The sequence below is a fragment of the Sphaerisporangium krabiense genome (genome assembly GCF_014200435.1).
In the GTDB taxonomy this organism is placed as follows: domain Bacteria; phylum Actinomycetota; class Actinomycetes; order Streptosporangiales; family Streptosporangiaceae; genus Sphaerisporangium; species Sphaerisporangium krabiense.
The window spans coordinates 6043824-6100466 of record NZ_JACHBR010000001.1; the positions used below are offsets into that span (position 1 = coordinate 6043824).

At 73.1% G+C, this 56643-nt stretch carries 52 protein-coding genes (2 of these 52 running past the window's edge); 35 read left to right on the forward strand and 17 right to left on the reverse strand.

The features are described from left to right. Together BJ981_RS26455 and BJ981_RS26460 are read right to left on the reverse strand one after the other, a co-directional pair. Positions 1–702: the 5' portion of a hypothetical protein gene (locus BJ981_RS26455; RefSeq protein WP_184614779.1), read on the reverse strand. It extends 156 nt beyond the left edge of the window; the window shows 702 of its 858 coding nt (coding positions 1–702); the start codon lies at positions 700–702; its stop codon lies off the left edge, out of view. Between the two features lie 110 nt (positions 703–812). Next, positions 813–2159 carry an acyltransferase family protein gene (locus tag BJ981_RS26460; RefSeq protein WP_184614781.1) on the reverse strand — a complete coding sequence of 449 codons (1347 nt, stop codon included), beginning with the start codon at positions 2157–2159 and terminating at the stop codon, positions 813–815. Between the two features lie 96 nt (positions 2160–2255). Here BJ981_RS26460 and BJ981_RS26465 point away from each other — a divergent pair, with 96 nt between their 5' ends. Both BJ981_RS26465 and BJ981_RS26470 read left to right on the forward strand, forming a co-directional pair. Beyond that, the gene (locus BJ981_RS26465) at positions 2256–2825 is read left to right on the forward strand and encodes a DUF4166 domain-containing protein (protein ID WP_184614782.1); all 570 of its coding nucleotides are present in this window, start codon (positions 2256–2258) and stop codon (positions 2823–2825) included. A 204-nt stretch (positions 2826–3029) separates the two neighbouring features. After that, positions 3030–3644, forward strand: coding sequence for a fasciclin domain-containing protein (locus tag BJ981_RS26470; protein ID WP_184614784.1), 615 nt, complete (start codon positions 3030–3032; stop codon positions 3642–3644). A gap of 45 nt (positions 3645–3689) precedes the next feature. On the opposite strand, the gene BJ981_RS26475 is transcribed toward BJ981_RS26470, so the two are convergent. Next, entirely contained in the window at positions 3690–4421 is a 732-nt protein-coding gene (locus tag BJ981_RS26475; RefSeq protein WP_204070758.1) for a DUF899 domain-containing protein, read from the reverse strand. Between the two features lie 592 nt (positions 4422–5013). Between BJ981_RS26475 and BJ981_RS26480 the strand changes: the two genes are divergently transcribed. Then, positions 5014–5478 carry a fasciclin domain-containing protein gene (locus BJ981_RS26480; protein ID WP_204070759.1) on the forward strand — a complete coding sequence of 155 codons (465 nt, stop codon included), beginning with the start codon at positions 5014–5016 and terminating at the stop codon, positions 5476–5478. A gap of 31 nt (positions 5479–5509) precedes the next feature. Here BJ981_RS26480 and BJ981_RS26485 read toward each other — a convergent pair whose 3' ends face one another. Then, positions 5510–6685, reverse strand: coding sequence for a TDT family transporter (locus tag BJ981_RS26485; protein WP_184614790.1), 1176 nt, complete (start codon positions 6683–6685; stop codon positions 5510–5512). A gap of 70 nt (positions 6686–6755) precedes the next feature. On the opposite strand from BJ981_RS26485, the gene BJ981_RS26490 reads away from it, so the two are divergent. After that, complete coding sequence (locus BJ981_RS26490; RefSeq protein ID WP_184614792.1) at positions 6756–7703, forward strand: LysR family transcriptional regulator; 948 nt, start codon at positions 6756–6758, stop codon at positions 7701–7703. Between the two features lie 46 nt (positions 7704–7749). On the opposite strand, the gene BJ981_RS26495 is transcribed toward BJ981_RS26490, so the two are convergent. The 4 genes from BJ981_RS26495 to BJ981_RS26510 all read right to left on the reverse strand — a co-directional run bounded on the left by BJ981_RS26495 (position 7750) and on the right by BJ981_RS26510 (position 13572). Beyond that, on the reverse strand, positions 7750–7917 hold the full coding sequence (locus BJ981_RS26495) for a hypothetical protein (RefSeq protein ID WP_184614794.1): 168 nt from the start codon (positions 7915–7917) through the stop codon (positions 7750–7752). 68 nt (positions 7918–7985) lie between these two features. Beyond that, the gene (locus tag BJ981_RS26500; RefSeq protein WP_184614796.1) at positions 7986–8906 is read right to left on the reverse strand and encodes a Clp protease N-terminal domain-containing protein; all 921 of its coding nucleotides are present in this window, start codon (positions 8904–8906) and stop codon (positions 7986–7988) included. 83 nt (positions 8907–8989) lie between these two features. Then, the gene (locus BJ981_RS26505) at positions 8990–13264 is read right to left on the reverse strand and encodes a trypsin-like peptidase domain-containing protein (RefSeq protein WP_307837861.1); all 4275 of its coding nucleotides are present in this window, start codon (positions 13262–13264) and stop codon (positions 8990–8992) included. Beyond that, complete coding sequence (locus BJ981_RS26510; protein WP_204070760.1) at positions 13261–13572, reverse strand: trypco2 family protein; 312 nt, start codon at positions 13570–13572, stop codon at positions 13261–13263. Before BJ981_RS26510 ends, BJ981_RS26505 begins: the two co-directional genes overlap by 4 nt. A 157-nt stretch (positions 13573–13729) precedes the next feature. On the opposite strand from BJ981_RS26510, the gene BJ981_RS39415 reads away from it, so the two are divergent. Next, positions 13730–15418 (forward strand): hypothetical protein, encoded by a 1689-nt coding sequence (locus BJ981_RS39415; protein WP_184614800.1) that lies wholly within the window; start codon positions 13730–13732, stop codon positions 15416–15418. A gap of 49 nt (positions 15419–15467) precedes the next feature. Here the strand turns inward: BJ981_RS39415 and BJ981_RS38570 are convergent, their stop codons facing one another. The 3 genes from BJ981_RS38570 to BJ981_RS26525 are packed head-to-tail and all read right to left on the reverse strand — an operon-like array spanning position 15468 to position 19770. Continuing rightward, complete coding sequence (locus tag BJ981_RS38570; RefSeq protein WP_239139784.1) at positions 15468–16772, reverse strand: M20/M25/M40 family metallo-hydrolase; 1305 nt, start codon at positions 16770–16772, stop codon at positions 15468–15470. After that, positions 16769–18649 carry a prolyl oligopeptidase family serine peptidase gene (locus BJ981_RS38575; protein ID WP_239139785.1) on the reverse strand — a complete coding sequence of 627 codons (1881 nt, stop codon included), beginning with the start codon at positions 18647–18649 and terminating at the stop codon, positions 16769–16771. Before BJ981_RS38575 ends, BJ981_RS38570 begins: the two co-directional genes overlap by 4 nt. Further along, on the reverse strand, positions 18646–19770 hold the full coding sequence (locus BJ981_RS26525) for a C39 family peptidase (RefSeq protein ID WP_239139786.1): 1125 nt from the start codon (positions 19768–19770) through the stop codon (positions 18646–18648). The genes BJ981_RS38575 and BJ981_RS26525 overlap by 4 nt, the downstream gene beginning before the upstream one ends. A gap of 157 nt (positions 19771–19927) precedes the next feature. On the opposite strand from BJ981_RS26525, the gene merB reads away from it, so the two are divergent. Further along, complete coding sequence (gene merB, locus BJ981_RS26530) at positions 19928–20701, forward strand: organomercurial lyase (RefSeq protein WP_184614804.1); 774 nt, start codon at positions 19928–19930, stop codon at positions 20699–20701. 9 nt (positions 20702–20710) lie between these two features. Here merB and BJ981_RS26535 read toward each other — a convergent pair whose 3' ends face one another. Next, positions 20711–21820, reverse strand: a complete 1110-nt coding sequence (locus tag BJ981_RS26535; RefSeq protein WP_221314772.1) for a DUF5925 domain-containing protein — start codon at positions 21818–21820, stop codon at positions 20711–20713. A 237-nt stretch (positions 21821–22057) separates the two neighbouring features. Between BJ981_RS26535 and BJ981_RS26540 the strand changes: the two genes are divergently transcribed. The 9 genes from BJ981_RS26540 (at position 22058) to BJ981_RS26580 (ending at position 31596) form a co-directional block, all read left to right on the forward strand. Continuing rightward, positions 22058–22843 (forward strand): peptidoglycan recognition protein family protein, encoded by a 786-nt coding sequence (locus BJ981_RS26540; RefSeq protein WP_221314773.1) that lies wholly within the window; start codon positions 22058–22060, stop codon positions 22841–22843. A 61-nt stretch (positions 22844–22904) separates the two neighbouring features. Next, positions 22905–24719, forward strand: a complete 1815-nt coding sequence (locus BJ981_RS26545) for a methylmalonyl-CoA mutase family protein (RefSeq protein ID WP_184614807.1) — start codon at positions 22905–22907, stop codon at positions 24717–24719. After that, complete coding sequence (gene scpA / locus BJ981_RS26550; protein WP_184614809.1) at positions 24716–26899, forward strand: methylmalonyl-CoA mutase; 2184 nt, start codon at positions 24716–24718, stop codon at positions 26897–26899. Before BJ981_RS26545 ends, scpA begins: the two co-directional genes overlap by 4 nt. Then, positions 26886–27881 (forward strand): methylmalonyl Co-A mutase-associated GTPase MeaB, encoded by a 996-nt coding sequence (meaB, locus tag BJ981_RS26555; RefSeq protein ID WP_184614811.1) that lies wholly within the window; start codon positions 26886–26888, stop codon positions 27879–27881. The genes scpA and meaB overlap by 14 nt, the downstream gene beginning before the upstream one ends. Positions 27882–28073: 192 nt before the next feature. Then, positions 28074–28409 carry a hypothetical protein gene (locus BJ981_RS26560; protein ID WP_184614813.1) on the forward strand — a complete coding sequence of 112 codons (336 nt, stop codon included), beginning with the start codon at positions 28074–28076 and terminating at the stop codon, positions 28407–28409. A 55-nt stretch (positions 28410–28464) separates the two neighbouring features. After that, positions 28465–28608 (forward strand): hypothetical protein, encoded by a 144-nt coding sequence (locus tag BJ981_RS26565; RefSeq protein ID WP_184614815.1) that lies wholly within the window; start codon positions 28465–28467, stop codon positions 28606–28608. Further along, positions 28602–28967 (forward strand): DUF2203 domain-containing protein, encoded by a 366-nt coding sequence (locus tag BJ981_RS26570; RefSeq protein WP_307837839.1) that lies wholly within the window; start codon positions 28602–28604, stop codon positions 28965–28967. Before BJ981_RS26565 ends, BJ981_RS26570 begins: the two co-directional genes overlap by 7 nt. A gap of 81 nt (positions 28968–29048) precedes the next feature. Then, complete coding sequence (locus tag BJ981_RS26575; protein WP_184614817.1) at positions 29049–30548, forward strand: bifunctional phosphatase PAP2/diacylglycerol kinase family protein; 1500 nt, start codon at positions 29049–29051, stop codon at positions 30546–30548. A gap of 85 nt (positions 30549–30633) precedes the next feature. Further along, a complete protein-coding gene (locus BJ981_RS26580; RefSeq protein ID WP_184614819.1) occupies positions 30634–31596 on the forward strand; it encodes a hypothetical protein in 963 nt (320 codons plus the stop codon). A gap of 105 nt (positions 31597–31701) precedes the next feature. Here the strand turns inward: BJ981_RS26580 and BJ981_RS26585 are convergent, their stop codons facing one another. Both BJ981_RS26585 and BJ981_RS26590 read right to left on the reverse strand, forming a co-directional pair. Further along, a complete protein-coding gene (locus BJ981_RS26585; protein WP_184614821.1) occupies positions 31702–31971 on the reverse strand; it encodes a TFIIB-type zinc ribbon-containing protein in 270 nt (89 codons plus the stop codon). A 35-nt stretch (positions 31972–32006) separates the two neighbouring features. Beyond that, a complete protein-coding gene (locus BJ981_RS26590; RefSeq protein WP_184614823.1) occupies positions 32007–32966 on the reverse strand; it encodes an aminoglycoside phosphotransferase/kinase family protein in 960 nt (319 codons plus the stop codon). A 36-nt stretch (positions 32967–33002) separates the two neighbouring features. On the opposite strand from BJ981_RS26590, the gene BJ981_RS26595 reads away from it, so the two are divergent. Continuing rightward, positions 33003–33908: a TIGR03619 family F420-dependent LLM class oxidoreductase gene (locus BJ981_RS26595; protein WP_184614825.1), complete on the forward strand. Its 906-nt coding sequence runs from the start codon at positions 33003–33005 to the stop codon at positions 33906–33908. A gap of 70 nt (positions 33909–33978) precedes the next feature. On the opposite strand, the gene BJ981_RS26600 is transcribed toward BJ981_RS26595, so the two are convergent. Continuing rightward, entirely contained in the window at positions 33979–34566 is a 588-nt protein-coding gene (locus tag BJ981_RS26600) for a TetR family transcriptional regulator (protein WP_184614827.1), read from the reverse strand. A 73-nt stretch (positions 34567–34639) separates the two neighbouring features. Here BJ981_RS26600 and BJ981_RS26605 point away from each other — a divergent pair, with 73 nt between their 5' ends. From BJ981_RS26605 to BJ981_RS26685, 17 genes are all read left to right on the forward strand, one after another. Then, complete coding sequence (locus BJ981_RS26605) at positions 34640–35452, forward strand: class I SAM-dependent methyltransferase (RefSeq protein WP_184614829.1); 813 nt, start codon at positions 34640–34642, stop codon at positions 35450–35452. A gap of 470 nt (positions 35453–35922) precedes the next feature. After that, entirely contained in the window at positions 35923–36435 is a 513-nt protein-coding gene (locus BJ981_RS26610; RefSeq protein ID WP_204070404.1) for an aromatic-ring-hydroxylating dioxygenase subunit beta, read from the forward strand. Positions 36436–36455: 20 nt separating this feature from the next. Continuing rightward, positions 36456–37832, forward strand: a complete 1377-nt coding sequence (locus tag BJ981_RS26615; protein ID WP_184614831.1) for an aromatic ring-hydroxylating oxygenase subunit alpha — start codon at positions 36456–36458, stop codon at positions 37830–37832. Further along, positions 37825–38421, forward strand: coding sequence for an isochorismatase family protein (locus tag BJ981_RS26620; protein WP_184614832.1), 597 nt, complete (start codon positions 37825–37827; stop codon positions 38419–38421). Before BJ981_RS26615 ends, BJ981_RS26620 begins: the two co-directional genes overlap by 8 nt. Continuing rightward, positions 38412–39563 (forward strand): NADH-ubiquinone oxidoreductase-F iron-sulfur binding region domain-containing protein, encoded by a 1152-nt coding sequence (locus tag BJ981_RS26625; protein WP_184614834.1) that lies wholly within the window; start codon positions 38412–38414, stop codon positions 39561–39563. Before BJ981_RS26620 ends, BJ981_RS26625 begins: the two co-directional genes overlap by 10 nt. Further along, on the forward strand, positions 39560–39748 hold the full coding sequence (locus tag BJ981_RS26630; RefSeq protein ID WP_184614836.1) for a ferredoxin: 189 nt from the start codon (positions 39560–39562) through the stop codon (positions 39746–39748). The genes BJ981_RS26625 and BJ981_RS26630 overlap by 4 nt, the downstream gene beginning before the upstream one ends. 2 nt (positions 39749–39750) lie before the next feature. Continuing rightward, a complete protein-coding gene (locus BJ981_RS26635) occupies positions 39751–40506 on the forward strand; it encodes an SDR family oxidoreductase (protein WP_184614838.1) in 756 nt (251 codons plus the stop codon). A gap of 19 nt (positions 40507–40525) precedes the next feature. After that, positions 40526–41545: a 2,5-dihydroxypyridine 5,6-dioxygenase NicX family protein gene (locus BJ981_RS26640; protein ID WP_184614840.1), complete on the forward strand. Its 1020-nt coding sequence runs from the start codon at positions 40526–40528 to the stop codon at positions 41543–41545. Position 41546: 1 nt separating this feature from the next. Continuing rightward, positions 41547–42650 carry a DODA-type extradiol aromatic ring-opening family dioxygenase gene (locus BJ981_RS26645; RefSeq protein WP_184614842.1) on the forward strand — a complete coding sequence of 368 codons (1104 nt, stop codon included), beginning with the start codon at positions 41547–41549 and terminating at the stop codon, positions 42648–42650. Further along, positions 42643–43515: a nitrilase-related carbon-nitrogen hydrolase gene (locus tag BJ981_RS26650; RefSeq protein WP_184614844.1), complete on the forward strand. Its 873-nt coding sequence runs from the start codon at positions 42643–42645 to the stop codon at positions 43513–43515. Before BJ981_RS26645 ends, BJ981_RS26650 begins: the two co-directional genes overlap by 8 nt. Further along, positions 43512–43751, forward strand: a complete 240-nt coding sequence (locus BJ981_RS26655) for a hypothetical protein (RefSeq protein ID WP_184614846.1) — start codon at positions 43512–43514, stop codon at positions 43749–43751. Before BJ981_RS26650 ends, BJ981_RS26655 begins: the two co-directional genes overlap by 4 nt. Then, a complete protein-coding gene (locus tag BJ981_RS26660; RefSeq protein WP_184614848.1) occupies positions 43744–44568 on the forward strand; it encodes a GntR family transcriptional regulator in 825 nt (274 codons plus the stop codon). The genes BJ981_RS26655 and BJ981_RS26660 overlap by 8 nt, the downstream gene beginning before the upstream one ends. Then, entirely contained in the window at positions 44565–45305 is a 741-nt protein-coding gene (locus tag BJ981_RS26665) for a maleate cis-trans isomerase family protein (protein ID WP_184614850.1), read from the forward strand. The genes BJ981_RS26660 and BJ981_RS26665 overlap by 4 nt, the downstream gene beginning before the upstream one ends. Before the next feature lie 72 nt (positions 45306–45377). Next, positions 45378–46937: a purine-cytosine permease family protein gene (locus tag BJ981_RS26670; protein WP_184614852.1), complete on the forward strand. Its 1560-nt coding sequence runs from the start codon at positions 45378–45380 to the stop codon at positions 46935–46937. Beyond that, positions 46934–47767 carry a VOC family protein gene (locus tag BJ981_RS26675; protein WP_184614854.1) on the forward strand — a complete coding sequence of 278 codons (834 nt, stop codon included), beginning with the start codon at positions 46934–46936 and terminating at the stop codon, positions 47765–47767. Before BJ981_RS26670 ends, BJ981_RS26675 begins: the two co-directional genes overlap by 4 nt. Before the next feature lie 12 nt (positions 47768–47779). Then, on the forward strand, positions 47780–49735 hold the full coding sequence (locus tag BJ981_RS26680) for an FAD-dependent oxidoreductase (RefSeq protein WP_184614857.1): 1956 nt from the start codon (positions 47780–47782) through the stop codon (positions 49733–49735). Between the two features lie 97 nt (positions 49736–49832). Continuing rightward, the gene (locus BJ981_RS26685) at positions 49833–50630 is read left to right on the forward strand and encodes an SDR family NAD(P)-dependent oxidoreductase (protein WP_184614859.1); all 798 of its coding nucleotides are present in this window, start codon (positions 49833–49835) and stop codon (positions 50628–50630) included. Between the two features lie 119 nt (positions 50631–50749). Here the strand turns inward: BJ981_RS26685 and BJ981_RS26690 are convergent, their stop codons facing one another. After that, on the reverse strand, positions 50750–51811 hold the full coding sequence (locus BJ981_RS26690; RefSeq protein WP_184614861.1) for an amidohydrolase family protein: 1062 nt from the start codon (positions 51809–51811) through the stop codon (positions 50750–50752). A 574-nt stretch (positions 51812–52385) separates the two neighbouring features. On the opposite strand from BJ981_RS26690, the gene BJ981_RS26695 reads away from it, so the two are divergent. Both BJ981_RS26695 and BJ981_RS26700 read left to right on the forward strand, forming a co-directional pair. After that, positions 52386–54947 carry an ATP-binding protein gene (locus BJ981_RS26695; RefSeq protein ID WP_184614863.1) on the forward strand — a complete coding sequence of 854 codons (2562 nt, stop codon included), beginning with the start codon at positions 52386–52388 and terminating at the stop codon, positions 54945–54947. Between the two features lie 127 nt (positions 54948–55074). Then, positions 55075–55887 (forward strand): aminoglycoside 3'-phosphotransferase, encoded by an 813-nt coding sequence (locus tag BJ981_RS26700; protein WP_184614865.1) that lies wholly within the window; start codon positions 55075–55077, stop codon positions 55885–55887. Positions 55888–55902: 15 nt separating this feature from the next. Here the strand turns inward: BJ981_RS26700 and BJ981_RS26705 are convergent, their stop codons facing one another. Further along, a protein-coding gene (locus BJ981_RS26705) for an aminotransferase class IV (protein WP_184614867.1) crosses the window boundary here: on the reverse strand, positions 55903–56643 show its 3' portion. 45 nt of this gene lie beyond the right edge of the window; 741 of the gene's 786 nt are visible here — the last part of the coding sequence; its start codon lies off the right edge, out of view; it ends in the stop codon at positions 55903–55905.

Genomic DNA, 56643 nt, shown 5'->3' on the forward strand with positions numbered 1-56643 from the left:
GGAGAGTCGCAGATCGGCCGGCACGACACAGCGAGAGTCGCCTGTCCGGGGACGTGATCGGAAGGTGCTCACCGCCACCGCCTGATCGCTCTCGGTCACACGTCGTAAGGCGTCGATGCCGTCACCACCGCACCCACCATGCGGAATCGGGAGCCAAGCGGTGATCGTCGTGCCCGAGGCATCCGCCCGCGCTTCGCTGATCTCGCCGGACGGGCCGACGTGCCTGTCCGGCCAGAACGCCGTCGGAGCCAGTGCCGGCCAACTCAAGGTCCCGCCACCGCGGAGTTCGAAGATCCATGCTGGTAACGCCAACGGGCCACGGTCTGACATGAACGTCGAGTTCGTGAGGTGGAAACCGCTCACCGTGCCCGAGTCCCTCCGGTACCGATCGCCCTCCAGTGCCGTGGTGAGGCGCTGGTACGCCTCACGCGCGGACACCTGCCGCAGCATGGCCGGTCCGTCCGGAAGACCGACCCGGGCCGGGGGTGGCGGGGCCGCGGGCAGGTCCACACTCGGCGACAGGCGTGAGATCGATTTGGCGCCGCCCTCGGAAACGGGCAAGTCGCTCAACAGGAGTATCGGACGCGGCGAAAGGTGCACGGGGAATCGTTCCCAGCGGCGTAGCGTGCTCGACATGTCCGGAACCTGATTCAGCGGGCCGGCGGCCGAGGAGAACGCGATCGTCAGCAGCGCGATCGCCATTCCGAACACCGTTCGCGACTTCATATGGTGAGCTCGCCAGTTGTCGGTGATGGTCCCATCGGTACGACGTCTGTTCCGGCTTCGAGGTTGTCTCGTGCGGCGACACAGCCTCACCGGCCCGTACACGATCGGCGGAGGAGGGCCAGGGTGGCGGCGGCGGTCAGATAGGCGGTGAGAGCGGCCAGATGCAGGATGGTGAGGCCATGCGTGACGGGGCCGGCCGCCGCGACGGCGAGCAACGCCGCCACCATCGCGCTGGCGCCGCCGACGGTAAGGAGCGCGGGAGCCGTCCCCCGCACGACGAGCGGGCCCGGGCGGGTGCGGCGCTCCACGCCTCCGAACAGCGCGACCAGTACGGAGAGGATCGCCGTCAGGCAGAGCAGCCACGGGATCCGCAGCAGTACCCACGGCGGCGAGCCCGGCGGGGGCTGGGGCATCAGGTCCGTGCCGTGCAGGGCGAGGGCGCCGATGATCAGGGCCGTCATGTGCCACAGGAAGAGCGTCATGATCACCGAGTTGACGGTGACGACCAGCGTCCACGGGCCGGGGCGTCGCAGCCACCGGTTCCCGCGGTCGTGCAGCCACAACGCGATCCCGGCGTGCGTGGCCGCCAGGGCGAGCAGGGCGAGGGTGGGCGGCGCGGTGTTGTCCACCTCCTGCCCGGCGAACCCGACCATGCTGACCGGGTACGGCCCGGCGACCGTCAGCGCCACCAGCGCGGCGGCGCCGAGCACCGCCATCGGCGCCGCGGCCCGCGCGGGCAGGCGCCCGTCCTGCCAGGCGAACCCCACCTGGTGGACGGTCAGCCACACCAGCAGGTAGTTCACGCTCCCGGCGTACGGGACGCCGAACCCCAGCCGCGCCAGGTCGGCGGCGCCGACCAGCAGCACGAGGACCACCGGCACGGCGAGCCCCGCCCGGCGGTGCAGCGCGTGCATGGGCGGGGTGAGGACGACCACCACGATGTAGACCACCAGGAACCACAGCGGGATCATCGCCAGCCAGACCGCCAGTCCGACCAAGGACGGCGCCACGCCCGCGAGCGTCGCGACGCCCGCCGCGACCGCGAGCGCGCACAGCAGCGCCGTGGTCGGCCGGACCAGCCGGGCGGTCCTGCCGAGCAGCCACCCGGTGAGGTCGCCGCCGCGCCGCAGGTGCGCGGTGAGGGACGCGGCGTTGGCGTACCCGCCGACCAGGAAGAACAGCGGCATGACCTGGAACACCCAGGTCAGCGGCCTGGTCCACGGCACGGTCTCCAGCACGCTGCCGCCGGCGAACCCGGCGGGGCCGTGGGTCACCGAGACCACCAGCCAGTGCCCGGCGACGACCGCCGTGATCGCCACGGCTCGCAGCAGGTCGACGTACCGGTCCCGCCGCGCGGGCGTCCGCTCCGCCAGCAGCCGCATCCGCCGCGCCACCCGGACCGGAAGGAACCTCAGGACGCGCCCCTCCGTCATGCTGAGGGCGTCCCCGCTCCGGTCCCGCCGAATCAGCCCCCGGCGGGGCGCGGGGAATGCATCCTCGTGGAGGGATTCCGGCGGACGGAGTGCGGTGTGGCGGACGAGGCGCATGCGTGGATGCGGCGGTTCCATCTAGGGCAGGAGAGCGTCGCCGGGAGCGGCGTGCTGGAGGTGCGCCGTGGTCCCGGGGCGCTCGGCAGGTTCGTGTGCGTTCTGCTGCGCCTGCCCCGGACCGGTGCGGCGGTACCGGTGCGGGTTCGGGTGCTCCGCCGTGCCGTGGGCGTGGGAGGGCGTCTGGAGGAGCGATGGGTGCGCCGGGTCGGGGGGCGTGCGCTGGTCAGCGTGCAGACCCGGGTGGGTGAGCGGGCCTGCGAGCGGCACGGGCCGGTGGAGATCCGCACCCGTACCACCCTCGCGGACCAGGGGATCGAGGTCGTGCAGGAGGAGGCGGTGCTGCGCGCGGGCCGCCTCCGGGTGCGGGTGCCGGAGCTGCTGGCGCCCCGGGTGGCGGCGCGGGCATGGGTCGAGCCGGACGACCGCGCCCGGCGCCCGCCGCGCTTCCACGTCGAGGTGCGGGTCACGCTGCCGGTCGCCGGGCGGGTGCTGACCTACCGGGGGTATCTGGCCGAGGAGCCCGGCGCGAACGACGTGACGGTTTCCTGACCTGGTCTTGTGCGCTTTCGCGCCTGCCGAGGGTTTGAATTCGACCGTTATCCCAATATGGGGATACTTGGTGATATGTCGCCCTGCTGATATGGGGCGAGCGCGTCCGCGTGGAAACAACCGGATAGTCGGCCCTGTGGCAGCCCATGCCTGACGGCCGCCCCTCAGCGCAGGAAAAGTCAGGAAGAAAAGGGGGACAGGCGGATGAACGCTGGTCTTCTCGCGCTTCCGATCGCGGCGGTTCTGTCGCTGCCCGCCGCGCAGCCCGTCTCCGCCGCGCGGCCTGTGGCCGGCGGGGGGTCCGCGTCCGCCGGGTGGCACGCCGTCGTGGCGGCCCCGGTGGCGTCCGCGCCCGTGGGACCCGCGTGCAAGACGCTGCCGCAGTCCGGCAGGGGCAGCGTCACCGAACTGGGCAGGCTGCGGGTCGACACGGCCATCGCGCACTCTCCCGACCTGTCGACGCTCAACCAGGCGATCCAGGCGGCGGGACTGGCGCACAAGCTGAACACCGCCAAGAACATCACCGTGTTCGCTCCCACCGACGAGGCGTTCAAGAAGCTCGGCAAGCGCAAGCTGGACAAGCTGCTCGCCGACAGGAACGCCCTGACCCAGGTGCTCACCTATCACGTGGTGCAGGGCCGTAAGACGCCCAAGGATCTCAAGAAGGGCGAGTTCCCCACGGTCGAAGGGGCCAAGATCACCACAAAGGGCTCCGGTGACAAGCTCAAGGTCGACAAGGCCAAGGTCGCCTGCGGGGACATCCGCACCCGCAACGCCAACCTCTACGTCATCGACGCGGTCCTGACGCCCAAACGCTGACCGGCCCTCGGGCGGCGCGTGGACGCCGCCGAGGGAGGCCGCGCGTCAGTGGCAGGCGTGCGGGGCGGGGGCGTCGTAGGTGTCGTGGTGGGGGAACTCGTTGACGTACTTCTGCCGGCCGAGGGGCGTCAGGTCCAGGTAGTTGTACGTCGTCAGCAGCAGGTCAGGGCCCCGGCCGTAGGTCGAGTAGGTGTGGAAGACGCGGTCGCCGTCCCGCAGGAAGACGCTGATGCCGTGCGCGTCCTGGCCCTTGGCGACGAAGAAGCCGAGGCCCTTGCCCTCCAGCGTCTCCTTGTCCATGTAGTTGTACTCGGCCGGCGCGACGTCCTCGTCCGCGGTGACGTGGAAGTCGTAGTTGAAGTCGCTCGCGTGCGAGGAGTACCACGGCAGCGTCCAGCCCATGCGCGCGCGGAAGCGCTCGAGGCTCGCGAGCGGGGCCCGGGAGACCAGGGCGAGGGTCGTGTCGCAGCCGTGCAGGTGACGGACGTCGCCGACGTTGTCCACCAGGAACGAGCAACTCGTGCAGCCCAGGTCGCTGTCGTGCATCCACATGAAGTGGTAGGTCAGGAGCTGGCGGCGGCCCTCGAACAGGTCGAGCAGGCGGGCCTTGCCGTCCGGGCCCTCGAACACGTAGTCCTTGGTGATCTCCACCATGGGCAGCGCGCGGCGCCGGGCGGCGACGGCGTCCCTGGCGCGCGTCAGTTCCTTCTCCTGTGCCAGCAGCTCCCGGCGAGCGGCGAGCCACTCCGCGCGCGACACGATCGACGGTGTCTCCACCGGTCCTCCCAATGATCCGAAGCATGATCCGACGCGGACGGCCCCCGGCGCGTACCGGCCTACGCCATGCTCGCGCACGCGCGCGGACCGTGCCAGGACGCTCCGGGGCGCGCGGGGCCGTTCTGGGGTGTACGTGGGGCGGGACGTCTGGTACGCGGCGCGGACGGATCTCCGTGCCCCTGTCCGCCCATGCCCGCCGGCCCGGCGTCCATGCGGGACGTTTGTCGCATGTCTTCCGCGGCATGGGGAGCGGTCGCGGGGGCTCGGCGATAATGAGAAGGGTCGCCGTGCGCGGAGGCGCCCGCCCCACGTGCGGACCTTTTCGACCGGGCCGCCCTGGGGGAGGGCCCTGGCGCAAGGGGGCAATCCCATGAAAACCCGTCTTCTCGCCCTTCCGATCGCGGCCACGCTCTCGCTCACGGCCGCCGCCTACGGCACGCAGTCGTCCGGACGGCAACCGTCCCCGACGGCCTCTCCGACGGGGTCCCCGACCGGGTCTCCGACGGGCTCCCCGACGGGGTCGCCCACGGGCTCCCCGACCGGGTCCCCCACGGGCTCCCCGACGGGATCTCCGTCGCCGGCCTCCTCGCCCGTGGGTCCCGGCTGCGGGGCGCTGCCGAAGTCCGGCCCGGGCAGCCCGGCCCAGCTCGCCGGGGAACCGCTGGTCACCGCGGCCTCGCACATCCCGCAGCTGTCCAGCCTGGTCGCCGCGGTGAAGAAGGCGGGCCTGGAGGACGCCGCCAACTCGGCCACCGACATCACGGTGTTCGCGCCCACCGACGACGCCTTCGCCAAGATCCCCAAGGACAAGCTCAACCGGCTCGAACAGGACAAGCAGCAGCTCGCCCGGGTGCTCGCCCACCACATCGTCGAAGGCCGCAAGACACCCGCCGACCTGAAGCGCGGCAACCTCGTGACCTTGGACAGCGGCAGGCTGAACACCGGTGAGTCCAACGGGACCTACACCGTCGACGGCGCCAAGGTCGTGTGCGGCAACATCCAGACCCGCAACGCGACCATCTACATGATCGACTCGGTGCTCAAGTCGGGCGGCTAGCCGCCCTGCGGGTCTGCCCCGAGTCATGCCCCTAGGGGGACGGACGGGCCGCGGGCGGGGCCGGCAGGAAGAGCGTTCCGCGCGCGGCGGCGGCGGCCGTGCGCGGGGCGACGGTGAGCCAGGCGGCCAGCAGGCACGCGTAGAGGATCACGGCCGTGGCCTGGAGGACGACCGACCCGGTGATCGCCGCCAGGGCGCTGGTGCCGGTCACGCAGGTGCCGAGGGGGAAGGTGAAGCTCCACCAGGTGAGGGAGAAGGGCAGGTGCTCCCGGACGGTCCGCGCGGTGACGGCGGCGGCCAGGGCCGTCCACGCCATCGCGAAACCCCAGGTGGGCAGGCCGTAGAGCAGTCCGAAGGCGCGGGCGGCGGCGGCGTAGGGGGCGGGCAGCGCGAGCGCGGCGACGCCGCCGAGCAGGTTGGCCGCCGTCACCGACTGGCCGAGCGGTCCAAGGACGATCCACAGCGTGGGCACCATGGCCGCGGGGCCGACCGTGTGGTGGACGAGCCGGGTCCAGATCTGGGTGATGATCACCAGGGCGGCGAAGGCGCTGATGCCGAACATCGCGTAGCAGGCGAGCACCAGGGTCAGCCGCGTCTGTCCCGCCGTCGCGTACGGGACGAGCAGGGCTCCGGTGGAGGCGGACACCATCGGCGGCACCACCGGCATCAGCCACCCGCCGAAGGCCGCGTCCGCCGCGAACGTGTGGCGGGACATCATCCGGTAGGGGATCGACACGCTGGTGACCAGGCCCAGCAGGGTTCCCGCCGACCACAGGACGACGTCCACGGCCAGGGCGGCGGGAAGTCCGATCCAGTCGCGTCCCAGCGTGAGGGTGCCCGCGCCGACCGTGAGCAGGGCCATCGCGGGCGCTCCCCAGAAGTGGGCCATCACCGGATGGGCCGCGTGCGCCCTGGCCTCGGCGCGATGGCGCCTCCAGTGGACGGACCTGGCGGCGGTGAGCGTCACCAGCAGGAGCCCCGACAGCGCCCAGACCACGGTGGCGGCCGTCCGCATGCCCGTCACCCGCACCGGCAGCGTCGCCGCCGCGTTCGCCACGATGCCCGTCCCCATGACGGAGGCGTACCAGTTGGGACCGAGGTGCCGGAACAGGTCGGCCGGGCGTTCCAACTCGCGCAGCAGCCCGAACGGGAGCCGCGCGCCGTGGGAGTGCCCGGCACGGGTGGGGAGCAAGGTGACAGACGACATGGATCCACCCTGGTCAGGACGTAACGGACTCGGTAGGGGCCGATTTCGGATGGACCCATAGACTGCGTCTATGACTTTGCCGAGCCGGGTCAGCGACCTCGCTCCCTTCGACCTGCTGCTCTCCGTCGCCCGGCTCGGCAGCGTCGGGGCCGCGGCGCGCGCCCACGGCATCTCCCAGCCGACGGCGAGCGCGCGGATCAGCGGCATGGAGCGGCGCCTCGGGATCGCGTTGATCAAGCGCTCCGCCCGGGGTTCACGCCTCACCGACGAGGGCGCCCTCGTCGCCGACTGGGCCCGCGCCGCCGTGGAGGCCGCCTGGTCGCTGGACGCCGGGATCACCTCGCTGCGCGGCGTCCGCGACGACCGGCTCCCGGTGGCCGCGAGCCTCACCGTCGCCGAGTACCTCCTGCCCCGCTGGCTCGCCGCCCTGCGCGCGTCCGCCCCTGACACCTCGGTGGCGCTGACGGCGGGCAACTCCGGCGACGTCGCCGCCGCCGTGCTGAGCGGCGCGGCGCCGATCGGCTTCATCGAGAGCCCCGACGTGCCCGAGGGGTTGCGCTCCCGCGCGGTGGGCCACGACACGCTGACGGTCATCGTCGCCCCCGGCCACCCGTGGGCCCGTCGCCGCTCCGGGATCACCCCGGAGGAGCTCGCGGCCACCCCGCTGGTCAGCCGCGAGCGCGGCTCGGGGACGCGCCGCCACCTCGAACTGGCCCTGCGGAGCCGTACCGGCCGTCCCCTCGCGGAGCCGCTGCTGGAGCTGTCGTCCACCACCGCCATCAAGGCCGCCGTCGCCGAACGCGTGGGCCCGGCGGTGCTCAGCTCTCTGGCGGTGGCGGGCGAACTGGCCGGCAGGACCGTCGTGTCGGTGCCGGTCGTGGACGTCGACCTCCATCGCACGCTGCGGCTCGTGCACCCCTCGGGCCGCGCGCTCACGGGTGTCGCCGCGCGGCTCGCCGAGATCGCCGCGCGTTCCGCTCGGCACGCCCCGCCCGCGAACGGGTCCGCACCTGGGTGAAAGCCCACCCGGCCGGCCCGCCGTGCCGCGGGGGAGCGTGCGGTGGTCAGCGCAGGAGGGACAGGAGCGGGTGCAGGGCCACCAGCCAGAATCCCGCGACGGCCACCACGGTGAGCGCCACCCGGGCGGTGGGCCCGGGGGAGCCCCCCGGCGGACCGCTCCCGGCGCGAGCGGGCCCGCGCATGGCGGGGCTCATGCGACGCTCGAGGTTCATCTGGTGCGTACCCGGGGCCGTGCGGCGGGCCTCCGGATCTTCATCCGATGCCTCGGCGACGCGCCGGGTCATTCGGCGCTTGGTGCGCCGAGGGTGCGCTCCAGGCGTTCGACGCGCTCGATGAGCGGCCGCACCTGCTCCTGTACCACCGCGGCGATCAGCTGCGCGGGATCCGCCCCGGCGCCGGATGCCGCGCCTGGCGCCACGGCCGATGCCGCGCCCGGCCCCGCGGCCGGCCGGGCGGACGCTCCGGCGGCGGGTGCCGCGGAGGGCTGCGGTCCCGCGCCGGACGTCTGGGCGCGCAGGTGGACGTAGCCCGCCAGGGCCGCCGTGACCGCCCGGCGTGTCAGCCGCGGCTCCGCGCCGAGCTCGCGCAGCACCTGCCCGGCGGTGCCGTCGGGCTCGGCGACCAGGCCGAGCAGCAGGTGCTCGCAGCCGACGTAGTTGTGGCCGAACGAGGTGGCCTCGGTGACCGCGAGCTCCATCGCGCCGGCCGCCGCCGCGCTGAAGTGCCGTGACACCCGGTCCTCCGAACCGCCGCCCACGCCGGAGAGCCGTGACGCCTCCTCGCCCGTGCCGGAGCGCACGGCCGTTCCGGCGGGGCCGTCCGGTTCGGCGTCGGGCCGGCGTTCCAGGGCGCGCCGGACGGCGGCGGGGTCGATGTCGATGGCGCGCAGGACGTGGAGCGCCAGGTTGGTGCCCTCGTCGATCATGCCGGCGAGCAGGTCGCCGGTGCCGACGGACGGCCGGTCGGCGGCGCTCGCCCGGTCGATGGCCAGCTTGAGCACGGCGTGGGTGCGGGGGGTGAAATGCGGCAGCCGGTCGCTCAGGTCGTCGGCCGACAGCTCGCCGAGCGCGGTCTGCCGGATGGCGGTGACCCGGCGCACCGCCTGCTCCAGCGCCCGCTGGCAGACCGCGGAGACGGGCACACCCGCGTCCTTGACCGCCTCGGCGAGCTCGTCGGGCACGTACACGTTGATCTTGGGCATGAGGATACTCCTGATCCCGAGCATGGGGTCATGATGGGGTTACCTCATACTTATACACCCATTGGGGTTAGAGCCGCTAGTTCCTATACCCCCATCGCATCAGGCGCTGCCGGAGGGCCAAGACGTGGCCGGGGAGGCGAGCCGGCGGTCCCGTCCGCCTCTGCGGGCGGGCGGGCCCGGTTCCCGCCGCCGGCGAGCAGCTCGTCGGCGACCAGGGGGAGCGCCCGCGGCTCCGTCGCGTGCAGTGTCTCCAGGGCCGCCGTCCAGGCCGGGCCACTCAGCACGCGCGCCAGCAGCCGCCGGGACCGGGCCGGCTCGACGATCCTGGACAGGGCCACCAGGATCTGCGCCTGCCGGTCCGCGTCCTCGATCTCGGTGGCCAGCTTCTCGATCCGGTCCGCCAGGTCGCGGGCGGCGGACGGCCCGGCGCTGTCCACGATGGCCCGCAGCAGGTCGACGAAGGCCCTGAGCTGCGACTCGGGATGGGTGATGCGCTGGGGGACCAGCAGCGACTCCGCGCGCCGCGCCGCCTCCGCCACCGTGTCCTTCCCGCCAGGGGCGGCCCTGACCAGCACCGCGAGCGCCTGAGCCATGTGGTCGGCGGTCGGAATCTCCTTCACGGCGATGCGGAGTGCGGCGGGCACCTTGCCACGCTCGGCGAGCGCCGTCACGACCGCGACGTACGCGCGTGCTCGGATGGCCGTCGCTTCGATCTCCTTGACCAGGCTCAGGGCATCTCCCACGTGCCCGAGAGAGGCGCGCGCGACCGCCACGTCGCGCAGCGCGTCGGCCGACAGATCAGGAAAGGGGATGCCACGGGCCAGCCGCTTGGCCTCGCGCAGCCGGCCCGCACCGACGAGCGCCTTCGCCAAGGCGGTCACCAGCCTGGCCTTCCTGCCCTCATCCCGCATCTGCTCGGCCAGCTTCCCGGCTTCCTCCAGCAGCGTGTGGCGGGTCGCTGGGTCGCTCGCCGCGGCCACGGCGAGCAGCGCGTTCGCGCGGTGGTCCGCCGACAGCCTGCGCGCCAGCTTCTCGGCCCGTGGGAGCGACCCTCTGGCGGCCATGAGCCGGATCAGGTCGACCCGGGCCTTGTCCCGCCGATCGGCGTGCGGGATCTTCCGCGCCACATCGAAGGCCCGGTCCATGTCGGGGATCTTCTCCACCACCATGGCCAGCGCCCTCGCCCGTGGTTCCGGGGCGGGCAACGACAGAGCCAGCTTCTCGGCGCGGTCGAGCTCTCCCTGGGCGGCGAGCCCCTTGGCGACCCACACCATCGCTCTGGCCTGGTTCTGCGCGCCCTGGATCCGGCGGCGGACCACGGACTCGGCCCGAGCGGGGTCCCGGCCGGCGATCAGCCGCACCAGGTCGCCGAGCACCCTCGTCCTGACGTCCCTGTCGCCGGTCACGCGGGCCAGCGCCTCGGCGCGGTCCCAGTCCCCGGCGGCGGCGAGCGTTTCCGCGACGGGCACGAGCACCTGCGGCGGCCAGGCTTGGGCCTGCGGGCGCGCCAGTTCCTCCGCCCTTTCGGCCAGGGCGCGCGCCCGATCGCGATCCGGCACCGCCCCCGCCACCGCGACGAGCGCCTGAACCCTGTGGTAGGGGCTCTCTATCGAGTCGATCACCGTGTCGGCTTCGGGATCCGCGCAGGCGCCGAGGACCCCGGCCACGGCGACCATCGCCCGCGCACGCCGCCCTTTGTCATTCAGGTCGCAAGCCAGCGCCTTCGCCTGTCCGGCCAGTTCGAGCGCCCACCGGCGGTCGCCCTGCCTGGCGATCTCCCTGGCCACGATGCAGAGCGCGTTCGGGCGCGTGGCGATGAGGGGGACGGCTTCGGCCAGTTCCACGGCAAGCTCCCGATCGCCGGCCGCGCTGACCGTGGCGGCCAGCGCGGTCAGGGCGTGCGCGCGGGAGTAGGAAGTGCGCCCCAGCTCGACCGCCAGGTCCGCGGCCCCTTCCACGTCACCGCAGCAGGCGACGGCCGTCACCAGCGCACCGAGGGCCCGGTCGTGACCGTGCTCGCCGGCGATCGTCTGGACCGCCGCCACGGCGCGCTCCGTGACAGCCGGGATCCGGTCCCGTTCGCCGCCGGCGAGCGCCCTCATGATGTGGCTCAGCGCCCACACCCGCTGCCTCATCAGCGGGATCCGGTCGACCAGGGCCTCCGCCCGCGCCACGTCCCCGCATACGGCGGCGGCCTTCACCACGGCGGTCATGGCCCGGGCCTGCTCGTCCGGGTCGACGACCGAGCGGACGAGCTGCTCCGTCTCGTCGAGGAGGTCGGCGGACCGGCTCGCCTCCGCCACCGCGGCCAGGGCCCGGACCCGCTGCGCGGTCTCCTCGATCGAGCGGGCCAGCCTCTCCGCGGCGCTCACCTCTCCCTGGTCCGCCATCGCCTGCACGACGACTCCCATGGCCGAGCCTCTCTGCTCCATGCCGTCGATGGAGCACGCCACGGATTCCGCCCTGCCCAGGTCGCCCGCCTCCGCCATCGCCTTCGCGACCGCCGACAGAGCCGCAGGGCGCGCGTCCGCGTCGACGATGGAGCCGGCCAGCCTCTCCGCCCGCTCGTGGTCACCGAGCCTGGCCCAGAGAGCGGGCAGCTCGACAGGTGGCGGTGCGGTGGCCCTGCTGAGCTGTTCACGGGCGACGGCCAGGCGCGTCAGGGTCACAAGATCGGGGTCGGGCTCACCGCCGAGCCTCTGCTGGGCGGCCGTGAGCTCCCCGAGGGCGGCCGACTCGCCACCCACGAGGTCGCGCATCCGCTCATGACGGGCACGGTCGAGCGCGTAGTCCACCAGGCGCGCCCGGTCGGTCAGGAGCCGGCCGTACGAGCGGAGGAGGTACGCGGGCGTGCCTGGCGGCCAGCCCTGTTCACGGTAGCGGTCGGCCCACTTGTGGATCAGCCCCCTGTACTGGTCCACCTGCTCGACGAGTTTCTCCTCGGCCCTCCTGTGCAGCGTCTCGTGGGCGTACAGGTAGCCGTCGGCGGTCCGGGTGAAGATCGGGTTCCTGAGCCGGCGGCTGACCTCGTGTCGCCGCGAATCTGTCAGCGTGACGAGATCGTCCAGCGTCAGCGCGCCCTGGGCCGCGGCGACGGCGCCCAGCAGCTCGTCGTTGTCCGCGACTTCGAGTGATCGTACGAACTGGACTTCGACTTCGCTCCGCACGTGTGCGGCGTACGCGTTCGGCAGCAACAACCGGGTACGGCAGTGGCGCAGCGGATGGTCATCCCGCACGTCGGTGGGTATCCCCGGGTGGGGCCGGCCGGTGACGAGCACGCGGACACCCTCCGGCGGATCGCGGGGAAGCAGGGAGGCGATGCTGTGATACGGGTTCGTGTCCTCGTCCAGCCCGTCCACGACCAGTAAGAGGCGCTCGCCCGAGCCCAGGCACCGCCGTGCCGCGTCCTCCAGGACACCGTCCAGCCGGAGCGCGCCGCCAGGAACCTCCGCGATGGCCGCCAGTTGCCCGCCCATGTCCCGGAGGAAGGTGTCGGCGTCGGCTCGGGAGCGGTGGACGAAGAAGGCGGCCACCCTGACCCCGTCCGGCGGGTTGAGGACGAAGGAGGAGACCAGCGCGCTCTTGCCCGCCCAGGCGGGTCCCTGCAGCCAGAGATACGGCTCATCGCCGGCGCAGAAGTCGGCGAGTTCCTTGAGTTCGCGGTCGCGGTCCCGGAGCCCCTCCGCCGGAAGCAGGTCCTGCGCGCCGGCCAGATAGCCGTGGCCTTTCCGCTCGGGAAGCGGGTTCACGCTGGGTGGCTCGCCCGCGTAGCCGATCTGCGCGCGCTGCTCTGGCGTCAGCCGCTCCCAATCGATGAGCTCGGCCGTCAGGTGTGCGGCTCCCTCGCGGGGGTGATTCTTCTGGATGACGCCGACGAGCCGGTCTCGGACGAAGAGCGCGGCGCCCGACATCCCTTCCCAGGGGGAGTTCTCCGTGTTCTCGGCCGGGGGACGGTCGACGGCTACGTGAAGGGTGTTCGTGTAGTGGTTCGACCGCGGCAGGATGGCGCCCGTGACCTGGGCGCTGTCCCGTACGTCTTCCCGCCTCTTCCACCACGGGAAACCGAGAGCCTCACACGGTATCTCGGTGGCGTGGCGCTCCACGAGTCCGTAGCGGACCGGCGGGAGATCTTTCTCCGGCGGGACGCGGAGTGCTGTCAGGTCGCCGACCGTCCACAGCATCTCGGCGGGTACCTCGTGGTCACGGTCGGCGGTGAAACGCGCGCGGACCTCCCGCGCGCCTTTGACCACGTGGTAGGCGGTCAGGACGACCTCTGCGGTCACCCGGTAGCCGGAGCCGAACTTCTTTTCCCCATCCGACAGATCCGCGATGATCTGCCCGGCGCGGTTCTTGCTCAGCGCTCGCCCTCCTCCCCGCGCCCTGAGATGTACAGTGACCTGTCCTCCTGCTTGGTCGGCCCCTTCACCTCGGGCGTGAGGGTGAGCTTCACGCTGTGGGTCTGCACGTCGTTGATCTTGGCGTCGGCGCCGGTCTCCAGCACCCAGATCTTGACCTTGCCGTTCAGCGAGGCCTCACGGGTGACCGCCATCGTCACCTCCAGTTCGATGGGCCCCACCCCGAACTGCAACTGCTCACCGTCGGCGGACTTCATCGCCTTCGTCAACTCGGTGCGCAATTCCTTGATGACGGTCGAAAGCTCAAGCACGGTGGCTCCTGTAACACGGATGGGTCTCGTAGAACCATGCTGGGCAATTTATTGGCATAATCTATACATGACGTGGAGGGCTATGTCAGGCCGGGACAGTCAGGTAATCGTCGGCTGGCCGGAGCGGACATCTTCCTCGCAGAGGCACACCGTCACCGTGACCCTTCCCGCCGGCGTCGAGGACCACGTCGAGGCGGTTCTGGAGGCGTGGACCGGCGAGGGTCTGGAGATCTCCGATCGGCGCTCCCGGATGGTGTTCGTGGCGGGTGCGGGGCCCGACGTGATCGCCTACTACGCCGTCGTCTGCGGCCTGGCGAATCGATGGATCGATGCCCAGGTCAAGGGGGTGGCACTGGACATGCCGCAGATCTGCGAGGAAGGGCGCAGGTTGGGCGACGGAGGCCGGTTGGCGTCTCCGCTGATGTGGGCGCAGGTCGGTGGGGAGGATCCTCGCCACATGCCCCATGTGGCCTTCGAGCCTGGAACACCGCTGAGCCCGGAGGCCGTGTCGATGATCCGCTGGGCCTCCCGGCTACGCATGGTCCCGCCAAGCCGCGTGCAGCCCGCCCTCGAGTGTTTCGCGCTCGTCGCCGGGATCCGGGAGACCAAAGGCCATCACTGGCCCGTTCTCTCGACCGGCCACGAACCGGAACCGAAGAACCAGAACACCTCCAGCCAGGGGATCGATCTGGAGAAACTCTGGCAGCGGATCAGCAGGAAACGGCGGCGCCGGGCGCCAGACGACTACGAAATCGTCCAGGCCGAAACCGAGCGGGAAAACTACCGGAAACTGGCCGACGCGAACGTCACGCCGATCGACTCCGTCCTCCTTCGACTGGGGTGCTCCGCCACCACCGACAGTCCTCCTGTCTGGGACTGTCCCCGGCCGGAGCGGCACAAGGAGAGGAACCCGCGTCCCACCTTGCGGATCCGCGACAACAAGGCCGAGTGCCATGTCTGCGACAAAGAGCCTCTGACCCCGGCCCTGCTCGTCGCGAACACGTTGGAGATCACGCCCGACGAGGCCGCCGCCTTCATCGTCGACCTCAAGTGCAGCACCGGTCGTCCCGCTCGCGGGTACCGTCGCCCCGAACTGGTCGCCCCACCGCCCCCCGGCACCCTCGTCACCGCCCGCGTCATCGAGAGCAAGCCGGACAGGTTCGACTGCGAGATCTACGACGCGGGGGTCGGATACCGGCGAAGAGCGGTCATCTGGCGCCCTGATACCGCCAACCTGCCGGACGGGGTCATCCCGCTACAGCTCCGGCGGGGTGACGTGGTCACCGCACTCACCGCCGAGTTCCATCGGGCCGCTCCCGGCAAGACGGGCTACTGGCAGCTCTCGATCACCGACCCCATGCTGGCCGTCCGGGCGATGGCGTCACAGGTCCCGGAGATCATCGATGGCAGGGTCGTCGTCAAGCAGGTCGCGCGGGTCATGGGAGCCCGCACCAAACTGGTGGTGGCCCCGACCGAGGAGCACATGGATGCGAGGGGCGCGTGCACGAGTGGCGACGGCATCCGCTGCGAGGCCGCGCGGCGACTCATCAACAGGCCCAGGGGCCGCGAACAGCTACATATCATCGTCTACTCCAGTGACCGGGAGAAGTACCTCGTGAACGCCATGCACCCTGCCGTGGCCGTCGAGGTGCTCATCCGAGGTGACAACGCGATCGTCGCCGTGCCGCCGCTGCAGGTGCCGAGCGGCGTCGGGCAGGGGGGCGTCAACGCGGAGCTGGCGGGCAAGCTGACCGGCCTGTACGTCGAAGCGGTCGCCGCGGGTACCGACCTGGAGGCCGCCATGAGCGACCTGCAGGACCGCAGACGTCGCCGCGGGACCACCTGACGGGGTCCGGCCCCGCACCCGGCGGGGCGGAACCGCGGCGGCCGTTCGCTCAGGTCGCGGGCCGGGGCGTGGCCGGGGAGGCGAGCAGGCGGTCCAGGACGCGGACGCCGAACTCCAGGCCCGCGACCGGCACCCGCTCGTCGACGCCGTGGAACATCCCGAAGTAGTCCAGGGACGGGTCCAGCAGCAGCGGCGCGAAGCCGTACCCCCGGATGCCGAGCCTGGCGAAGGACTTGGCGTCGGTGCCCCCGGTCATGACGTACGGCACCGGGCGGCCCGCCGGGTCCTCGGCCAGCAGCGCCGCGCACAGGTCGTCGAACAGGCCCTCGGTCGGGGAGGCCACGCCGTCCTCGAAGCTGACGAACTCCCGGGTGATCTTCGGGCCGAGCAGCCGGTCGAGGGTCTCCAGGAACTCGTCACGGAACCCGGGCAGGAACCGGCCGTCCACGTGCGCCTCGGCCGTGCCGGGGATGACGTTGACCTTGTAGCCGGCGTTCAGCATGGTCGGGTTGGCCGAGTTGCGGATCACGCCTCGGAACAGCGTGCCGGCCTTGCCGAGCCGCTCGGCCTCCTCGTCCAGCCGGTCCAGGTCGATCGTGGTCCCGAGCGCGCGGCCGAGGTCGTCGATGAGCCGCGCCACGGCGGGCGTGAGCCGCACGGGCCAGCGGTGGTCGGCCAGCCGCGCCAGCGCCCGGCACAGCTCGGCGACCGGGTTGTCCACCGGCGGCTTGGAGCCGTGCCCGGCCACCCCGTGCGCGGTGAGCTTCATCCACGCCGTGCCCCGCTCGCCCACCGCCACCGGGTACACCCGGCCCCCGTCCGCGCCCGCCTGGACGCTGAAGCCGCCCGACTCGCTGATCGCCTCGGTGCAGCCCTCGAACAGGTCGCGGTGCCGGGTGACCGCGTACCCGGCGCCGTACTCGCCGGTGGCCTCCTCGTCGGCGAGGAACGCCAGCACGAGGTCGCGCCGCGGACGCCGTCCGGTGCGCGCCCATTCGCGCACCAGCGTCAGCGTCATGGACAGCGTGCCCTTCATGTCCACCGCGCCGCGCCCGTTGACGCACCCGCCCTCGATCTCGCCGGAGAACGGGTGCAGCCGCCACTCCGCGGGGTCGGCGGGCACGACGTCCAGGTGTCCGTGGATCAGCAGCGCCTCCGGGTCGTCCCCGGGGACGCGCGCCACCACGCTGGTGCGGCGGGGCGCCGACTCCAGCACCATGGGTTCGATGCCCGCCTCGGCGAGCAGCCCCGCGACGTACTCGGCCGCCGTGCGCTCGCCCGAGCCGTCCGGCGTGCCGTCGTTGGTCGTGTCGATCCTGAGCAGGTCCGAGCAGATGCCCGCCACCTCTGTCACTTCGGTCCTTTCAGCGTCAACGGCGGCACCTCGGGGGTGGGGAGGCCGAAGATGAGCCCGTAGAAGGCGAGCTCGGCCTCCAGTGCCGCGACGATCGTCTCCTCGCGTCTCCAGCCGTGCTGTTCCCCGGGAAAGGTCAAATAGGCCCACCGGCCGCCGTGCGCGTCCAGGGCCGCGACGAACCGCTCGGCCTGGCCCGGGTCGACGATGGCGTCCTCCAGGCCGTGCAGCAGCAGCGCGGGCCCGGACGCCTGGTGGGCGTGCAGCGTGGGACAGCGGTCCAGGTAGCGCTGCCGGGTCTCGGGCAGCGGGCCGATCAGCCCGTCCAGGTAGCGGGACTCGAAGTCGTGGGTCTCCCGGGCCCACCCCTCGGGGTCGGTGATCGCGTAGTGCGCGACGCAGCCCCGGAAGGCGTCGCTGTGCACGAGCGCGGCGACCGCCGTCCAGCCGCCCGCGCTGCCGCCCCGGATGGCGAGGCGCTCGGGGTCGGCCAGCCCGGCCGCCGCCAGCCCCCGGGCGACGGTCTCGCTGTCGCGCACGTCCACCACGCCCCAGTTGTGCCGCAGCCGCTCCCGGTAGGCCCGGCCGTACCCGGTGGAGCCTCCGTAGTTGACCTCGGCCACGCCGATGCCCCTGCTGGTGAAGTAGGCGATCGACAGGTCGAACACCAGCGGGCTGGACCCGGTCGGCCCGCCGTGCACGAACATCACGTACGGCGACGGCACGCCCTCGCGCGCGCCGCGCGGCGGGTAGACGACGGCGTGCACGCCGTCGAAGACCATGGCCTCGGGCGTGGGCAGCAGCGCCGGGTCGGGCAGCTCCTTGGCGGGCGAGAGCACCTCGTGGGCACCGGTGTCCAGGTCCACCCGGACCACCTCGAACGGCCGGTGCGTCGTCGTGGCCACGCCCACCACGCGCCGCCCGTCCGGCGAGGCCGACAGGGTGGCGGCCCACCAGCTGTACTCGCCGCCGACGTCGGTGAGCGCGCCGGTGGCCGGGTCGAGCACGCTCAGCCGCTTGACGCCCGCCGTGCCGTGGACGGCGGCGATCCTGTCGCCGGCCAGCGCGAACCAGCGCGAGCCGAGCTTCCAGGCGGCGTCGCCGAACTCCTCCGGGATCGGCGTCAGGTTCTCGGCCGGGCCGCCGTCCACGGGCACCAGATGGATGTTCCACCACCCCGTGGCGTCGGTGACGGCGTACAGCGCGCCGTCGTCGCGCCACTCGGCCTGCGCCACGGACTCCTCCGGGCCGCCGGCCACCACCCGGTACGGGCCGGCGGTGCCGTCCTCGCGCAGCGGCGCCACGCACAGCTCGGTGCCGTCCCACGGCATGTTGGGGTGGTCCCAGCCGATCCAGGCGACCTGCCGTCCGTCGGGGGAGACGCGGGGGTTCATCAGGAAGTGCTGGGCCGTGGCCACCACGCGCGGCTCGCCGCCGGTCAGCGGCACCGCGACCAGGTCGCGCCGGACGCCGGTCTCGCGCACGCACCACACCTCGTCGCCGTGCAGGATCAGGTCGGCGTACCGGGACGGGCCTGGCGGGCTGATCGGCTGGGGCTGGGTGCCGGGGTCGAGCCGGTCGAGGTGGTAGAGCCGCTGGTCCGCCCAGTTGGTGAACACCAGCCCGCCGTCCGGCAGCGCGCGCCAGGAGCGGCCGCCGTACTCGATGACCCGGTTGCGCGCGTTCCAGCCCGGCGGCAGGACGTCGTGCACCTCGCCGTCGGGGGTGCGCCGCACCACGCAGCGCCTGCCGCCCTCGGCGGGGCGCGGCTCGTCCCACCAGACCTCCTCGCCGCCGGGCGCGGGCACGATGTCGGCCCAGACGGGGCGGTCGCCCACGCGGGCGACGTCGGCGGCAGTGACAGCGGACTCGATCACCAGTTGCCCTCTGCGGTCGGGACGGGAAGCGGGACGTCGCGCGGGTGGATGACATGGACGATTCCCCCGCTGCCGGTCGTGCGTAACCACACGTTCTCGAATGCGGCCCGGGGATAGATTCTCTTGACCGTGCCGTCGGTGGGCGCCGCCGGATCGTTGGCGATCACGTCGCCGTCCGGGGTGAACCCGGTGACCACCATCAGGTGGCCGCCGGTGGAGTACCCCGAGCCGGGCAGCTCGCGCTCCCGGAACGACTGCGAGGTGATCACCGGGATGCCGGCGCGGACGAAGCGTTCCAGCTCGGCCAGCGAGCGCAGCCGGGTCACGAAGCCGTCCATGCCGTACCGCCCGGCGTAGGCGACGGCGAACGGCCAGTTGCCCGTGCCCTGGTAGCTGTGGTCGTACATGTCGCGGGCCGCGTGGTCCACGGCCGGGCACGGGTCGGCCGGGTCGACGAAGGACAGCTCGGCCGGGCCGGGGCCCGCGCCCCAGTACTGCAGCACCATGGTCACCGAGGCGGGGCTGCACCAGGAGTCGCCGCCGCCTCCCCACTGCGGGTGGTGGCCGGAGTGGACGCGCTGCGAGCGGGCCGGCACGTCCAGCGCCACGCCGCGCGCCTCGCCCGGCGGACTCACGGCCCCGCCGCCGCGCGCGGGCGGCGCCGAGGCCATCACGCAGGCCGCCCGCACCTCGGCCCCCGCGCCGTGCAGGGTGAGCCGCAGCCGGTAGGCCACGACGGGACGGGCGGCCACGAAGGTGTCCACGGCGACGTCGCCGTCCTGGTCGCCCTGGCCGGGCAGCGAGGAGCGGTGGATGTCCTCCTCGCCCTCGGCCCAGCGGCCCATGTCGTACCACTTGGTCAGCGCGCCGGTCACCGTGCGGGCCCGCAGCTCCACCCGCAGCCACGACCCCTTGGGCGCCGAGGCCGTCCAGGACGGCACCAGCTCGGCCGCGGGGAAGCCGATCTCGCGTTCCTCGGAGGTCCACCGCGTGTAGGGCCAGGTCGTGGCCTCGCCGCCGAACGGGTCCAGGTACCCGGCCACGCCGCTCTCCGCGGGGACCACGGAGGTCCATCGGTGGAGGACGACACGGCTGGGACCGGCGGGCGACGGGGTGACCACCTTGCCGATTGTGGTTCGGGGGTCGCCGGGGCGCATCGGATGGTTTACGTATCGATGATCCACGCGCCCGCGTCCCCTCCCCGCCGTCCCCGCCCCATGGGGGGACACGCCGGAGCATATGGCATCGACGCAGGTCAGGGTGGGTATCGTCAGACTCATGCACGATCTGGCAGACGTGCGGGTCTTCGTCTACCGGTCCTTCGCCGAACGGGGCGGCCCGCCGGTCATCGAAGAGGTCGCCGCCGAGTTCGGCATCGGCGCGGACGAGGCACTCCAGGCGCTGCGCGCCCTGCACGACGCCCACCTCCTCGTGCTCGACGCCGACCGCCGGCGGATCGTCATGGCCCACCCCTGGTCGGCGGTGCCGCTCGGCTTCGTCGTCGCGGGGGAGCGGATGAAGTGGTGGGGCGGCTGCGCCTGGGACTCCTTCGCGATCCCCGCCCTGGCCGGCGAGCCGTGCCTGGTCGCCACCCACTGCCCCGGCTGCGGCAGGGCTCTGGCGCTGGACGTCTGCCCCGACGAGCCGCCCACCGCGGACATGGTGGCCCACTTCCTGGTGCCGATCCCGCGCATGTGGGACGACGTGATGTTCGCCTGCGGGCACCAGTCGCTGTTCTGCGCCGAGGAGCACGTCGGCCGGTGGCTGCGTGAGACGCGCAACCCCCGGGGCGTGCTGCTGGACCTGCGCACTCTCTGGCTGCTGGCGACGCGCTGGTACGCGGGCCGCCTCACCCGCGACTACCGCAGGCGCACCCCGGACGAGGCGCGGGCCCTGTTCCAGGAGCTCGGCCTGTCCGGGCCGTTCTGGGGCGACGACACCCCGCGCGAGCGGCCCGCCGCCGGGACGGGCGGGCTGCCGCGCACCGAGCCCGCCCTGCTGGTCAGGTGCGGGCCCGCGGCCTCTCCGGCCGGCCGCCGGCCGGAGAGGTAGCCGCGGGTCTCAGAGGTAGAGCCCCGTCGTCTCGGGCGGCGCGGGCGGCACGGCGGGCGTCCGCCCCGAGCGCAGGGCGAACAGCTCCGCCAGCGACGCCCCTGCCGCGCCGATCCCCTCGGAGGTGCCGAGCCACGCCGTCGCCTCGTCGTGGGACAGGCGGCCCGCCTCGATCTGGGCCAGGCAGCGCCCCGGGCGCACGACCGCCGGGTGCAGCCGGGACAGTTCCTCGTTGGTGGTCACCGCGACCAGCACGTCCCTGCCCTGGCCGAGCAGCCCGTCGGTCAGGTTGAGCAGCCGCGACAGGCCCTGGCCCGTGGCCTCCTTGGCCTCGGCGCGGATCAGCTCGTCGCAGTCCTCCAGCACCAGCAGGCGCCAGCGGTGCCCGTCGTCGTCGGAGTCGTACCCGACGGCGACCTCCATCAGGTAGCCGGGGTCGGCGAACAGGCGCTCGGGGTCGAGCACGCAGTCCACCTGGCACCAGTCCGCCCACTCGCGTGCCACGGCGCGCATCGCGGTGGTCTTGCCGGTGCCCGGGGGTCCGTGCAGGAGCAGCAGCCGCCCGTCCACGGCCGCGGGCGTCACCCGCATGACGTTCTCCAGGGCGCCGCGCGCGGCCTTGGAGTAGTTGTCCCGGATCGCCGGCCACAGCGGCGCGCTGATCGGCCGCTCGGTGCGCCGCGGCCCGCGGGCCCCGGTCCACCAGAAGCCCATGTCGACGTGGCCCTGGTCGTGCGGCGGCGGCTCGACCGCGTCCTTGGTGCACTCCTCCAGCACCGAGCGGGCGAGCTCGTCGCTGACGGCGGTCACGGTGACCACGGCGGCGCGGTTGCTGAACCTGACGACCCGCAGCGTCCAGCCCTCCCCGCACGCCAGGCGCGAGTCGCGGCCGTCCTGCTCGCGCGCGGCGCGGGTCAGGCGGGCGCGGGCGGGCATCAGCGCGGCGTCGGGCCGTACCCGTTCCAGGCTGGCGGTGCGCGCGTAGGGCTGGTTCCCGTTGGCGAACGGGGACAGCGCGAGCGCGTCGATGACATCGATCGGCGAGTCGCCGTCGTCGAGCCATACCCGCATGGGCAGGGCCTCCGCGGCGGGGAAACGGACCTCCTCCACAATGGACATATATTCATGATTCATGCTGATTGCGGGGGAAGTCCAAACATTTTCTCTCAAAGCTGCGAAAGTTGGTGGCATCGCGAAAGCGACATCCGCCGAACTTCGCATGTGGGCATCAGCATGTGGATAGGGTGGGTGAGATGCGGATTCCGCTCGCCACGGGCTCGGAGGCGCCGGGGGTTTGAGCCGGGGGGGTGAGGACAGGGGTCCGCCGTAGTCAGCAAAGCGCCAGTCCCCCTGGAGATGTCCGTGGCCATCGACATCGTGTCGCGCAAAGACTGGGGAGCCCGTGCCCCACGAGGCTCCTATTCCTCGCTGTCCCGCAACAAAGGCGTCAAGGTGCACTACACCGGCGGCCGGGTCGAGCCGTCGATCGTCGACGACCACGCCCGCTGCGTCGCCATGGTGAAATCCATCCAGAACTTCCACATGGACGGCAACGGCTGGATCGACATCGGCTACAGCATGGTCGCCTGCCCGCACCGCAAGGTCTTCGTCGGACGCGGCCCCGGGCACGTCTGCGCCGCCAACGGCGCGGGCCTCAACACCAACCACTACGCCGTCCTGGCCCTGGTCGGGAACTCCGGCCTCGTCCAGCCCAACGACGACATGCTGCTCGGCGTCCTCGACGCCATCGACTACCTCCGCGAGCACGGCGGCGCCGGGACCGAGGTCAAGGGTCACCGCGACGGCTACTCCACCGACTGCCCCGGCGACGTGCTGTACGCCTGGGTGAAGAAGGGGGCCCCGCGCCCCGGCGGCGGCGAGACGCCCCCGGACAACGGCCCGAAGGAGCACCCGAAGTTCCCCGGCCGGCTGCTGAAGTACCCGCCGATCACCCGCGGCGAGGACGTCCGCACCTGGCAGGCCCAGATGAAGAAGCGCGGCGCGGCCGTCGACGTGGACGGCGCCTACGGTCCCGCCTCCCGCGAGATCTGCCTCGACTTCCAGCGCGAGCAGGGCCTCGACGCCGACGGAGTCGTCGGGAAGCTCACCTGGGACGCCGCCTGGGAGGCCCCGGTCTCCTGAGCCGCGCCCCGCGGGGGTCCCGGCGTCCCGTCCGGTGAGCACACCGCTTACCATCCGGGACATGAGGGTGCAGCCTGAGCAGTTCGACCCGGCCGCCGGGTTCCCGCCCGCCTCGCGGGACGACTGGGCCCGGCTCGCCCTGGGCGTGCTGCGCCGCTCGGGGGCCGAGCCCGGCTCCCCGGAGGAGGCCCTGGCCTCGTTGTCCTTCACGACCTACGACGACGTGACCGTCGCGCCCCTGTACGACGCCGCCGACCTGCCCGCCGGCTCGGGGGTGCCGGGCTTCGCGCCCTACGTCAGAGGCGCCCGGGCGGTGGGCGGCGCGTGGGACGTCCGCCAGCGCCACGCCCACCCCGACCCGGACCTGACGCGCGAGGCCGTGCTCGCCGACCTGGAGAACGGCGTCACCTCGCTGTGGCTGGTCCTCGGCGAGGGCGGCCTGGACCTCGCGCACCTGCCCCGGGCCCTGGGGGGCGTCCACCTCGACCTCGCCCCCGTCGTGCTGGACGCCGGAGCGGGCACGGCCGCCGCCGCGGACGCCTACCTGCGGCTGGCCGCCGGGCGCGGCGTCGCCCCCGCGGGCGGCAACCTCGGCGCCGACCCGCTCGGGCTTCGGGCGCGCACCGGCGCCCCGGTCTCCCTCGACCTGGCGGGGCTCGCCCGCCGCGCCGCCGAGTTCCCCGGGCTGCGTGCCGTCACCGTGGACGCCACCCCCTACCACGACGCGGGCGGCTCCGACGCCGAGGAGCTCGGCTGCTCGATCGCCACCGGCGTCGCCTACCTGCGCGCGCTCACCGACGCGGGCCTCACCGTCGAGCAGGCCCTCGCGCAGATCGAGTTCCGCTACGCCGCCACGGCCGACCAGTTCCTCACGATCGCCAAGTTCCGCGCGGCCCGCATGCTGTGGGCGCGCGTCGCCGAGGCGTGCGGGGCGCCCGGCCACGGCGGGCAGGTCCAGCACGCGGTGACCTCCTCGGCCATGATGACCGCACGCGACCCGTGGGTGAACATGCTGCGCACCACCTTGGCCTGCTTCGGCGCGGGCGCGGGCGGCGCGCGGGCCGTCACCGTCCAGCCCTTCGACGCCCGCCTCGGCCTGCCCGACGCCTTCGCCCGGCGGATCGCCCGCAACACCCACGCCCTGCTGGTCGAGGAGGCCGGCGTCGCCCACGTCGCCGACCCGGCCGGCGGCTCCTGGTACGTCGAGCGGCTCACCGCAGACCTGGCCGCCGCGGCCTGGGACTGGTTGCAGGACATCGAGCGCGCCGGGGGAGCCGGGGCGGCGCTGGAGCGGCTGATCCCCGAGCGGCTGGCCGCCACCTGGGCGCGCAGGTCCCGCGACATCGCCCGCAGGACCTTCCCCGTCACCGGCGTCAGCGAGTTCCCGAACCTCGGCGAGAAGCGCCCGGCCAGGCCCGCGGCGCCCGAGCCCGCGGCGGGCGGCCTGCCCCGGGTCCGCTACGCCGGGGCGTTCGAGGACCTGCGCGACCGCGCCGACCGCGCCGAGCCCCGGCCGCGGGTCTTCCTGGCCACGATCGGCCCGGTGGCCGCCCACACCGCGCGGGCGTCCTTCGCCGCCAACCTCTTCGAGGCCGGCGGCCTGGCCACGGTCGCCGGCGGGCCGCGGACCGACCCGGCCGAGATCGCCGAGGAGTTCCGCCGCAGCGGCGCCGCCGTCGCGTGCCTGTGCTCCAGCGACCGCCTGTACGCCGAGCACGCCGCCCCGGTGGCCGCCGCGCTGCGCCGGGCGGGCGCCACGCGCGTCTGGCTGGCGGGCAAGGGCGATCACGAGGGCGTGGACGCGGTGCTGCACGCCGGGTGCGACGCGCTGGACGTGCTGCACGCCACCTTCGACGACCTGGGAGTGGCCCCATGATCCCCGACTTCACCAAGGTCGCGCTGACCGGCGGGGGACCGGCCCCGGCGGGCGCGGACGCCTGGGCGTCCGCCGTCCAGGAGCAGACCGGCAAGAGCCCCGCCGACCTGGTCTGGGACACCCCCGAGGGCATCGCCGTCAAGCCCCTCTACACCGCCGACGACCTGGACGGGCTGGGCTTCCTGTCCACCTACCCCGGCGCGCCGCCCTTCCTGCGCGGCCCCTACCCGACGATGTACGTCACCCAGCCGTGGACGATCCGCCAGTACGCGGGGTTCTCCACGGCGGAGGAGTCCAACGCCTTCTACCGGCGCAATCTGGCGGCCGGGCAGAAGGGGCTGTCGGTGGCGTTCGACCTGGCCACGCACCGCGGTTACGACTCCGACCACCCGCGGGTGGCGGGCGATGTGGGCATGGCGGGGGTGGCGATCGACTCGATCTACGACATGCGGCGGTTGTTCGACGGCATCCCGCTGGGTGAGATGTCGGTGTCGATGACCATGAACGGGGCCGTGCTGCCGATCCTGGCGCTGTACATCGTGGCGGCCGAGGAGCAGGGGGTGGCGCCGGAGGAGCTGACCGGGACCATCCAGAACGACATCCTCAAGGAGTTCATGGTCCGCAACACCTACATCTACCCGCCCGGCCCCTCGATGCGGATCATCTCCGACATCTTCGCCTACACCTCGCGGCGGATGCCGAAGTTCAACTCGATCTCCATCTCGGGCTACCACCTGCAGGAGGCCGGGGCCACCTGTGACCTGGAGCTGGCCTACACCCTGGCGGACGGCCTGGAGTACCTGCGGGCCGGGGTGGCGGCCGGGCTGGACGTGGACGCCTTCGCGCCGCGGCTGTCGTTCTTCTGGTGCGTCGGGATGAACTTCTTCATGGAGGTCGCCAAGCTGCGCGCCGCCCGCCTGCTGTGGGCGGGCCTCGTCAAGGGCTTCGGCGCCGAGAACCCCAAGTCGCTGTCGCTGCGCACCCACTGCCAGACCTCCGGCTGGTCCCTGACCGCGCAGGACGTGTTCAACAACGTGGTGCGCACCTGCGTCGAGGCGATGGCCGCCACCCAGGGGCACACCCAGTCGCTGCACACCAACGCCCTGGACGAGGCGCTCGCCCTGCCCACCGACTTCTCCGCCCGCATCGCCCGCAACACCCAGCTGTTGTTGCAGCAGGAGTCCGGCACCACCCGCGTCATCGACCCCTGGGGCGGCAGCGCCTACGTCGAACGGCTGACCTACGAGCTGGCCCGCCGCGCCCACGGCCACATCCAGGAGGTCGAGGCGGCGGGCGGCATGGCCAAGGCCATCGACGCGGGCCTGCCCAAGCTGCGCATCGAGGAGGCCGCCGCGCGCACCCAGGCGCGCATCGACTCCGGCAGGCAGCCGGTGATCGGCGTCAACAAGTACCGCGCCGGCTCCGACGAGGACATCGAGGTGCTCAAGGTCGACAACTCGGCCGTGCGCGCCCGGCAGCTCGCCAAGCTGCGCCGCCTGCGCGAGGAACGGGACGAGCGGGCGTGCCGGGAGGCGCTGGAGGCCCTCACCCGGGGCGCCGCCGGGGACGCCAACCTGCTGGCCCTGGCCGTGGAGGCCGCCCGCGCCAAGGCCACCGTCGGCGAGATCTCCGAGGCCCTGGAGAAGGTCTTCGGACGGCACGCCGGGCAGGTCCGTACGATCAGCGGGGTGTACCGCGAGGAGGCCGGCGACGCCGCCGGAGTCGAGAAGGTCAGGGCCGCCTGCGCGGCGTTCGCCAGGGACGAGGGACGCCGCCCGCGCATCCTGGTCGCCAAGGTCGGCCAGGACGGGCACGACCGGGGGCAGAAGGTGATCGCCACCGCCTTCGCCGACCTCGGCTTCGACGTGGACGTGGGCCCGCTGTTCCAGACCCCCGCCGAGGTCGCCCGCCAGGCCGTCGAGGCCGACGCCCACATCGTCGGCGTCTCCTCGCTGGCCGCCGGGCACCTGACGCTGGTGCCCGCGCTCCGCGACGAGCTGGCCGCGCTGGGCCGCGACGACATCATGATCGTCGTGGGCGGGGTGATCCCGCCGGGCGACTTCGCCGCGCTGCGCGAGGCCGGCGCCGCCGCCATCTTCCCGCCCGGCACCGTCATCGCCGACGCCGCGCTGGACCTCCTGCGCGACCTGTCCACCCGGCTGGGCCATGCCGGCGCTTGAGTCCTACGTCCAGGGGGTGCGCGAGGGGTCCGTCGGCTGGATCGCGCGGGCGATCACCCTGGTCGAGTCCACCCGCGCCGACCACCGGGCCCTCGCCCAGCGGCTCCTGGTCGAGCTGACCCCCCTGTCCGGCAAGGCCCGCAGGATCGGGATCACCGGCGTGCCCGGCGTGGGCAAGTCGACGTTCATCGACGCCCTCGGCGTCCACCTCACCGGGCAGGGCCTGCGCGTCGCGGTCCTGGCCGTGGACCCGTCCTCGACGCGGACCGGCGGCAGCATCCTCGGCGACAAGACCCGCATGGCCCGCCTGGCCGCCGACCCGGACGCGTTCATCCGCCCCTCGCCGACCTCCGGCACGCTCGGCGGCGTCACCAAGGCCACGCGCGAGGCCATGGTCGTGGTCGAGGCGGCCGGCTTCGACGTCGTCCTGGTCGAGACCGTCGGGGTCGGGCAGTCCGAGACCGCCGTCGCCGACATGGTGGACACCTTCCTGCTGCTCACCCTCGCCCGCACCGGCGACCAGCTCCAGGGCATCAAGAAGGGCGTGCTGGAGCTGGCCGACGTCATCGCGGTCAACAAGGCCGACGGCCCGCACGAGATGGACGCGCGCAAGGCCGCCAGGGAACTGGCCGGCGCGTTGCGGCTGCTGCGCGCCGGGGGCGGCGGCTGGGACATCCCCGTGCTCACCTGCAGCGGGATGGAGGGCGCCGGGCTGCCCGAGCTGTGGGACACGATCGTGCGCCACCAGGACCGGCTGGAGGCGTCCGGCGCCCTGGCCGACAAGCGCCGCCGCCAGCAGGTCGGCTGGACCTGGACGCTGGTCCGCGAACGCCTCCTCGCCCGGCTCCTGGACCACCCGAAGGTCGCCGCGCTCGGGGCGGAGGTCGAGCGCGAGGTCCTGGAGGGCACGCTGACCCCGTCCCTGGCCGCCGACCGCCTGCTCGCCGCCTTCGGCCTCGACCCCGAGCCGCCCGCCTCCTAGAGGGCGACGCGGTCCCATCGGGCCCGGTCCTATCGGTACAGAAGCGTACGGGCCGTCCGGCGGCGCGGCGGTTACTCGCGTGGGTACGGCGGTCACTCGCGGGAGGAGAAAGCTCCTCCGTGGGCGGGCGCCGCGCCATCTGGATGACACAGGGGTGTCACTATGGCGACACACTCTGTCACGGAGGTGCGCATGAGCCAGGAGCCGACGCGGCCGGACGCCGCGACGCGGGCGCCCGGGGACGACGGCCCGCCGCCCGCCGGATGCCACGGCGCGGCCGAGGCGCTCTCCGCGTACGCGCGGGCCGTCGGCCTGTGCGGCACGGTGGGGGAGGAGAGGTTCTTCCGTGCCGCCTTCAGCCGTGCGCGGCGCTGGGAGCACGGCGAGATCGCGGTGGGCTGCGGCGAGGGCGGCGAGCAGCGCGCCCGGGTCCTGGAGGTCGACGCCGACGAGGTGCTGCGCGACGCCCTCGGCGAGGAGCCGCCGCTCCCGCCCCTGCCCGTGCCCGCGGCCCCGGCGGCCTCCTGACCCGCGCGGGGAGCGGTCCCCGGCGTCCCGTCCAAGGTCATATAGGATGGCGGCCATGTGCCTGCCCGCCGACGCTCCGGGCATCTCCTCCGCCGCGCCCGGGCGCGCCCGCCGTCCCGAGGAGCGCGACACGCCGTGCTCTTTGCCGGCGCGCCGCTCCACGGCGATCGACGAGAAGGGCGGGGCCCGGCCGTGGTGAACAAGGTCTTCACGGTCGAGGAGGCTCGGGGCCTCATGCCCGAGCTGCTGCGCCGCGCCGCCCTGCTGATCGGCATCCGCGCCGACCTGGCCGAACTCGGCCACGACCTCGCCGCCACGGGGCGCTCCCACCTCGGGGGCATCCCCGAGGCCAAGGCGATGGAGGCGCGCGTCGCCGAGGTCCTCGGCTGGTTCGACGAGCAGGGCATCGAGGTCAAGGGCGTCGCGCCGCTGCTCGCCGACTTCCCCGCCGTGCTGTCCGGCGAGTCGGTCCGCCTGTGCTGGATCGAGGGCGAGACCGCGCTCGGCTGGTACCACCGCAGCGACCTGGGCTTCCCCGGCCGGCGTCCCTTACCCTGACCCGGGGGCGGAGGTGAATAGGGGCCGCTCGTGGGACTGTGAGTGGCCCCTGTGGGCACTAACCAGGGCATGTGGAGGGTCATGACCGAGCGCACGCCGATCAGGAAGAGGCTCGGCGCCGTGGACCGGCGCCTGTTCAGATCGGTCGCCGACGCGCACCTGCCCGGCTTCGACCGCGTGCTGCCCCGCCTGTCGCGCGCGGCCGACAACTCCCTGCTGTGGGCGGGGGTCGCGGGCGCTCTGGCGCTGACCGGACGGCGGCGGATGCGCCGGGCGGCCACCCGCGGCCTGCTGGCCATCAGCCTCGCCAGCCCCGTGGTCAACCTGCTCGGCAAACAGGCGTTCGCGCGCAACCGTCCGTCCATCGTGGACTTCCCGCTGGCACGGCTCGGCAAGATGCCCTCCTCCCACTCGTTCCCCTCCGGCCACTCGGCCTCGGCCGCCGCGTTCGCCGCGGCCGTGGCGATGGAGGCCCCCGCACGGGTCGCCGTGCCCGTCGCGGTCACCGCCGGGGCCGTCTGCTTCTCCCGCGTGTACACCGGCGTCCACTACCCCGGCGACGTGCTCGCCGGCGTCGCGCTGGGCCTCACCGCCGCGCTGGTCACCACGCGCCTGTGGCCGGGCCAGACCGTGGACGGCGACGCCCGGGTCGCCGCGACCGCGCCGCTCATCGACCTCGACCCCGACGGCGAGGGCGTGGTGGCCGTCGTCAACGACGCCGCGGGCCGCGACCCCGGCACCGCGTCCGCCGTCGCCAAGGTGCTCCCCAAGGCGGAGGTCATCGAGGTCCAGCCCGGCGAGGAGCTGATGGACCGGTTGCGCGAGGCCGCGGGCCGGGCGCGCGTGCTGGCCGTGGCGGGCGGCGACGGCACGATGAACTGCGGCGCGCAGGTCGCCATCGAGCACGGCCTCCCGCTGCTGCCCATCCCCGCGGGCACCTTCGACCACTTCGCCCGCACCCTCGGCCTGGAGACCATCCAGGAGGCCGTCGCCGCCTACCGCGCCGGGCACGTGGTCGCGGTCGACGTCGGCGAGGTGGCGGGGAAGGTGTTCCTCAACACCGCCAGCCTCGGCATCTACCCGCTGCTGGTGGACCGCCGCGAGCACTGGGAGAAGCGCATCGGCAAGTGGCCGGCGCTGGTGCTGGCCATGGCCGACGTGCTCATGCACGACCGCCGACCCCAGGAGATGCTCGTGGACGGCGTGCGGCGCCGCGTGTGGCTGCTGTTCGCGGGCAACTGCGCCTACGAGTCGCGCGGGGTCGCGCCCACGCGCAGGAACCGCCTGGAGGACGGCGTCCTTGACCTCAGGCTGCTCACCGCCGCCTCGCGGCTGCCCCGGCTGCGGGCGCTGGCGAGCACGGTGCTCGGCAGCGCCGGGCTGTCGCGCCACTACTTCCAGTGGCGGGCCGACACCGTCCACGTCGCGCCCCTGGTGACGGGGGAGCGGCGGGTCCGCGCGGGCGGCGCGGCGGAGGAGGAACTGAGGCTGGCCCGCGACGGAGAGACCTTCACCGCCACGGGGCCGCTCGTCCTCAGCAAACGGCCGAGATCCCTCCTGGTTTTCCGCCCTATCGAGTGACCTGCCGGTTTTGACGGCATGCGCGGGCATGCGAGGCTGACATACGAACTTGACGCCCTTGGTGAAGCTCGTCGATCATGTCCGGATGAGCGCCCATCGGCGGGCTCCCGCCGCGCTTGCCGCGACCCTCTCCCTGGCGACGGCCCTGGCCGCCTGCACCACCGGCGGGCCTTCCGCGCCCGCCGCGTCCGGAGCCGCTGGCTCCTCGGGCTCCTCGGCCGCCGCCAGCCCCGCGCCGGACCTCGCCGGCGCCTACCGCGAGACCCTCAGGTCCGCGGCCGACCCGCTCGGATCCGCCCTCGACGGCCTGCCCAAGGCGCGCACGCTGAAGTCGCTGGACCAGCGGCTCGAACGCGCCCAGGGCGCGGCGAGCGACGCCGTGGAACGCCTCGGCGCCGCCACCCCGCCCCCCGAGGTCGGCGCCGAGCACTCCGACTACCTCGCCGCGCTGCGCGGCCTCGACGGCGACCTCGGCACGCTGCGCGACGCCGTCGCCGGGCACGAGCTGTGCGCGCCCTCGGCCGTCCTCGCCCGGCTCGGCGGGACGGACGGCTACGGCGCGGTCAGGGACGCGGGCGGCGAACTCGCCGCCAAGGGCGACTACCCGGCCGACGTCGCCCGGCTGAAGACGCCCAAGGAGCAGTCCCGGCGGCTGGCCAACGGCGCGTTCATCCGCCGGGGGCCCCGCGGCGGCCTCGGGCACCTGATCGTCAAGAACGGCGCGACGTCCGACACGGTGATCAGCGTGGTGCGCGGCAAGAGCGCCGTCACCCGCTTCTACATCCGCAAGGGCAAGAACGTCACGGTCACCGGCGTGCCGGACGGCACCTACAAGGTCTACTACACCAGCGGATCCGACTGGGACCGGCGCACGCGCGCCTTCACGCGCGACTGCGCGTTCAAGAAGTTCGGCAAGGACCTGGCGTTCAGGACCCGGCGCACCGCCACGTACATCCAGCCCATGTCCTGGAGCATCACGCTGCGCCCCGTCGTCGGGGGCAACGTCCGCAGCGTCGAGGTGGACCCGGAGGACTTCCCGGGCGGCTGACCCCGGCGCCCGCTCGTCGGGGCGGGCGCACGGGAGCGGGACGCCGCCGGAGGTACGGCACCGGCGCGGATGCGCCGGTGCGTCGCGCCGTGCCCCGCCCGCGGGTCAGCTCGAGAACAGCATGCCCACCCAGCTGCGCTGGTGGTGGCCCCGGTGGTGTCCGTGGTGGGGGCTGCCCCACGCCGGGCCGCCGTGCGCGGGGGGCGGCGGCGGAGGCGCGGAGTAGGTCTGCTGCGCCCACTGGTTCTCGATCCTGGACAGGGTCTCCAGCTCGCCGTAGTCCAGGAAGATGCCGCGGCAGTTGTCGCACTGCTCGATGTGGACGCCGTTGCGATCGAAGGTCCGCATGGTACCGCTGCACTTGGGGCAACGCATCGAGTCGTTCTCCTTCAGGCTGGACTCAGGCGACCCTACCGCGCGGCGGCGGCTTGGGTGATCCTCTCGCAGGAGGAGACGAGGGCCCGCTCGACCTCGTCGAGAGGACGGCCCTCCGCGCCCGCCGCCGCCACCGCCGTGGCCGCCAACTGCACCGTCAACGCGCGGGCCGGCACGTCCAGTTCCCGCCACGGATCCCCGGCGGGCACGGCGTTTCCGCCCGCGTCGAGGTAGGCGCCGAGGAACCGTTCCCACAGATCCGGGGACAGCAGACCGGTGGCGTACCAGGCGGCGGGACGCGCCAGGTCCCAGGTGGCCACGCCCACCCCCAGGTCGTCCACGTCGATGAGCACCCACGCGCCGCGATGGCGCACGATCTGCCCGAGATGCCAGTCGCCGTGCGTCAGCGCCCGCGGCCCCGCACCCCGCGCGGCGGGGACGAGACCGGAGGCGGCGCGGGCCTCGCGCGGCAGCGTGGCGAAGGCGGCGCGGATCACGGCCACCGGCCCCGCGTACGCCTGCCCCGGCCCGTCGAGTTCGTCCAGCAGCGCGACGGCGCGGGCGACGCGCGCCGGGCCGCCGGCCGGCGGCAGCGCGCGCGCCGGCGGCGCGCCGTCCCCCGGTGCCGCGGACAAGCCGTCCAGGGGCGTGGCGTGCAGGCGGGCCAGCAGCACGGCCGCCGCCTCCCACGGCGCGCCGTCCGGGTCGGCCGGATCGACCGGCTCGCCCGCCGGCCACACGGTGACGGGCCGGCCGGCGACGTGCTCGACGCGCGGCGAGACCGGGGGCAGCAGCACGCCGGGCAGTGCCGCGGCGACGCGCAGCCGTGCCGCCAGCGCCGTCTCGTCGGTGTCCCGCGGATGCGCCTTGACCACCAGGTCGCCGGCGCGCACCACGGTCACCTTGGTGTTCTTGAGCACCGTCCACGGGCCCTCGCCCGCGAGGGCCGCGAGGGACCCGGCCAGGGTGGAGGTCAACGCGCCTTCGCCGGTCACCGGTCCAATCTACGTCGCGGTCATAAGGTGGTGACCATGAAAATTGGCTTCGGGGTACCGGTTTCGGGTCCGTGGGCGACGCCCGCGAACATGGTCCGTGTCGCGCGGCGGGCGCAGGAGCTCGGCTACGCGTCGCTGTGGGCGTTCCAGCGGCTTCTCTATCCCGTGGGTCATCCGATGGGCCCGGTCTACCGCTCGGTACAGGACCCGATCGTCACGCTGTCGTACCTCGCGGGCGTCACCGAGGACATCCGGCTCGGCCTCGCGATCGTCAACCTGCCGTTCTACTCCCCGGCGCTGCTGGCCAAGCAGCTCGCCACGCTGCAGGACGTCTCGGGCGGGCGCCTGGACGCCGGGCTCGGCCTCGGGTGGCTGGCGGAGGAGTTCACCGCCTCGGGCGCTCCCATGGCCGCGCGCGGGCGCAGGGCGGTGGAGTTCCTTCAGGTGCTGCGGCGGTTCTGGGCCGAGGACGTCGTCTCGCACAAGGGCGAGTTCTACGAGGTGCCGCCCGTGCACATGGACCCCAAGCCCCGGCCGGCCCCGCCGCCCGTGCTGCTCGGCGGGACCGCCGAGCCGGCGCTGCGCCGCGCGGGCGAGCTGGCCGACGGCTGGATCAGCTCCAGCCGCACCGACCTGTCCGCCATCCAGGACCAGATCCAGGTCATCAAGGACGCCGCCCGGGCGGCGGGCCGCGATCCGGAGTCGCTGCGCTTCATCTGCCGGGGCTCCACCAAGGTGCGCGAGGCCGGACTGCCCGGCCGTCCCATGCTCACCGGCTCGCTCGACGAGATCCGCGGCGACGTCGAACGCCTCGCCACCACCGGCCTGACCGAGCTGTTCCACGACCTCAACTTCGACCCCGAGATCGTCGCTCCGGGCACCGACCCCGCCGAGTCCATGCGCCGCGCCGAGGAGGCCCTCACGGCCCTGGCCCCGTCCTGACCCTCGATCTCGTCCCGCGCCGGCCCGTCGTGACCGCGACGGGCCGGCACCGCTCTGGCCGCGGCCATGGTCAGGGGAGGGTCTTGGCGATGATCGCGTTCACCGTCCTGACGACGGTCTCCCGCTGCGGCGGGGTGCCGGTGCGGTCGGCGAACAGGTGGTGGGTGGCGCCGATCAGGGTGGGGGCCAGGGTCTCGACGTCGGCGTCGGGGGTGAGGCGGCCGAGGGCGCGTTCCGCGGTGAGGTAGGAGCCGATCATGGCCGCGGCCTCGGCCAGGAGGGGGATCCCGGAGGGCCAGGTGCGGCGCAGGCGGGCGCGCAGCTCGTCCCGGAAGATGATGAGAGGGACGATGGCCACGGCGACCGAGTCGAACAGGTCCGTCAGGGCGTCGGTGAGGTTGCCGGCGACGGTGCCGGTCCCCGCGGCCTCCAGCAGGGCGAACGCCTGAGGGGCCATGCGGCCGGCGCGGTCGAGCACGAACTCGGCGAGGAAGCCGTCGAAGTCGTCGAAGTGCCGGTGCAGGACGCCTTTGGCGCAGCCCGCCTCCGTGGTGACGGCCCGGCTGGTCAGCGCGCTCGGCCCGTCGCGCAGCAGCACGCGTTCCGCCGCGTCGAACAACTGCTCCCTGACGTCGCGGATGGCCACGCCCGTCGGCATGGTGGATCCCTCATTCCCTTGGCGTGCGGCCCACGCGGTTGTCGAGTGGGCATGTGCCCACTATGGTGGGCGCATGCCCACTATACCTTCGGAGCAAGAGCCTCCCCAGCAGCTGCACCGGTTGCGGCAGGTCGCGGAGTCCTTCGGCGCGGACGCCGAACGCTACGACCGGGCCCGCCCCAGCTACCCCGGCGCCATGGTGGCCCGGATCGTCGCCGCCAGCCCCGGACCCGACGTCCTCGACGTCGGCTGCGGCACCGGCATCTCGTCCCGGCTGTTCCAGGCGGCCGGGTGCCGGGTGCTCGGCGTCGACGCCGACGCGCGGATGGCCGAACTGGCCCGGCGCAACGGACTGGAGGTCGAGGTCGCGACGTTCGAGGCGTGGGACCCCGCCGGGCGGGAGTTCGACGCGGTCGTCGCCGGGCAGGCGTGGCACTGGGTGGACGCGGTCGCGGGCGCCGCCAAGGCGGCGGAGGTGCTGCGGCCAGGCGGCCGGCTGGCGGTGTTCTGGAACGTGGCCGAGCCCCCCGCCGACCTGGCGGAGCGGTCCGCCGAGATCTACCGGCGCGTGCTGCCCGACCTGCCGCACGACGCGGCGACGTCCCCGATGGACGCCTACGGGGCGATGGCCGCCAAGGCGGCGGACGGGATACGGCAGGCGGGCGCGTTCGGCGACCCGGAGGAGTGGCGGTTCCCCTGGGAGCAGCACTACACGCGCGACGAGTGGCTCGACGTCCTGCCCACCCACGGCTTCCACACCCGGCTCCCCCCGGACCTCCTCCAGGAACTCCTCACCGCCACCGGCGCCGCCATCGACGCGGCCGGCGGCGCCTTCACCATGCGCTACACCACCCTGACCCTCACCGCCTCCCGCCCCACCCCCTGACCCCGGCCCCTGACCCCGCCGCACAATCCCATGCGGCACGGAGGTCTCCGGCCTCCGGGCTGCGTGGCTCGCCGGCGCGCGGTCATGGGTGGGATCGCGGTGCCTGGCCACGACGGTGCCGCACGGGTGGGTTCGACACACCTCAGCCATCAGAAATCATCTGACACTTGACCGCGCCGTACAGCCGGTCATCCAGACGACTCCGCAGGATGATCGAACTGACCTAGCCCTCCCGCGCGGCGCCGTCGTGGCGGATCACCGTGAGCCCACTCAAGAGGCACGTGAAGCCCGGAGGAGTCGTGGCGGGTGAGGCGCGACGGATCCCACGGCCGCCGGCTGGGACGCCGCCTTCCCCGTCGGCCGACCCCGGTTGGGGGCCGGCCGATGCGGACGTACATGCTTTTACCAGGACACTCTTGTCAGCTCTCAAAGTGTATGCAAAAGTGTGCTCACTTCGAGAGGAGGTGGCCGTGGGCAGGGTCATGGCCGGGAGCCCGCTGTACGACGAGGTCGTGCAATGGATGGACATCGAGGCCGAGTTGCTCGATGAGTACCGGGAGCGCGAGTGGCTCGAAGGCATGGTGAGCCAGGAGGTCGTCTACCAGGTGCCGTTGCGCCAGACCGTCGAGCGCGCCCGGGGCACCGGGTTCGTGGACGGGGTCTACCACCTGGACGAGACCTACGGATCCCTGAGGAGCCGGGTCGCGCGGAACGAGACCGCGTACGCGTGGGCGGAGGACCCGCCATCCCGGATCAGGCATTTCGTGACCAACATCCGCGCCTCCGAGGACGGCGACGCGATCGGCGTGCGGAGCAACCTCCTGATCTTCAGGACCCGCCAGGAGCAGACGCAGCCGCAGCTGCTGTCCGGCGAGCGCCGTGACGTGCTGCGCCGCGAGGACGGCGTGCTGAAGCTCTACCGCCGCCGGGTCCTGCTCGACCTGACGGTGATCGGCACCCACAACCTGTCCATCTTCTTCTGAGGTCCCGAGGAGCAACCCCGATGACGATCACTGGGCCCACGAGGGCGGACGCGCTCCTCGACGCGCTGGACCGCGGCCTTCCCCACGGCGAGATCCCGGTCGGCCTGTTCGGCAACCAGGAGATCTACGACCGCGAGCTGCGGCGGCTGTTCGGCCGCTGCTGGGTCTTCCTGGCCCACGAGTCGGAGATCGAGGCCAAGGGCGACTACGTGCTGCGCAAGATCGGTGAGGACAGCTTCATCGTGATCCGCGACGAGCACGGCGGGATCAACGTCCTGTTCGACGCCTGCCGCCACCGCGGCGTGCAGGTCTGCCGCTCCGACTCCGGCAACACCTCCCACTTCCGCTGCCCGTACCACGGCTGGACGTACAACACCAAGGGCGACCTGGTCGGCGCGCCGCTGTGGCGCAACGCGTTCGGCGGCATGCCCAAGGAGGGCAACGGCCTCACCAAGGCGGCCAAGGTGGCGTCCTACCACGGGCTGGTCTTCGCCACGCTGGACCCCTCGGCGCCCCCGCTGGAGGAGTACCTCGGCGGCATGGCCTGGTACCTGGACCTGCTGTTCGGCCTCAACGAGCACGGCATGGAGATCGTCGGAGCGCCGCAGCGCTTCGTCATCGACGCGAACTGGAAGTCCGGCAGCGACAACTTCGCCGGCGACGACTACCACCTCGGCACGCTGCACCGTTCGGTGTGGGAGATCGGCGCCTTCCCGGTGCCGTTCCGCGAGAACATGATGGGCTACCACGTCCAGGCCGCGCCGGGGCATTCGCTGTCGTTCTCGATGGCCCCCACCGAGGACGAGCCGGGCCCCAAGTTCTTCGGCTTCCCCGAGGAGCTCGTCGCCACGTTCGACACCAGCCGGATCAGCGCGCACCAACTCGACATCGCCCGCCGCTCGCGCGTCATGGTCGCCAACGTCTTCCCGAACTTCTCGATCCTGGCGCTGCCGATGACCGAGGACGGCGCCCACCACCCGCCGACCGGCGTGGTGACGATCCGCACCTGGCAGCCGCACGGCGTCGGCCAGGTCGAGATCTGGAACTGGTTCTGCGTCTACAAGAACATGACGCCCGCGCAGAAGGACCGGGCGTACCGGGCCGGGCTCGGCACGTTCTCCATGGGCGGCGCGTTCGAGATGGACGACACCGAGCCGTGGATCACCGTCAGCCGCACCGGCCGCTCGGTCGCCGCCGACCTGCTCGACTTCAAGCTCAACTACCAGATGGGCATGCCGGGCGTCGGCATCGCCAAGCCGGTCGAGGACTGGCCCGGCCCCGGCATCTCCTACTGGACCCGGTACGAGGAGGGCGTGCAGCGCAACCTCTACCGCTTCTACGGCGACATGATGCGCGCGGAGCCGGGCGCCTGGCCGAAGTTCTCCTTCGATGACTGAGGTCCCCGCGGGCCTCGGCGGCCGGCTGACGCCGGGCGCGCGGCCGGCCGTGGTGGTCGTGGACCTGATCAACGGGTTCACCGACCCGGCCTGCCCGCCGGGCGCCGACCTCGGCGAGGTCGTGGCCGCCACCGCCCGGCTGCTCGCCCACGCCCGCGCCCGGGGCTGGCCGGTGTTCTTCACCACCATCTCCTACGCGCCCGGGGAACCGGACAGCCTGGTCTGGCTGCGCAAGATGCCCGCGCTGGCCGCGCTCGCCGAGGGCACCCCCTGGGTGGAGGTCGACGCGCGGCTCAAGGGCGGCGAGCCGGTCCTGGTGAAGAAGCAGGCGTCGGCGTTCCACGGCACCGGCCTGGCCGCGCTCCTGGCGGAGAGCGGCGCGGACACCCTCGTCGTGACCGGCGCGACGACCTCCGGGTGCGTCCGCGCCACCGTCATCGACGCCTGCGCGCTCAACTACCCCGTCTTCGTCCCCGCCGAGTGCGTCGGCGACCGGCAGGCGGGCCCGCACGCGGCGAATCTGTACGACATCGACGCCAAGTACGCCGACGTGATCGGGCTCGAGGAGGTGATGGCGCTGTGGAGCTGACGGGGGAGACCAGGCTGTTCACCCGGGAGCCCATGGACCTCGCCGCCGAGCTGGCCGCCGGCACCTACGGGCCGGTGATCCGCGACGACCTGATCGCCGAGATCGAGGCCGCCGGCCTGCGGGGACGCGGGGGCGCGGGGTTCCCCGCGCACGTCAAGTGGCGCGCGGTCGCCGCCAACCCCGGGCCGCGCGTGGTCGTGGCCAACGGGGAGGAGGGCGAGCCCGCCTCCCGCAAGGACCGCTGGCTGCTGACCCACCGCCCCCACCTCGTCCTGGACGGCCTGCTGCTGGCCGCGCGGGCCGTCGGCGCCGCCAGGGCCGTCGTCTACCTCTCCCACGCCGACACGGTCGCCGCGGTCGAGGCGGCGCTGGCCGAGCGCCCGCCCGCCATGCCGGTGGACGTCCACGTCGTCGCGCCCACCTACGTCGCGGGGGAGGAGAGCGCCGCCTGCCGGTCCATCGGCGGCGGCCCCGCGCTGCCGCTGGCCAAGCCGCCGCGGGTCTGCGACGCGGGCGTGGACGGCCGTCCGACGCTCGTCTCCAACGTCGAGACGCTGGCGCACGCCGCCTGGATCGCCCGGCACGGCGCCGCCGCGTACCGGGGGCAGGGCACGCCGGGCTCGCCGGGCACCACGCTGGTCACGCTGTCCGGCGCGGTCGCGGCCCCGGGCGTGTACGAGGTCCCGTTCGGGCCGACCCTCGCCGAGCTGTTCGACGTGGCAGGAGGGTTCACCGGCACCCCGGCCGGGTTCGTGATGGGCGGCTGGTTCGGCGGACTGCTCGGCCCCCGGCACACCGGCCTGCGCGTCACCTACGAGGACGTGCGGGCCGCCGGGTCTGGCCTCGGCTGCGGCGCCGTCACCGCCCTCGCCGCCGACCAGGACCCGCTCGCCGTCGCCGCCGAGATCACCGCCTGGTACGCCGCCGAGTCGGCCGGGCAGTGCGGCGTGTGCGTCCGGGGCACCGCCGCCATCAGGGACGCCTTCGCCGCCCTCCGGGACGGCGCCGCGTCCGCAAAGGACCGGGCCGACCTGGCCCGCTGGGGGGAGACGCTGCCCGGCCGGGGCGCGTGCGCGTTCCTCGACGGCGCGGCCGGGTGGGCCAGGACCGTCCTCACCGAGTTCGAGGGAGTCACGATATGAAGGCGTTCGTCGACGCGACCAAGTGCAACGGCTACGGCACCTGCGCCGAGCTCGCGCCCACGCTCATCCAGCTCGACGACTGGGGCTACGCCTCGGTCATCGGCGACGGCACGGTGACGGACGAGGCCACGGCCCGCGCGGCCGCCGCGTCCTGCCCCGAGTGCGCGATCACCCTCCAGGACTGACCGTGGACCTCGGACTGAAGGACCAGGTCGCGCTGGTCACCGCCGCGAGCCGCGGCATCGGCGCCGCGATCGCCGCGCGGCTCGCCGACGAGGGCGCCACCGTCGCCGTCGCCGCCCGCGCCCCGCAGGCCGGGCCCGGCCAGGCGGCCTACCCGGTGGACCTGTCGGACGCCGCGGCCGTCGACGCCCTCGTCCCGCGCGTGGTCGCCGACCACGGGCGGCTGGACGTCCTGGTGGTGAACACCCCCGGGCCGCGCATCCTGCCGTTCCTCGACACCACCGCCGGCGACTACGCGACCGCCTACGACCTGCTGGTCCGCCCGGCGGTCCAGCTCGCCACGGCGGGCGCCCGGGTCATGGCGGAGCGGGGCGGCGGGTCGATCCTGTTCGTCACCTCCACCTGGGTGAGGCAACCCGCGCCCGGCGGCGTCCTGTCGGCCACCATGCGCGCGGCCATATCGGCGCTGTCCAAGCAGATGTCGATGGAGCTCGCCCCGCACGGGATCCGCGTCAACCAGCTCATGCCCGGCGCCACCGGCACCGACCGGATGCGCGCCATCACCACCGCCAAGGCCGCCGCCAACGGCACCACCGAGGACGAGGAGGTCGCCAAGGTCGTCTCGGCCATCCCCCTGGGCCGCTGGGCGGAGCCGGAGGAGATCGCGCGGGCCGCCGCCTACCTGGTCTCGCCCGCCGCCGCCTTCGTGACCGGCGCGGCCTTCGCGGTCGACGGCGGCGCCATCCGCTCAACCCTCTAACCGAAGGAGCATCAGAAGAATGCCGAAGACCCTGCGCGAACTCTTCGTCGACCAGTACGGCCTGTGCAAGCTCACCTCGTCGGAGACGGTCGCGGTCATCTCCGAGCTGGGGCAGAAGACCGAGTACGCCGAGGCGGCCGTCGCCGCCGCCCGCGACCTCGGCGCCGGCGCCCTCGTGCTGACCGCCTCCAGCCTGTCCAACCCGATGCTGCCCCCCTACGAGGCCGACGGGCGGGAGGTCGCCGCGCTGCTCGCCGCCGCGGCCGAGTGCGACCTGGTCATCGACGTGACGGTGGGCGGCCTCATCCACTCCGACGTGCGGACCCGGATCACCGGCAACGGCAAGCGCATGCTGTTCGTGGCCGAGCCCGCCGACGTGCTGGAGCGGCTCATGGGCGACGAGGACCTGCGCGCCGTCGTCGAGGCCGGCGGCCGCCTGCTGAAGGCCGGGACCACGCTGCGCGTCACCAGCGCCGCGGGCACCGACCTGACCGCCGACATCTCCGGCGAGGACCTGCCCATCACCCACCAGTGGGGTTACGTGGACGAGCCGGGCCGCTGGGACCACTGGCCGAGCGGCTTCGTGGCCTGCTTCCCGCACGACCGCACGGCGCAGGGCCAGATCGTGCTGCAGCCCGGCGACGCGCTCATCCCGTGGCAGCGCGCGGTGCGCGACACCGTCACGCTGACCATCGAGGACGGCTTCATCACCGACGTCAAGGGCGACGGCAACGACGCGTTCGTGCTGCGCGACTACCTGGAGGCGTGGGACGACCCGGAGGTGTACGCGGTCTCCCACATGGGCTGGGGCGTCCACCCGGTCGCCCGCTGGTCGGCGTTCGAGGTCTACGAGCCGCGCTCGCTGTACGGCCAGGAGCTGCGCTCCACCGCGGGCAACTTCATGTGGTCCACCGGCCCGAACCGGTTCGCGAACCGGGAGACCCCGGCCCACCTGGACATCCCCATGCGCGGCTGCACCGTCGAGATCGACGGCGCGGCGGTCGTCCGCGACGGCCGCCTGACGGGAGAGGGCGCCTGACATGGACGCCAAGACGCTGGAGCGCGCGATCCTGGCCCTGGCCAAGGACACCGGCCTGCTCGCCAGGTTCCGCGAGGACCCCGCCGCCGTGGGCGCCGAGCTGGACCTGGACGCCGAATGGGCGGGCGTCATCGCGCGCGGCGACCGCGACCGGCTGCGCTCGGCGGGCCTGGTGGACGGCATCACGATCCTGGTGAGCCGCTGGTTCGCCGACGACCTCGGGGACTCCACGAGCGCGGGCAGCTTCCACGTCGAGACCACGGCCGCACTGCCCGACCCGGACGTCCCGGCCAACCTCGTCTTCGCCGGCGGCTGCTCGCACGTGCCCGACCTGCTGGCCCGGCCCGAGATCGACCCGGCCGAGGCGGTCGAGCGGCTCGGCGACGGCTACCGGCGGCTGGCCGCGCGGCTGGCCGACGCCGACCCCGAGCTGCTGATCGTCACGGCCGACTGCCACTTCCAGAGCTTCCGCACCGGCGCGTTCGTGGTGGGCACCGGAGCCTTCCACACCGGCTCGATGGAGTTCTTCAAGCGGCCCGACCTGGACCTGACGCTGACCGGTGACCCCGAGTACGCCCGCGCGCTGGTCGACTCGATCCGCGCCGAGGGCATGGAGGTCGAGGAGTCCACCCGGATCGACCTGGACCACGGCCTGATCGTGCCGCTGCGGCAGCTCCTGCCCCGCCCCGACCTGCCGGTCATCCCGATCATCACCCAGCCGGCCCGCGGGTTCTCCCCGTTCGGCGCCCGCGCCTTCGGCGAGGTCATGCGGTACGTGGTGGCCGACCGGGGCAAGCGGGTCGCGATGCTGGCCACCGGCGGGCTGTCGCACTGGCTCGACCCGGGCAAGTTCGGCGGCGTGGACGTCGAGTTCGACACCTACGTGCTGCAGATGCTCCAGGCCGGGCGCGGCTGCGACCTCGGCAACCTGGAGCCGTACGCGCTGCTCGACCACGGCCAGTACGAGTTCCTGAACTGGCTGATCATGCTGGGCCTGACCGGGCCCGGCGTGCGCGGCGAGGTGCTGGCCTACGAGCCGATGGAGGCGTCGGGCGGCGGCTGGACCGTCGTGGACATGCTCCTGCCGGAACCGGCCCGTGCCTAGCGCCGCGCCCGGTCCCCGCCTGCGGGTCGGTCTCACCCAGTGGCACGCCACCCGGGACCTCGCCGCCAACACCGCGCGCGCCGTGGAGATGATCCACGCGTGCGAGGGGGCCGACCTGGTGCTGCTGCCGGAGAACGGCCTCATGCTCGGCACCAACGCCGAGATGCGGGCCGCCGCGCTCACCGTGGACGCGCCGGAGATCGCCGCGCTGCGGCGGGCCGCCGCGGACACCGGACGCGCGGTCGTCCTCGGCGGATTCAAGCGCCGGCACTCCGGCGGCGTGCACAACACCGCGCTGGTCATCGACGGGCGCGGCGAGATCGCCGGCGGCTACGACAAGATCCACCTGTTCGACGCCGTGGTCGACGGGCGGTCGTTCGAGGCGTCGGGGGTCGAGCTGGCGGGGGACCGGCCCGTGCTGCTGACGGTGGCCGGGGTCACCGTCGGGCTCACCATCTGCTACGACGTGCGCTTCCCCGAGCTGTACCGCGCCCTGGCGCTGGCGGGGGCCGAGGTGTTCCTCGTCCCCGCGGCGTTCACCCAGCGCACCGGCGAGGCGCACTGGGAGCTGCTGCTGCGCGCCCGCGCCGTGGAGAACGCGGCCTACGTGGTCGCCTCGGCGACGGTGCGCGGCGCCGAAGGCGGCGACGCGTTCCCCACCTACGGGCACGCCCTGGCCGCCGGGCCGTGGGGCGAGGTGCTCGCCGACCTCGGCGAGGCCCCGGCCGCCTGCCGGGTGGTCGAGCTCGACCTCGCCGAGGTCGCCCGCCGCAGGGAATCGCTTCCCGTGCTGCGCGGGGTGCGGCCCGGCGCGTACCGTGTCCCGGCAGAGATCATCGACGTCGACGGAGGAGGCCGCGGATGAGCGATGCGAACGATGGGATCGTCCGGGTCGGGGAGAGTTTCGGCATCGGCAACGAGTTCACCGGAGTCCGGGTCCGCAAGGTCTGGACCCGGCAGGGCGAGCGGCTGGAGCTGAGCGTGCCGAGGCGCGGGTACCGCATCCTGCTGGACGCCATGCAACTGGAGATCGTCGCCGCCCAGGAACCGGAGAAGTTCAGCGAGCTGTTCGCGCGGAAGCTGGGTTCCGAGGATGAGTGAGATCCGGCCGGGCAACACGGTGGACGAGCTGTACCAGACCCTGCGCGAGCGGATCATCGAGGGCGTGTACGTCCCCGGCTTCCGGCTCTCGCAGGGCGGGCTCGCCGCGGAGCTGGCCACCTCGCGCACCCCGCTGCGCGAGGCCCTGCAACGGCTGGAGGCGGACGGCCTGGTCGTATCGCAGGCCAACCGCGGCATGGAGGTCGCCCCGGCCAGCCACGCCGACGTCGAGCAGCACTACGTGCTGCGCCTGCTGGTCGAGCCCCCCACGATCGCCGGGCTCGTCGGCGAGTTCACCGCTCAGGACCTGGAGCGGATGGCCGCCGACCTGGAGACCATGGAGCGCGACGGCCGCCGCGTCCGCGACTTCCAGGAGGCGCACCTGCGCTTCCACCAGACCGCGCTGCGCCGCTACCCCAAGGGCGTCGCCGACCTCATCGACATGCTGCACACCCGGATCTACCGGCACCAGCGGCTCTACCTGTCGCACCCGGGCGTCCTGGAGGACTTCACGGCCGTGGACCGGATCTTCATGGAGGCGATCCGGGACGGCGACGCGGTCCTCGCCCGGCAGGTGCTGGAGTTCCACCTGATCGACGCGGCGCTCGGCCTCGTCCTGGACGGCGAGCCCGACCACGTCTTCGGCGCGCTGCGCGTGGCCGCCCGGGGCCTCGGGATCGAGCTGGACACCACACCTGACCGGCGGATCGAGCGGCGCCCCGCGCGGCTGCGCTGGCTCCGCCAGGAGGTCCGCCACGACCTGGCCCTGACCACCACCAACCTCACCAACGCACCTCCCGAAGGAGACCCGCCATGACGGCGATCCGGGTCGGCATGATCGTGCCGAGCTCGAACACGACGATGGAGACCGAGATCCCCGCGATGCTGCGCGCCCGGGAGGAGATCCGCCCCGAGCGGTTCACCTTCCACTCCTCCCGGATGCGCATGCGGCACGTGGATCCCGAGCAGCTCCGCGAGATGGACGAGCAGTCGCTGCGCTGCGCGGTCGAGCTCGCCGACGCCGACGTGGACGTCATGGCCTACGCGTGCCTCGTGGCCATCATGGCCCAGGGCCCCGGCTACCACCGGACCAGCCAGGGCAACCTGGCCGAGAGGGCCGGGGGGAGCATCCCGGTCGTCACCTCGGCGGGCGCGCTCGTCGAAGGACTCCAGCACCTCGGGGCGAAGAAGATCTCGGTGATCGCCCCCTACATGAAGCCCCTCACCCAGACCGTCTGCGACTACATCCAGGCCGAGGGCGTCGAGGTACACGACGCGATCAGCCTGGAGGTCTCCGACAACCTGGCGGTCGGGCGGCTCGACCCGGCCGGCCTCGTCGACATCGCGGGGAAGGTCGACACCTCGGGCGTGGACGCGCTCGTGCTCAGCGCGTGCGTGCAGATGCCCTCGCTGCCCGTCGTGCAGCGGATCCAGGACGCGTTCGACATCCCGGTGGTGACCGCCTCGGTCGCCACGGTGTGGCGGACACTCCGCGTGCTCGGCCTCGACCCGGTCGTCCCGGGCGCGGGGTGGCTGCTCGCGGATCGCGGCTGACTTCGGCCGCTCCATAGGTGCATGCACTTATGCATGCACAGTGCCCCCCTCCCTCATAGAAGGGATCACGTCATGTTGCCCGTCACCCACGAGGACGACCCCCGGGTCGTCGAAGAGCAGCGCGCCGAGGACTACGCCCAGCACGCGGTCCCCCTCACGGCGCGCGTCCCCAAGTTCAAGCTCCTGATGGCCAACTGGTCGCTGCTCAGCGCCATGGTCTGGCTCTTCTACGGCGCACTCGTCTCCAGCCTGGTCGGCACCCGCCAGGCGATCATCGGACTCGTCGGCACGGTGGTCGTCTACACCGCGCTCAACTGGTTCATGACCGCCTGGGGCGTCCGCTGGGGCCTCAACCCCACGCTGCTGTCCCGCCGCATGTTCGGCGCCGTCGGCGCCGTCCTCACCTCGCTCCTGATCGCCGCCAACGCCACCTACTACGCGGTCTTCGAGAGCAGCGTGCTCGCCCAGGCGTTCAAGATGCACTTCGGCGGGCCCGACATCCGCTGGTGGTACCTCATCGTGGTCGTGGCGATCCTGCCGCTCATGATGGGCAGCGTGCAGACCTGGATGGACCGGGTCAACGGCATCCTGCTCCCCGTCTACGTGGTCGGCGTCATCGCGGCCGTCGTCGTCGCGGCCGTCAAGGCGGGCGGCCAGTCGGACTGGTTGCAGTTCGCCGGCGTGATCCCGCCCGAGGCACGGCCCGTGCCCGGCTGGCTCATGGCGTTCACCCTCTACATGGGCATCTGGCTGCTCATGCCCACCACCGTGGAGTTCGCCCGGCTCGGCAGGCCGAAGGACCTGCGCTTCCACCAGAACGTCACCTTCGGCTGGGTCTACTGGGTCTGGCTGTTCCTCCTCAACGGCCTGGCGGGCATCTTCCTCACCCGCACGGTCCTGCCCGGCGACCCCGCCGCCGAGGCGGGCGTCGTCCAGGCCATCGTCACCACCCTCGGCCTGTGGGGCGTCCTGCTCATCGTGGTCACCCAGACCCGGGTCAACACCGTCAACTACTACCTGTCCTCCATCAACTGGCAGCGCGTGTTCGCCCGCGTGTTCGGCCTGCGCCTGCCACGGCTGGTCTGGGTCCTCATCGTCGCCGCCGTGGCGTTCCTGCTCATGCTCACCGACGTGTTCAGCTACCTGCAGACCGCGCTGACCTGGCAGGGCGTCTTCCTGGTGAGCTGGGTGGGCGTCGTCGTCACCCATTTCGCGCTCACCCCGCGCGACCGCGGCCCCGGCGGCCCCGAGTTCCGGCCCGGCCGGCTGCGCGCGTTCACCCCCGGGCTCGGCGTGTGGGTGGTCTCCGCCGCGGTGGGCATCTGGCTCACCCAGAGCCCGGAGACCTTCCCGGCCCTGTCCCAGCTCGCGCCGCTGATCGCGCTCGCGGTCAGCGTCGTCCTCTACGCCGTCGTCCTCAAGCTCGGCCCGTCCAGCCTGCTGCGCCGCGACGGCGACCTGCGCGCCGAGGTGGACGACGTGTGGGCCGCCCGCGTCGCCTGCGGGGTCTGCGAACGCTCCTATGTGGCGTTCGAGATGGACCGCGACCCGGCCGGCGGCGACGTCCCCGTCTGCACCGCGTGCGCCGAGCTCGGCCGCGCGCCGACACAGGAAGCCGTGAGAGTCTCATGATCGTACGTGGCATCAGCTGGCTCGGATCGCGCACCGACCACTTCGAGGACATGCGCGCGTTCCTCGCCGACGTCGTCGGCCTGCCCATCGGGCTCGACCAGCCGGGCGCCGTGGTCTTCGACCTGCCCGACGGCGACGCCTTCGAGGTCTTCAAGCCCGCCGACACCGAGCACTCCTTCTTCGAGCACCCGGTGGCCGGACTGCTCGTGGACGACGTCCGGGCGGCCAGGGCCGAACTCGAAGCGCACGGCGTCGCGTTCATCGGCGAGGTCCACGTCGGCGTCGAGACGTCGTGGGCCACGGAGTGGTCGCACTTCCGCGCCCCTGACGGCCACGTCTACGTCCTGGTCAGCCGCCCGGCCAAGCACCCGGGCGGCGGCCGCCGCCACTTCGACGAACTGCGCGTCTGCCTCAAGGTCACCGACCTCGACGCGGCCGTCCGCCTCTACCGCGACGGCCTCGGCCTGCCGATCGTCGACGAGTGGACCCACCCCGGCGGGCAGCGCGGCGTGCTGTTCGCCGTCGCGCCCGCGGCGATCGAGCTGTTCGACGAGGCCCAGTGGGACCTGGTCGACGATGCCGAGACGGGCGCGCGGCACGGCCGCGACCACGCGCTGCGCGTCGAGGTCCGCGACGAGGCCGAACTGGAGAGGCTCGCCGCCCGGCTCGCCGAGCACGGCGCCACCCGCGGGCCCGGCGTCGTGACCACTCCCTGGGAGCAGCGCTGCTTGCGCCTCGGCGCGCACGACGGCGAACAGCTCACCCTGTTCACGCTCCCCGAGGAGGAGCGCGTCATCCGCGAGCGGGCCCGGCGCCTGCTGCCCAACTGACAGGAGAGGCCCATGGTGGACGTCCTGTTCCGCCCCGGCCGGATCGGCACCCTCGACCTGGCCAACCGGGTGATCAAGTCGCCGCAGACCACCGCCCTGTCCAACCAGGACGGCACGGTCACCCGGCGGCTGGTCGACCACTACAAGCGGCTGGCGGAAGGAGGCCCCGGCCTGGTCCTCGTGGAGTACAGCCACGTCGACGACGACGCCAGCAAGTCCATCCACGCCCAGCTCGGGATCTCCCGCCGCGAGCACGTCCCCGGCCTCGGCTGGCTCGTGGACGAGGTCCACGCGGCCGGGTCGAAGATCGGGATCCAGCTCGAACACTGCGGCAGGCAGAAGTTCCTCGGCACCCCGCCGATCAAGTCGGCGTCCGCGGTGTCGTGGGACTACGTGGAGTCCCAGTACGGCAACAAGCCCGTCCCGCTCACCAGAGAGGAGATCGCCGGCGTGGTCGGCGCGTTCGCCGACGCGGCCGAGCGCGCCTACCTCGCCAGGTTCGACCTGGTCGAGGTGCACGCCGGGCACGGATACCTGCTGACCAACTTCCTGTCCCCGCACACCAACAAGCGCGCCGACGAGTACGGCGGCTCCTTCGAGAACCGGGCGCGGCTGACGCTGGAGGTCGTGGCGGCCATCCGCGCGCGGGTCCCGCGCGACTTCCCGCTCAGCGTGCGCCTGTCGGTCACCGACTACGAGCCCGACGGCATCCCCGTCGAGGAGACCGTCGAGCTGGCCCGGCTGCTCGAAGCGTGCGGCGTGGACGTGATCCACGCCTCCGGCGGGCACCACGCCCTCATGGAGTACGAGGTCAGCCCGTGGTTCATGCCGCGCGCCCTGCACCGGTGGGGCTGGGAGAAGATCAAGGAGGCCGTCTCGATCCCCGTGATCGCGTCCGGGTCCCTGGTCAGCCCGCAGGTGGCCGCCGAGGTGCTGGAGAGCGGCGGCGCCGACTTCGTCTCGCTCGGACGCGCGATGCTGGCCGACCCCGACTGGACCCGCAAGGCCCGCGAGGGACGGTTCCTGGACATCGTGCCGTGCATCCGCTGCAACGACGGCTGCCTCGACCGCGGCCTCAACGTGGGGCGCTCCACCGGGTGCGCCGTCAACCCGCGGATGGGAGAGGAGTACTCCTACCCCGTCGAACCGGCGGCGGCGCCGCGCGACGTCGCGGTGGCAGGCGGCGGCCCGGCCGGGCTGCGCGCGGCGGCCGTGCTCGCCGACCGCGGCCACCGGGTCACGCTGTTCGAGCCCGGCGAACTCGGCGGCGCCCTCAACCGCGCCACCCTGCCCGCCCACCGCCAGGACCTGGCAGCCCTCCGCGACCACCTGGTCCACCAGGTACGCGCCAGGGACGTGCGCGTCGTCCCCGCCAAGGCCGACGTGCCGTCCCTGACCGGCTACGACCTCGTCTACATCGCCACCGGCGCCACCCCCGGCGCCCTCCCTGGTGCGTCGGCAGGCGAGGCCGCCGACGCGGGGACTCCAGCAGGCGAGGTCACCTCGGTGGCCGTGATCCCGGCGCGTGAGGTCACCGACCCGGCCGCCGTGGCCGCGCCGGTGGTCGTGGTGGGCGGTGGGATCACCGGGGCCGACACGGCGCTCTGGCTCGCCGGCGCCGGGCACGAGGTGACGCTCGTCGAGGCCGGGCCGGCCATCCTCGCCAACCGCGAGGTCTTCACCGACGCCATGGCCCTGCCCGGCATCCTGGAGGGGAAGGGGGTCACCATCATCACCGGCGCCGAGGTCGCCGAGGTCACCGGCGAGGGCGTGCGGACGGCGACCGGCCGGGTCGTCCCGGCCGCCACGGTCCTGGTCGCCACCGGCCGCGTGCCGGACCCGTCCCTGGCCGACGCCCTGCGCGCGGCGGCGCCGCACGTCGAGGTCGTCACCCTCGGCGACGCCGCCCGCCCCGGCCGCGTGATGGACGCCCTCCACGGCGCGTTCTTCGCGGCCCGCAGGGCCTGACCACCCGGCACCCCTCGGGGGCGAACGCGACACGCCGCGGGGCTCGGACACACCGGGCCCCGCGGGGCCAGATCACTCAAGATGGAAGGACGGCGCGATGGGCGCTCTCGATGGCAAGTCGGTGATCCTGACCGGCGCGGGGTCCGGCATCGGCCGGGCGGTCGTGGTCCGGTTCGTCGCCGAGGGCGCCCGCGTGGTCGCCGTGGACCGCGACGCGGGCAACCTCGCCCACCTGCGCGACGAGCTCGGCGACGCCGTGGTCCCGTTCGCCGCCGACGTGCGGTCCTGGGACGACAACGCGCGCGCGGTGCGGACGGCCGTGTCCGCGTTCGGCGGCGTCGACGTGTACGTGGCCAACGCCGGCATCTTCGACGGGGGCCGCGCCCTGGCCGACATCCCGGGAGAGGACCTCACGGCGGCGGCCCAGGAGATCTTCGCCGTGAACGTGGTCGCCCCCATGCTGGGCGTGCGCGCCGCGGCCGACGAACTGGTCAAGGCCCGGGGCGCGGTCATCATCACCGGCTCGTACGCGAGCTTCCACGCCTCCGGCGGCGGCCCGCTCTACACGGCCTCCAAGCACGCCGTGCTCGGGCTGGTCCGCCAGCTCGCCTACGAGCTGGCGCCCGACGTCCGTGTCAACGGGGTCGCGCCCGGCGTGGCCCCGACCCGGCTCGGCGGCATCGACGCCCTCGGGCAGCGCCCCGCCGAATCCGTCATGGACGGCACCCGCGAGGCCCTCCCGCTCCAGGAGATCCCCTCCACCGCGGCCTACGGCGGCGTCTACACCCTGCTCGCCAACGCCGCCGACTCCGGCCACATCACCGGCACGATGCTCACCGCCGACAGCGGCCTCGCCATCCGCGGCCTCGCGAGGCCCGGCGGCCGGGTGCGCTAGCGGGCTCGCGAAGCCTGGCGGTGGAGTGCGCGAGCGGCGTCGCGAAGTCCGGTGGCGGGGTGCGGCGGCACCCTGGCCAAGCCCGATGGTCCGGTGTGCCGGTCGCAGGGGGCCGCCGTCTACAGGATGCGGCTGCCTTGGGCGATGACGGCCGCCGGTCTGGCCAGGGTCTCCGGGTCCTCGCGCGGGTCCTCGTGATAGCTGATCAGGTTCGCGGGGCGGCCCTCGGCGAGCCCGGTCACGTCCAGGTAGCGGAGTGCCGCGCCGCTGGCCGCCTCCAGGGCCCGCCGCGGCGGCACCCCGAGTTCCGTCAGCAGCCGGACCTCGGTGGCGATGTCGCCGACGACGTCGGTGCCGGTCAGGATCGTCAGGTCGCGCTCGACGGCGACGCCGAGCAGGTGGGAGAACCGTTCCCGAAGCCGCGCGCGCCGTTCGCGGCGCCCCTCGTCCTCGCCGGGCCAGGGCAGGAGCAGCGCGCACAACGTCGGGGTCCACGCCCCGCCCCGGGCGGCCAGTTCCAGCACATCGGACTCGGTGAGCCGGTTGCCGTGCTCGATCGAGTCGACGCCCGCGGCCACCAGCTCTCCCGCCAAGGTCGTCGTGGTGTGGGCGGCGACGCGTGCGCCCGCCTCGTGGACGGCCTGTACCAGGTCACGGACGTCGGCGATCGAGTAGGACGGGACCGCGTCGGCCGGCGGCGGCGCCCCCTCGCGCATCATGGGGAAGTCGGCCACCAGCTTCACCCAGCGCGCCCCCGCGGCGATCTCGGCCCTGGCCGCCGCCACGAGGTCCGTGGCCTCCACCGGTTCGTACAGGGCGGGGAAGTACTGCCCGGACGGGGCGAGGAACCGGCCGGACACCAGCAGCGCGCCGCCGTCCCCCTGGCGGTCGTGCAACAGCCGCAGGGTCACCCCGCCGGGGCCGCCCGTGTCCCGGATCGCCGTGATCCCCGACTCCCGGGCTCTGGCGAGGTTGCGTCGCGTCTCCTCCATGCTCAGGGCGCGCGGGCTCCCGTCCTCCCCGACGCCCACGCTGAGATGACCGTGCGCGTCGACCAGCCCTGGCAGGACGAACCGCCCGGGCAGCGCGTCATGGTCCCCGAGACCCTCGCTCGTCCACACGCCGCGTTCGTCGACCACACCGGCCAGCGGAACACCCTCGGGGAGCAGTGTCGCGTTCACTCGCCAACTCCGCACGCCTTGAACGTAGGCCGACCCGAGCCCGACCGGAAGGCCCCAATGACGCCCGCGGGATCGAGAGATGCGCCAGGTGTGTCGGGTCGCCGGTGCGGTGGGTGTTGAATTGCCCGCGCGGCTCGTGGCCGGGGGAGATGCCTTGATGGCGCGCTCTGGGGTGGGATCGCGGCGCGCGACCACGACGGTGCTGTACGGGTGGGCTCGGCACACCTCAGCCGGTAAGCCCGCCGTGAGCCCACCCGGTTCTGCGCGGCGGCCGGACGCGTGGTCGTGAATCGCGCGGTCATCACCATTGATCGGGCCAGACGAGTTTCTGGAATCGAACTCATCCGAATACTCGTCTATCGAAGGAGCGGATCCGGCGTTCGGACGTACTCTCCCCTGCTCGGAGAATCCCTAGAGGTGTCAGGGATGTCCTGGTATGTTTTCTTTGTTCGGGCAAATTGCGCAATGTCGCGATTCTGCATATTGATCGGAACAGACCAGTCTCACCGTCACGAAAACGGTGTTTCCACGCATGGCACCTGACCCTTGCAAGATAGGGACCATCCCGGAGTTCATGGTGGCGCTGCGGCGGCTACGCGCGTGGTCCGGGCTGACCTACCGGCAGCTCAGCCGGCGAGCCGCCGACGCCGGGCGGACGTTGCCGCACAACACGCTGGCGGCGGCCCTCGGCCGGGACGGTCTGCCCCGTGAGGAGTTGCTGTCCGCCTTCGCCTTCGCCTGCGGGCTGGACGACAAGCAGGTCACCACCTGGATCACCGCCCGTCGCCGCCTCGCGATGGCGCTCGCCGAACCCGCCCAGGCGGAACGAGGCGGCACCGAACGAACGGCCGGGCGGGACACGCCCGCGGCGCCCAACCATCTGCCACGGCGTGTGAACGACTTCACCGGCCGTGAGGCCGAGGTGGTCCGGCTGGTGCGGACGGCGGACACCGGCGTCGTACTGATCGACGCGATCGACGGCATGGCGGGAGTCGGCAAGACGGCCTTGGCCGTGCATGTGGCCCACGAGTTGACCGCGACGTATCCCGACGGACAGCTCTACGTGAATCTGCACGCGCACACTCCGGGCCGGGCCGCACTCGAACCGGCCGATGCGCTCGGCGCGCTGCTGCGCATGGCAGGGCTGCCCGCCGACGCCATTCCTGCCGGGACGGAGGAGGCCGCCGCCCTGTGGCGGGCCACGCTGGCCGAGCGGCGCATGCTCATCGTGCTGGACGACGCCGCCGACGCCGGCCAGGTGCGGCCCCTCCTGCCCGGCGTGGGCGGTGCCCGGGTGTTCGTCACCAGCCGCCGACGTCTGACCGGCCTGGAGGACACCACGGTCATCTCGCTGGACATGCTGCCGGCGACCGCCGCGCGTACGCTGCTCACACAGATCGTCGGCCGAGCGAGGGCGACGGCGGAACCGGAGGCGCTGGCCGAGGTCGCCGAGTTGTGCGGACGCCTGCCGCTGGCCCTGCGCATCGCCGGATCCCGGCTACGGCACCGACCCGCCTGGAGCTTGGCGCACCTGGCGGACCGGCTGCGTGACCAGCACCAGCGGCTACGCGAACTGCGTGCAGGGGACCGCAGCGTGGAGGCGGCCTTCGCCCTGTCCTACCAGCAGGTGCCGGCCGCTCAGCAGCGCATGTTCCGGCTGCTCGGCTTGCTGCCCGGCGACGACATCGACACCGCGGGGGCCGCCGCGCTGGCCGCCCAGCCGCTGGAGGAGGCCGCGGAACTGCTGGAGGCGCTCCTGGACGCTCACCTCGTCGAGCAACCCACCGTAGGCCGGTTCTCCCTGCACGATCTGCTGCGCGCCCACGCCCGCGCCATGAGCGCCGGGCACGACCCGGAATCCGAACGGGCCCGAGCGCTCGACCGCTTGCACGAGCACTATCACCGCACTGCCACCGGGGCCGTCGACGTCCTGCTGGCCCCGGCCGCCGACCGGCCACCCACCTCCGGGACGGTGCCTACCCTGTTCAGCGAAGAGCGGGCCGCGACGTGGCTGCGGTCAGAACGCGGAAACCTGATCGCCCATGCCGTCCACGCCGTCGACCACGATCGCCCGGGGCACACCCTTGAGCTGTCCAGGCTGCTGTTCCAGTACCTGCACCTTTACGGCTACCACCGCGACAGCCTCCTCCTGCACGTCCACGCGCTGCGGGCCGCGCGAGACCTCGGTGAGGAACAAGCGGAAACCGACGTGCACATCACCCTGGCCGGAATCCACTACGACCTGGGCGACTACGCGTCGGGCATCCGATACGCCGATGACGCCCTGACCCTGGCCCGACGGCGTGGCGACCTGGCGAGCCAGGATCGAGCTCTGACGCTGCGATCCAACTGCCTGTCCGAGGACCACCCGCGACAGGCTCTGGACGGCCTCCACGAGGCCCTGGCCATCTCCAGGACGACCGGGGACAGTGCGCGGCTGGCGGTACACCTGCACAACATCGGCGTGTCCTTTCGCGACGGCGGCCTGCTGGACCAGGCACTGCTTCACTTCGAGGAAGCCATGGCCGTCGTCCCGCGCACTGACGATCAGAACATGCGCGCCTATGTCCTGCACAATCTCGCCGATACCTACTTTCTGTACGGACAGCTGGATCTGGCGCTGACCTGTCAACGTGAAGCGCTGGCCTTGGTGCGCCGAATCGTCAACCGCAACCTGGAAATGTGCGTCGACCACAGCCTCTCGAAGATCTACCTGCGGAGGGGGGACCTGCCGCGGGCACTGACGCATGCCGAGCGGGCGCTGGCCTTGAGCGTGGAGACCGGCGAACGCACCATGCGGATCGTGACGTTGGTCAATCACGGCGTGGTCCGCCAGCGATCGGGCCGCTACGCGGAGGCGTATCCTCAGCACCTTCAAGCGCTGCACCTGGCCCGCGCCACGGGATATCGACTAGGTCAGGGCATAGCGCTCAATGCGCTCGGCGAACTGTGCCTGCGGGCCGGGGCGCCCGCTCAGGCCATCACCTATCACCGACACGCAGGCATTTCTCTGCCTGTCAACCTGTTCGAGCAAGCTCGCGCTCTGACGGGGATCGCCCGTGCCCTGCAGGCCACCGGCCGTCCGCGAGCAGCCCGCCGGCACCTCCACCAAGCGGAACGCGTTCTCCGCCGCTGACCCCTGCCGCTTCCGCGCGGGCTGCGGGGTGCGGAAGAGGTGACCTCACCTGACGGCCCCTTCAGCGGCCCGGCGCCCGGGAAACCGGTTGCCGCTCGGGCCGCCCTCTTGGGACGATCACGTCCTTATGAGCGGTCACGTCGTAGCAGAGATCCCGACCGGTCCGGTCGCCGTCCCCGCCGTCGTCGCGGCGCTCGCCGGCGACGACACGGTCACTCCGGTGTGGCGCAACGAGCTCGGCGGCCTGACGTTCCGCCTCGAGGGCGGGCGCGACGGCGTGAGGTACGTCAAGTGGGTGGCGGCCGGCACGCCGGAGATCGACCTTCCCGGCGAGGCCGTCCGCCTGGCCTGGGCGCAGAGATGGGTGACCGTCCCGCCCGTCATCGAGCACGGCACGGACGCCGACGGCGCGTGGCTGGTCACGGCGGCGGTCGACGGCCGTTCGGCGGTGGAGCCTCGGTGGATCGCCGACCCGGCGACCGCGGCCGCCGCCATCGGGCGAGGGCTGCGCGTGCTGCACGACGCCCTGCCCGTGGAGCGGTGCCCGTTCGAGTGGAGCGTCGAGCGGCGGCTCGCCCGCGCCGACGAGCGCATCGCCGACGGTGAAGGCCCGGCCGACCGGTTCCCCGAGCACCGGCACCTCGACCTCGCCGAGGCCCGGGCGCGCCTCGGCGCGCCGCCCCCCATCGACCGCCTGGTCGTCTGCCACGGCGACGCGTGCGCCCCCAACACGCTGCTCCACGACGACGGCACGTTCGCCGCGCACGTCGACCTGGGCTCCCTCGGCGTCGCCGACCGATGGGCCGACCTCGCGGTCGCCGCCTGGAGCACCGAGTGGAACCACGGCCCGGGGTACGACGGCGTCGTGTACGAGGCGTACGGGATCGCCCCGGACCCGGAACGCATCGCGTACTACCGGCTGCTCTGGGACATGGCCTGACAGACGGCGTCGTGGTCAGATCAGGTACCAGGGGTTGCGTTCGTAGGCGTCTTGGAGGGTTTTCATCAGGGGGTAGTCGACGGGGAAGCGGCGGGAGCCGATTCTTTGGACCGACATGATGCCGCGGGAGTTGGTGAGGAAGGCGGCGCGCAGGGAGGGCAGGTCCGTCAGGTGGATGACTTGGCGGCGGGTCGGGATGCCCATCTCGGCGAGTCCTCGTTCCACCAGGGCGAGGGTGATGCCGCGCAGCATGGGGGCTTCCGGCCAGACGATGGACTCGCCGTCGGAGAAGCCGATGTTGGTGATGGCGCCCTCGGCGATGGTGCCGTCGGGGGCGACGAGGAGGGCCTCGTCGTAGCCGGCCCGTTCGGCCATGCGCAGGAAGTACTCCTGGCCGAAGCCGCCGACGTGCTTGATGTGAGCGGCCGGGCGCTGGTAGGGGGCGGGCCAGACGTTGCGCGGCGGGTTCGGCGGGTCCGCGGGCGGGCGGACGGTGACCATGACGCTTGGTTCGACCTCGCCCCAGGTGGGCAGGTCGCGGCCGAAGACGTACACCCGGACGGAGGCGTCGTGGACGTCGCCGGCGAGGGCGTGCCGGATACGGGCGCGGACCACTTCGCCGTCGAGTTCGCGGCCGAACAGCTCTCTGGTCGCGAAGTCCAGGCGTTCCAGGTGCAGGCCGAGCCCTCTGACCCTGCGGTCGCGGACCTGCATGGCCGTGAAGTGCCCGTAGTTGCGCAGGGCCGGGTGGCGCAG

Excerpts from the sequence above, each read along its gene's own strand:
- BJ981_RS26640 (WP_184614840.1), top strand. The coding sequence starts at position 40,526 with ATGCCGAAGACCCTGCGCGAACTCTTCGTCGACCAGTACGGCCTGTGC.
- BJ981_RS26560 (WP_184614813.1), top strand. The coding sequence starts at position 28,074 with ATGAGCCAGGAGCCGACGCGGCCGGACGCCGCGACGCGGGCGCCCGGG.
- BJ981_RS26460 (WP_184614781.1), bottom strand. The coding sequence starts at position 2,159 with ATGACGGAGGGGCGCGTCCTGAGGTTCCTTCCGGTCCGGGTGGCGCGG.
- BJ981_RS26490 (WP_184614792.1), top strand. The coding sequence starts at position 6,756 with ATGACTTTGCCGAGCCGGGTCAGCGACCTCGCTCCCTTCGACCTGCTG.
- BJ981_RS26540 (WP_221314773.1), top strand. The coding sequence starts at position 22,058 with ATGTCCGTGGCCATCGACATCGTGTCGCGCAAAGACTGGGGAGCCCGT.
- BJ981_RS26545 (WP_184614807.1), top strand. The coding sequence starts at position 22,905 with ATGAGGGTGCAGCCTGAGCAGTTCGACCCGGCCGCCGGGTTCCCGCCC.
- BJ981_RS26655 (WP_184614846.1), top strand. The coding sequence starts at position 43,512 with ATGAGCGATGCGAACGATGGGATCGTCCGGGTCGGGGAGAGTTTCGGC.
- BJ981_RS26700 (WP_184614865.1), top strand. The coding sequence starts at position 55,075 with ATGAGCGGTCACGTCGTAGCAGAGATCCCGACCGGTCCGGTCGCCGTC.
- BJ981_RS26535 (WP_221314772.1), bottom strand. The coding sequence starts at position 21,820 with ATGTCCATTGTGGAGGAGGTCCGTTTCCCCGCCGCGGAGGCCCTGCCC.
- BJ981_RS26580 (WP_184614819.1), top strand. The coding sequence starts at position 30,634 with ATGAGCGCCCATCGGCGGGCTCCCGCCGCGCTTGCCGCGACCCTCTCC.
- BJ981_RS26620 (WP_184614832.1), top strand. The coding sequence starts at position 37,825 with ATGACTGAGGTCCCCGCGGGCCTCGGCGGCCGGCTGACGCCGGGCGCG.
- BJ981_RS26470 (WP_184614784.1), top strand. The coding sequence starts at position 3,030 with ATGAACGCTGGTCTTCTCGCGCTTCCGATCGCGGCGGTTCTGTCGCTG.
- BJ981_RS26685 (WP_184614859.1), top strand. The coding sequence starts at position 49,833 with ATGGGCGCTCTCGATGGCAAGTCGGTGATCCTGACCGGCGCGGGGTCC.
- meaB (WP_184614811.1), top strand. The coding sequence starts at position 26,886 with ATGCCGGCGCTTGAGTCCTACGTCCAGGGGGTGCGCGAGGGGTCCGTC.
- BJ981_RS26500 (WP_184614796.1), bottom strand. The coding sequence starts at position 8,906 with ATGCCCAAGATCAACGTGTACGTGCCCGACGAGCTCGCCGAGGCGGTC.
- BJ981_RS26595 (WP_184614825.1), top strand. The coding sequence starts at position 33,003 with ATGAAAATTGGCTTCGGGGTACCGGTTTCGGGTCCGTGGGCGACGCCC.
- BJ981_RS26575 (WP_184614817.1), top strand. The coding sequence starts at position 29,049 with ATGACCGAGCGCACGCCGATCAGGAAGAGGCTCGGCGCCGTGGACCGG.
- BJ981_RS26485 (WP_184614790.1), bottom strand. The coding sequence starts at position 6,685 with ATGTCGTCTGTCACCTTGCTCCCCACCCGTGCCGGGCACTCCCACGGC.
- BJ981_RS26495 (WP_184614794.1), bottom strand. The coding sequence starts at position 7,917 with ATGAACCTCGAGCGTCGCATGAGCCCCGCCATGCGCGGGCCCGCTCGC.
- scpA (WP_184614809.1), top strand. The coding sequence starts at position 24,716 with ATGATCCCCGACTTCACCAAGGTCGCGCTGACCGGCGGGGGACCGGCC.
- BJ981_RS26670 (WP_184614852.1), top strand. The coding sequence starts at position 45,378 with ATGTTGCCCGTCACCCACGAGGACGACCCCCGGGTCGTCGAAGAGCAG.
- BJ981_RS26665 (WP_184614850.1), top strand. The coding sequence starts at position 44,565 with ATGACGGCGATCCGGGTCGGCATGATCGTGCCGAGCTCGAACACGACG.
- BJ981_RS26600 (WP_184614827.1), bottom strand. The coding sequence starts at position 34,566 with ATGCCGACGGGCGTGGCCATCCGCGACGTCAGGGAGCAGTTGTTCGAC.
- BJ981_RS26695 (WP_184614863.1), top strand. The coding sequence starts at position 52,386 with ATGGTGGCGCTGCGGCGGCTACGCGCGTGGTCCGGGCTGACCTACCGG.
- BJ981_RS26680 (WP_184614857.1), top strand. The coding sequence starts at position 47,780 with ATGGTGGACGTCCTGTTCCGCCCCGGCCGGATCGGCACCCTCGACCTG.
- BJ981_RS26565 (WP_184614815.1), top strand. The coding sequence starts at position 28,465 with ATGTGCCTGCCCGCCGACGCTCCGGGCATCTCCTCCGCCGCGCCCGGG.
- BJ981_RS26615 (WP_184614831.1), top strand. The coding sequence starts at position 36,456 with ATGACGATCACTGGGCCCACGAGGGCGGACGCGCTCCTCGACGCGCTG.
- BJ981_RS26585 (WP_184614821.1), bottom strand. The coding sequence starts at position 31,971 with ATGCGTTGCCCCAAGTGCAGCGGTACCATGCGGACCTTCGATCGCAAC.
- BJ981_RS26675 (WP_184614854.1), top strand. The coding sequence starts at position 46,934 with ATGATCGTACGTGGCATCAGCTGGCTCGGATCGCGCACCGACCACTTC.
- BJ981_RS26630 (WP_184614836.1), top strand. The coding sequence starts at position 39,560 with ATGAAGGCGTTCGTCGACGCGACCAAGTGCAACGGCTACGGCACCTGC.
- BJ981_RS26645 (WP_184614842.1), top strand. The coding sequence starts at position 41,547 with ATGGACGCCAAGACGCTGGAGCGCGCGATCCTGGCCCTGGCCAAGGAC.
- merB (WP_184614804.1), top strand. The coding sequence starts at position 19,928 with ATGCACGATCTGGCAGACGTGCGGGTCTTCGTCTACCGGTCCTTCGCC.
- BJ981_RS26660 (WP_184614848.1), top strand. The coding sequence starts at position 43,744 with ATGAGTGAGATCCGGCCGGGCAACACGGTGGACGAGCTGTACCAGACC.
- BJ981_RS26605 (WP_184614829.1), top strand. The coding sequence starts at position 34,640 with ATGCCCACTATACCTTCGGAGCAAGAGCCTCCCCAGCAGCTGCACCGG.